Source organism: Exiguobacterium sp. TDN 0502, assembly GCF_050846835.1.
Classification (GTDB): Bacteria; Bacillota; Bacilli; order Exiguobacteriales; family Exiguobacteriaceae; genus Exiguobacterium_A.
Window position 1 is genome coordinate 1 of sequence record NZ_JBOZGJ010000014.1, and the last position, 55,249, is coordinate 55,249.

64 protein-coding genes, 1 pseudogene and 1 other annotated feature (1 of these 66 cut by a window edge) are annotated in these 55,249 nt (G+C 46.4%); of the genes and pseudogenes, 31 read left to right on the plus strand and 34 right to left on the minus strand.

Features of this window, described 5'->3' with window-relative positions:
• The 5 genes and pseudogenes from ACRPK8_RS13025 to ACRPK8_RS13045 form a co-directional block, all read right to left on the minus strand.
• A pseudogene (locus tag ACRPK8_RS13025) lies at positions 1-332 on the minus strand (RNA-guided endonuclease TnpB family protein); the annotation flags it as partial.
• 533 nt (positions 333-865) lie between these two features.
• Positions 866-1,855: a DUF2268 domain-containing protein gene (locus ACRPK8_RS13030; RefSeq protein ID WP_432238598.1), complete on the minus strand. Its 990-nt coding sequence runs from the start codon at positions 1,853-1,855 to the stop codon at positions 866-868.
• A gap of 149 nt (positions 1,856-2,004) precedes the next feature.
• Positions 2,005-2,796: an ABC transporter permease gene (locus ACRPK8_RS13035; protein WP_432238599.1), complete on the minus strand. Its 792-nt coding sequence runs from the start codon at positions 2,794-2,796 to the stop codon at positions 2,005-2,007.
• Positions 2,793-3,587, minus strand: a complete 795-nt coding sequence (locus ACRPK8_RS13040; RefSeq protein WP_432238600.1) for an ABC transporter permease — start codon at positions 3,585-3,587, stop codon at positions 2,793-2,795. Before ACRPK8_RS13040 ends, ACRPK8_RS13035 begins: the two co-directional genes overlap by 4 nt.
• Positions 3,584-4,588 carry an ABC transporter ATP-binding protein gene (locus tag ACRPK8_RS13045; RefSeq protein ID WP_432238601.1) on the minus strand — a complete coding sequence of 335 codons (1,005 nt, stop codon included), beginning with the start codon at positions 4,586-4,588 and terminating at the stop codon, positions 3,584-3,586. Before ACRPK8_RS13045 ends, ACRPK8_RS13040 begins: the two co-directional genes overlap by 4 nt.
• 143 nt (positions 4,589-4,731) lie before the next feature.
• Between ACRPK8_RS13045 and ACRPK8_RS13050 the strand changes: the two genes are divergently transcribed.
• The 3 genes from ACRPK8_RS13050 to ACRPK8_RS13060 all read left to right on the plus strand — a co-directional run bounded on the left by ACRPK8_RS13050 (position 4,732) and on the right by ACRPK8_RS13060 (position 7,029).
• Positions 4,732-5,115: a hypothetical protein gene (locus tag ACRPK8_RS13050; protein WP_432238602.1), complete on the plus strand. Its 384-nt coding sequence runs from the start codon at positions 4,732-4,734 to the stop codon at positions 5,113-5,115.
• A 157-nt stretch (positions 5,116-5,272) separates the two neighbouring features.
• Complete coding sequence (locus ACRPK8_RS13055; protein WP_432238603.1) at positions 5,273-6,358, plus strand: GGDEF domain-containing protein; 1,086 nt, start codon at positions 5,273-5,275, stop codon at positions 6,356-6,358.
• A gap of 59 nt (positions 6,359-6,417) precedes the next feature.
• Positions 6,418-7,029: a YdeI/OmpD-associated family protein gene (locus ACRPK8_RS13060; protein WP_432238604.1), complete on the plus strand. Its 612-nt coding sequence runs from the start codon at positions 6,418-6,420 to the stop codon at positions 7,027-7,029.
• On the opposite strand, the gene ACRPK8_RS13065 is transcribed toward ACRPK8_RS13060, so the two are convergent.
• Positions 7,018-7,503 carry a DUF4162 domain-containing protein gene (locus tag ACRPK8_RS13065; RefSeq protein ID WP_432238605.1) on the minus strand — a complete coding sequence of 162 codons (486 nt, stop codon included), beginning with the start codon at positions 7,501-7,503 and terminating at the stop codon, positions 7,018-7,020. The two genes, ACRPK8_RS13060 and ACRPK8_RS13065, sit on opposite strands and share 12 nt — an antisense overlap.
• A 36-nt stretch (positions 7,504-7,539) precedes the next feature.
• Entirely contained in the window at positions 7,540-7,908 is a 369-nt protein-coding gene (locus tag ACRPK8_RS13070) for an ATP-binding cassette domain-containing protein (RefSeq protein WP_432238606.1), read from the minus strand.
• Between the two features lie 421 nt (positions 7,909-8,329).
• Between ACRPK8_RS13070 and ACRPK8_RS13075 the strand changes: the two genes are divergently transcribed.
• From ACRPK8_RS13075 to ACRPK8_RS13120, 10 genes are all read left to right on the plus strand, one after another.
• A complete protein-coding gene (locus tag ACRPK8_RS13075) occupies positions 8,330-9,319 on the plus strand; it encodes an alpha/beta fold hydrolase (protein ID WP_432238649.1) in 990 nt (329 codons plus the stop codon).
• Positions 9,219-9,593, plus strand: a complete 375-nt coding sequence (locus ACRPK8_RS13080; RefSeq protein WP_432238607.1) for a hypothetical protein — start codon at positions 9,219-9,221, stop codon at positions 9,591-9,593. The genes ACRPK8_RS13075 and ACRPK8_RS13080 overlap by 101 nt, the downstream gene beginning before the upstream one ends.
• Before the next feature lie 89 nt (positions 9,594-9,682).
• Positions 9,683-10,120 (plus strand): MarR family winged helix-turn-helix transcriptional regulator, encoded by a 438-nt coding sequence (locus ACRPK8_RS13085; protein ID WP_432238608.1) that lies wholly within the window; start codon positions 9,683-9,685, stop codon positions 10,118-10,120.
• Between the two features lie 48 nt (positions 10,121-10,168).
• Positions 10,169-10,825, plus strand: coding sequence for an SDR family NAD(P)-dependent oxidoreductase (locus ACRPK8_RS13090; RefSeq protein ID WP_432238609.1), 657 nt, complete (start codon positions 10,169-10,171; stop codon positions 10,823-10,825).
• Complete coding sequence (locus ACRPK8_RS13095; protein ID WP_432238610.1) at positions 10,822-11,355, plus strand: NAD(P)H-dependent oxidoreductase; 534 nt, start codon at positions 10,822-10,824, stop codon at positions 11,353-11,355. Before ACRPK8_RS13090 ends, ACRPK8_RS13095 begins: the two co-directional genes overlap by 4 nt.
• Before the next feature lie 8 nt (positions 11,356-11,363).
• The gene (locus ACRPK8_RS13100) at positions 11,364-11,702 is read left to right on the plus strand and encodes a winged helix-turn-helix transcriptional regulator (RefSeq protein ID WP_432238611.1); all 339 of its coding nucleotides are present in this window, start codon (positions 11,364-11,366) and stop codon (positions 11,700-11,702) included.
• Between the two features lie 79 nt (positions 11,703-11,781).
• Positions 11,782-12,486, plus strand: a complete 705-nt coding sequence (locus ACRPK8_RS13105) for a type 1 glutamine amidotransferase domain-containing protein (protein WP_432238612.1) — start codon at positions 11,782-11,784, stop codon at positions 12,484-12,486.
• 12 nt (positions 12,487-12,498) lie between these two features.
• Positions 12,499-13,629, plus strand: a complete 1,131-nt coding sequence (locus tag ACRPK8_RS13110) for a low temperature requirement protein A (protein WP_432238613.1) — start codon at positions 12,499-12,501, stop codon at positions 13,627-13,629.
• A 145-nt stretch (positions 13,630-13,774) separates the two neighbouring features.
• The gene (locus ACRPK8_RS13115; protein ID WP_432238614.1) at positions 13,775-14,437 is read left to right on the plus strand and encodes a type 1 glutamine amidotransferase domain-containing protein; all 663 of its coding nucleotides are present in this window, start codon (positions 13,775-13,777) and stop codon (positions 14,435-14,437) included.
• Positions 14,438-14,490: 53 nt separating this feature from the next.
• A complete protein-coding gene (locus tag ACRPK8_RS13120) occupies positions 14,491-14,778 on the plus strand; it encodes a putative quinol monooxygenase (protein WP_432238615.1) in 288 nt (95 codons plus the stop codon).
• A 69-nt stretch (positions 14,779-14,847) separates the two neighbouring features.
• On the opposite strand, the gene ACRPK8_RS13125 is transcribed toward ACRPK8_RS13120, so the two are convergent.
• From ACRPK8_RS13125 to ACRPK8_RS13140, 4 genes are all read right to left on the minus strand, one after another.
• The gene (locus tag ACRPK8_RS13125) at positions 14,848-15,702 is read right to left on the minus strand and encodes a LysR family transcriptional regulator (RefSeq protein ID WP_432238616.1); all 855 of its coding nucleotides are present in this window, start codon (positions 15,700-15,702) and stop codon (positions 14,848-14,850) included.
• Positions 15,703-15,794: 92 nt separating this feature from the next.
• Complete coding sequence (locus ACRPK8_RS13130; RefSeq protein ID WP_432238617.1) at positions 15,795-17,030, minus strand: chloride channel protein; 1,236 nt, start codon at positions 17,028-17,030, stop codon at positions 15,795-15,797.
• Entirely contained in the window at positions 17,027-17,377 is a 351-nt protein-coding gene (locus ACRPK8_RS13135; RefSeq protein WP_432238618.1) for a potassium channel family protein, read from the minus strand. Before ACRPK8_RS13135 ends, ACRPK8_RS13130 begins: the two co-directional genes overlap by 4 nt.
• Positions 17,378-17,391: 14 nt before the next feature.
• The gene (locus tag ACRPK8_RS13140; RefSeq protein ID WP_432238619.1) at positions 17,392-18,378 is read right to left on the minus strand and encodes a DUF389 domain-containing protein; all 987 of its coding nucleotides are present in this window, start codon (positions 18,376-18,378) and stop codon (positions 17,392-17,394) included.
• Between the two features lie 139 nt (positions 18,379-18,517).
• On the opposite strand from ACRPK8_RS13140, the gene ACRPK8_RS13145 reads away from it, so the two are divergent.
• On the plus strand, positions 18,518-19,012 hold the full coding sequence (locus ACRPK8_RS13145) for a hypothetical protein (protein ID WP_432238620.1): 495 nt from the start codon (positions 18,518-18,520) through the stop codon (positions 19,010-19,012).
• 58 nt (positions 19,013-19,070) lie between these two features.
• Here the strand turns inward: ACRPK8_RS13145 and ACRPK8_RS13150 are convergent, their stop codons facing one another.
• The gene (locus tag ACRPK8_RS13150; protein ID WP_432238621.1) at positions 19,071-20,102 is read right to left on the minus strand and encodes a zinc-binding dehydrogenase; all 1,032 of its coding nucleotides are present in this window, start codon (positions 20,100-20,102) and stop codon (positions 19,071-19,073) included.
• A gap of 174 nt (positions 20,103-20,276) precedes the next feature.
• Here ACRPK8_RS13150 and ACRPK8_RS13155 point away from each other — a divergent pair, with 174 nt between their 5' ends.
• From ACRPK8_RS13155 to ACRPK8_RS13165, 3 genes are all read left to right on the plus strand, one after another.
• Complete coding sequence (locus ACRPK8_RS13155) at positions 20,277-21,350, plus strand: peptidyl-alpha-hydroxyglycine alpha-amidating lyase family protein (protein ID WP_432238622.1); 1,074 nt, start codon at positions 20,277-20,279, stop codon at positions 21,348-21,350.
• 111 nt (positions 21,351-21,461) lie between these two features.
• The gene (locus ACRPK8_RS13160; protein ID WP_432238623.1) at positions 21,462-21,899 is read left to right on the plus strand and encodes a hypothetical protein; all 438 of its coding nucleotides are present in this window, start codon (positions 21,462-21,464) and stop codon (positions 21,897-21,899) included.
• Positions 21,900-22,074: 175 nt separating this feature from the next.
• Positions 22,075-22,331: a binding site (T-box leader), on the plus strand.
• 62 nt (positions 22,332-22,393) lie between these two features.
• Complete coding sequence (locus ACRPK8_RS13165; RefSeq protein WP_432238624.1) at positions 22,394-23,620, plus strand: MFS transporter; 1,227 nt, start codon at positions 22,394-22,396, stop codon at positions 23,618-23,620.
• An 81-nt stretch (positions 23,621-23,701) separates the two neighbouring features.
• Here the strand turns inward: ACRPK8_RS13165 and ACRPK8_RS13170 are convergent, their stop codons facing one another.
• Together ACRPK8_RS13170 and ACRPK8_RS13175 are read right to left on the minus strand one after the other, a co-directional pair.
• A complete protein-coding gene (locus ACRPK8_RS13170; RefSeq protein WP_432238625.1) occupies positions 23,702-24,112 on the minus strand; it encodes a cupin domain-containing protein in 411 nt (136 codons plus the stop codon).
• A gap of 34 nt (positions 24,113-24,146) precedes the next feature.
• On the minus strand, positions 24,147-25,004 hold the full coding sequence (locus ACRPK8_RS13175) for an aldo/keto reductase (protein WP_432238626.1): 858 nt from the start codon (positions 25,002-25,004) through the stop codon (positions 24,147-24,149).
• Positions 25,005-25,219: 215 nt separating this feature from the next.
• Between ACRPK8_RS13175 and ACRPK8_RS13180 the strand changes: the two genes are divergently transcribed.
• The gene (locus ACRPK8_RS13180) at positions 25,220-25,768 is read left to right on the plus strand and encodes a TetR/AcrR family transcriptional regulator (RefSeq protein ID WP_432238627.1); all 549 of its coding nucleotides are present in this window, start codon (positions 25,220-25,222) and stop codon (positions 25,766-25,768) included.
• Positions 25,769-25,837: 69 nt separating this feature from the next.
• On the opposite strand, the gene ACRPK8_RS13185 is transcribed toward ACRPK8_RS13180, so the two are convergent.
• Complete coding sequence (locus ACRPK8_RS13185; protein ID WP_432238628.1) at positions 25,838-27,283, minus strand: PLP-dependent aminotransferase family protein; 1,446 nt, start codon at positions 27,281-27,283, stop codon at positions 25,838-25,840.
• Positions 27,284-27,404: 121 nt separating this feature from the next.
• Between ACRPK8_RS13185 and ACRPK8_RS13190 the strand changes: the two genes are divergently transcribed.
• Positions 27,405-28,013, plus strand: coding sequence for a LysE/ArgO family amino acid transporter (locus ACRPK8_RS13190; RefSeq protein WP_432238629.1), 609 nt, complete (start codon positions 27,405-27,407; stop codon positions 28,011-28,013).
• Positions 28,014-28,292: 279 nt separating this feature from the next.
• Here the strand turns inward: ACRPK8_RS13190 and ACRPK8_RS13195 are convergent, their stop codons facing one another.
• The 3 genes from ACRPK8_RS13195 to ACRPK8_RS13205 all read right to left on the minus strand — a co-directional run bounded on the left by ACRPK8_RS13195 (position 28,293) and on the right by ACRPK8_RS13205 (position 31,539).
• Positions 28,293-30,299 (minus strand): heavy metal translocating P-type ATPase, encoded by a 2,007-nt coding sequence (locus tag ACRPK8_RS13195; RefSeq protein ID WP_432238630.1) that lies wholly within the window; start codon positions 30,297-30,299, stop codon positions 28,293-28,295.
• Positions 30,300-30,381: 82 nt separating this feature from the next.
• Positions 30,382-31,071 (minus strand): response regulator transcription factor, encoded by a 690-nt coding sequence (locus tag ACRPK8_RS13200; RefSeq protein ID WP_432238631.1) that lies wholly within the window; start codon positions 31,069-31,071, stop codon positions 30,382-30,384.
• 144 nt (positions 31,072-31,215) lie between these two features.
• Entirely contained in the window at positions 31,216-31,539 is a 324-nt protein-coding gene (locus ACRPK8_RS13205) for a four-helix bundle copper-binding protein (protein WP_432238632.1), read from the minus strand.
• Between the two features lie 275 nt (positions 31,540-31,814).
• Between ACRPK8_RS13205 and ACRPK8_RS13210 the strand changes: the two genes are divergently transcribed.
• Positions 31,815-32,375: a YdhK family protein gene (locus tag ACRPK8_RS13210; protein WP_432238633.1), complete on the plus strand. Its 561-nt coding sequence runs from the start codon at positions 31,815-31,817 to the stop codon at positions 32,373-32,375.
• Positions 32,376-32,415: 40 nt separating this feature from the next.
• Here ACRPK8_RS13210 and ACRPK8_RS13215 read toward each other — a convergent pair whose 3' ends face one another.
• Both ACRPK8_RS13215 and ACRPK8_RS13220 read right to left on the minus strand, forming a co-directional pair.
• Positions 32,416-33,087 (minus strand): response regulator transcription factor, encoded by a 672-nt coding sequence (locus tag ACRPK8_RS13215; protein ID WP_432238634.1) that lies wholly within the window; start codon positions 33,085-33,087, stop codon positions 32,416-32,418.
• Positions 33,084-34,400, minus strand: coding sequence for a sensor histidine kinase (locus tag ACRPK8_RS13220; protein WP_432238635.1), 1,317 nt, complete (start codon positions 34,398-34,400; stop codon positions 33,084-33,086). The genes ACRPK8_RS13215 and ACRPK8_RS13220 overlap by 4 nt, the downstream gene beginning before the upstream one ends.
• A 275-nt stretch (positions 34,401-34,675) precedes the next feature.
• Here ACRPK8_RS13220 and ACRPK8_RS13225 point away from each other — a divergent pair, with 275 nt between their 5' ends.
• Complete coding sequence (locus tag ACRPK8_RS13225) at positions 34,676-35,128, plus strand: GNAT family N-acetyltransferase (RefSeq protein ID WP_432238650.1); 453 nt, start codon at positions 34,676-34,678, stop codon at positions 35,126-35,128.
• Between the two features lie 1,474 nt (positions 35,129-36,602).
• On the opposite strand, the gene ACRPK8_RS13230 is transcribed toward ACRPK8_RS13225, so the two are convergent.
• Both ACRPK8_RS13230 and ACRPK8_RS13235 read right to left on the minus strand, forming a co-directional pair.
• The gene (locus ACRPK8_RS13230) at positions 36,603-37,352 is read right to left on the minus strand and encodes a hypothetical protein (protein WP_432238636.1); all 750 of its coding nucleotides are present in this window, start codon (positions 37,350-37,352) and stop codon (positions 36,603-36,605) included.
• Between the two features lie 94 nt (positions 37,353-37,446).
• Positions 37,447-38,364, minus strand: coding sequence for an NAD(P)-dependent alcohol dehydrogenase (locus tag ACRPK8_RS13235; protein WP_432238637.1), 918 nt, complete (start codon positions 38,362-38,364; stop codon positions 37,447-37,449).
• A 194-nt stretch (positions 38,365-38,558) separates the two neighbouring features.
• Here ACRPK8_RS13235 and ACRPK8_RS13240 point away from each other — a divergent pair, with 194 nt between their 5' ends.
• The 3 genes from ACRPK8_RS13240 to ACRPK8_RS13250 all read left to right on the plus strand — a co-directional run bounded on the left by ACRPK8_RS13240 (position 38,559) and on the right by ACRPK8_RS13250 (position 40,203).
• Positions 38,559-38,852, plus strand: coding sequence for a hypothetical protein (locus ACRPK8_RS13240; protein WP_432238638.1), 294 nt, complete (start codon positions 38,559-38,561; stop codon positions 38,850-38,852).
• A gap of 242 nt (positions 38,853-39,094) precedes the next feature.
• Entirely contained in the window at positions 39,095-39,787 is a 693-nt protein-coding gene (locus ACRPK8_RS13245) for a hypothetical protein (RefSeq protein WP_432238639.1), read from the plus strand.
• A gap of 113 nt (positions 39,788-39,900) precedes the next feature.
• Positions 39,901-40,203, plus strand: coding sequence for a hypothetical protein (locus tag ACRPK8_RS13250; protein ID WP_023468098.1), 303 nt, complete (start codon positions 39,901-39,903; stop codon positions 40,201-40,203).
• Positions 40,204-40,260: 57 nt separating this feature from the next.
• On the opposite strand, the gene ACRPK8_RS13255 is transcribed toward ACRPK8_RS13250, so the two are convergent.
• The gene (locus ACRPK8_RS13255; RefSeq protein WP_432238640.1) at positions 40,261-40,878 is read right to left on the minus strand and encodes a hypothetical protein; all 618 of its coding nucleotides are present in this window, start codon (positions 40,876-40,878) and stop codon (positions 40,261-40,263) included.
• Positions 40,879-40,941: 63 nt separating this feature from the next.
• Complete coding sequence (locus tag ACRPK8_RS13260; protein WP_023468096.1) at positions 40,942-41,271, minus strand: winged helix-turn-helix transcriptional regulator; 330 nt, start codon at positions 41,269-41,271, stop codon at positions 40,942-40,944.
• A 310-nt stretch (positions 41,272-41,581) separates the two neighbouring features.
• Between ACRPK8_RS13260 and ACRPK8_RS13265 the strand changes: the two genes are divergently transcribed.
• Entirely contained in the window at positions 41,582-42,784 is a 1,203-nt protein-coding gene (locus ACRPK8_RS13265; protein WP_432238641.1) for an MFS transporter, read from the plus strand.
• 255 nt (positions 42,785-43,039) lie between these two features.
• Complete coding sequence (locus ACRPK8_RS13270; protein ID WP_373954396.1) at positions 43,040-43,945, plus strand: TerC family protein; 906 nt, start codon at positions 43,040-43,042, stop codon at positions 43,943-43,945.
• Between the two features lie 54 nt (positions 43,946-43,999).
• On the opposite strand, the gene ACRPK8_RS13275 is transcribed toward ACRPK8_RS13270, so the two are convergent.
• The 3 genes from ACRPK8_RS13275 to ACRPK8_RS13285 all read right to left on the minus strand — a co-directional run bounded on the left by ACRPK8_RS13275 (position 44,000) and on the right by ACRPK8_RS13285 (position 46,381).
• The gene (locus ACRPK8_RS13275; RefSeq protein ID WP_373954394.1) at positions 44,000-44,479 is read right to left on the minus strand and encodes a DUF4825 domain-containing protein; all 480 of its coding nucleotides are present in this window, start codon (positions 44,477-44,479) and stop codon (positions 44,000-44,002) included.
• A gap of 79 nt (positions 44,480-44,558) precedes the next feature.
• Positions 44,559-44,807: a hypothetical protein gene (locus tag ACRPK8_RS13280; RefSeq protein WP_290749930.1), complete on the minus strand. Its 249-nt coding sequence runs from the start codon at positions 44,805-44,807 to the stop codon at positions 44,559-44,561.
• A 299-nt stretch (positions 44,808-45,106) separates the two neighbouring features.
• Positions 45,107-46,381, minus strand: coding sequence for a neutral/alkaline non-lysosomal ceramidase N-terminal domain-containing protein (locus tag ACRPK8_RS13285; protein ID WP_432238642.1), 1,275 nt, complete (start codon positions 46,379-46,381; stop codon positions 45,107-45,109).
• An 82-nt stretch (positions 46,382-46,463) separates the two neighbouring features.
• Between ACRPK8_RS13285 and ACRPK8_RS13290 the strand changes: the two genes are divergently transcribed.
• The gene (locus ACRPK8_RS13290; protein ID WP_373954813.1) at positions 46,464-46,709 is read left to right on the plus strand and encodes a hypothetical protein; all 246 of its coding nucleotides are present in this window, start codon (positions 46,464-46,466) and stop codon (positions 46,707-46,709) included.
• A gap of 3 nt (positions 46,710-46,712) precedes the next feature.
• Here the strand turns inward: ACRPK8_RS13290 and ACRPK8_RS13295 are convergent, their stop codons facing one another.
• A complete protein-coding gene (locus ACRPK8_RS13295) occupies positions 46,713-47,261 on the minus strand; it encodes a TetR/AcrR family transcriptional regulator (RefSeq protein ID WP_347355608.1) in 549 nt (182 codons plus the stop codon).
• A gap of 81 nt (positions 47,262-47,342) precedes the next feature.
• Complete coding sequence (locus ACRPK8_RS13300) at positions 47,343-48,167, minus strand: hypothetical protein (RefSeq protein ID WP_373954387.1); 825 nt, start codon at positions 48,165-48,167, stop codon at positions 47,343-47,345.
• 206 nt (positions 48,168-48,373) lie between these two features.
• Here ACRPK8_RS13300 and ACRPK8_RS13305 point away from each other — a divergent pair, with 206 nt between their 5' ends.
• The 4 genes from ACRPK8_RS13305 (at position 48,374) to ACRPK8_RS13320 (ending at position 50,572) form a co-directional block, all read left to right on the plus strand.
• On the plus strand, positions 48,374-48,685 hold the full coding sequence (locus ACRPK8_RS13305; RefSeq protein WP_347355610.1) for a DUF2834 domain-containing protein: 312 nt from the start codon (positions 48,374-48,376) through the stop codon (positions 48,683-48,685).
• Positions 48,686-48,814: 129 nt separating this feature from the next.
• On the plus strand, positions 48,815-49,591 hold the full coding sequence (locus ACRPK8_RS13310) for a phosphatidylserine decarboxylase (RefSeq protein WP_373954384.1): 777 nt from the start codon (positions 48,815-48,817) through the stop codon (positions 49,589-49,591).
• Between the two features lie 330 nt (positions 49,592-49,921).
• Positions 49,922-50,158 (plus strand): hypothetical protein, encoded by a 237-nt coding sequence (locus tag ACRPK8_RS13315; RefSeq protein WP_347355612.1) that lies wholly within the window; start codon positions 49,922-49,924, stop codon positions 50,156-50,158.
• Between the two features lie 27 nt (positions 50,159-50,185).
• Positions 50,186-50,572, plus strand: coding sequence for a hypothetical protein (locus ACRPK8_RS13320; RefSeq protein WP_069940533.1), 387 nt, complete (start codon positions 50,186-50,188; stop codon positions 50,570-50,572).
• Between the two features lie 75 nt (positions 50,573-50,647).
• Here ACRPK8_RS13320 and sstT read toward each other — a convergent pair whose 3' ends face one another.
• From sstT to ACRPK8_RS13345, 5 genes are all read right to left on the minus strand, one after another.
• Positions 50,648-51,919 carry a serine/threonine transporter SstT gene (gene sstT / locus ACRPK8_RS13325; protein WP_069940532.1) on the minus strand — a complete coding sequence of 424 codons (1,272 nt, stop codon included), beginning with the start codon at positions 51,917-51,919 and terminating at the stop codon, positions 50,648-50,650.
• 328 nt (positions 51,920-52,247) lie between these two features.
• On the minus strand, positions 52,248-52,556 hold the full coding sequence (locus ACRPK8_RS13330) for a hypothetical protein (RefSeq protein ID WP_347355614.1): 309 nt from the start codon (positions 52,554-52,556) through the stop codon (positions 52,248-52,250).
• 146 nt (positions 52,557-52,702) lie between these two features.
• The gene (locus ACRPK8_RS13335; protein ID WP_432238643.1) at positions 52,703-53,530 is read right to left on the minus strand and encodes a carbohydrate ABC transporter permease; all 828 of its coding nucleotides are present in this window, start codon (positions 53,528-53,530) and stop codon (positions 52,703-52,705) included.
• Between the two features lie 10 nt (positions 53,531-53,540).
• Positions 53,541-54,413: a carbohydrate ABC transporter permease gene (locus ACRPK8_RS13340; RefSeq protein ID WP_029341502.1), complete on the minus strand. Its 873-nt coding sequence runs from the start codon at positions 54,411-54,413 to the stop codon at positions 53,541-53,543.
• A gap of 18 nt (positions 54,414-54,431) precedes the next feature.
• A protein-coding gene (locus ACRPK8_RS13345; protein ID WP_069940528.1) for an extracellular solute-binding protein crosses the window boundary here: on the minus strand, positions 54,432-55,249 show its 3' portion. It continues 430 nt past the right edge of the window; 818 of the gene's 1,248 nt are visible here — the last part of the coding sequence; its start codon lies off the right edge, out of view — the gene reads right to left on this strand; it ends in the stop codon at positions 54,432-54,434.

The window sequence follows — 55,249 nt, forward strand, 5'->3', positions numbered from 1 at the left end:
CAAACGGGGAAGGAGATGCTCTCGAAGTCGAAGGAATAGTTCTGATTGTTCCAGACGCAGACCGGCTTTTTGAGGACTGGGATGCGTTTGAATGCTTCTTTTCTCGCTTTCTTGTAGATGCCGACGGCATCTCCTGCGAGTTGGTTCTTCACGGCGCTCGGAAGGGGGGCATCGATGTCCTTACTAGACCACCTCTTCCCGTCCTCGGAGGCGACCATGTTCGCCACGACTCGGTTGGCGGTATGAATATAGGTCTTGCCCATCCTTTTTAGGATGGCATCCTGACGACGAGTGGCATAGACTCGAACCTCTACCGTGACGACTTGACTCATCTTTGACACCTCCTTCATCATAATAATTAACTCCATTATAGGTTTACTATAAATGCATTTCATCAGGAAGAACAGTCGGGGACATGAGGTGTCTGAAGACACCCCGTCCCCGAACTCGCTATCATCCCACCCCTAAAGGAGTGGGCTTTCTCGCTCGTAAATTCTGTAACGGTGTCTGCCTTATCCATTGCACCACAAGAACGATGCCAAATGGGAACATGAACAGGAGTAGCATGAGAGGAAGAAACCCTAGATTTCCATTGCCGCTGATTTGTTGTGGATATACTTGCGTCGCGCGACCCAAGGATATGAGAAGTCCACTAAAGATGCTTAAAGCGACTACTAATCGATCTACCTTCACGATTCTCATCCAATCGTCCCCTCTTTAAAAAAAGTGTTTGTGATTCATATGACTACACTCAATATACAAGAGGGAGACGTTCAACATTTCCTTTTTCAGGAATCAAGGTAATGCGATACCCGGTTTCGATTATTTTTCAGATGGCTTTGAATTTTACTTGGTTCTGCTGACTTCATTGAATGTCATGTTTATATTTATAGTCCTGTAGAATCGTAGCTGCGTCCCTAGTCGTCCAATCTGCTACCGTTTCTGAAGGATGTCGTGCGAGATACGCATCCATAATGTCTTTTCCTAACCGGTACATACTCCATATAGGTATATCCTTCTCCTGATTTCCATCCATGATATCCTCTTTCGTCAATTCACCATTTTTCATTAAGCGTAAAACATGCTGTTTCGTCTCTTCTTCTAATGGCTCGACCCAAGCTGGTGTCACACCTTTGACGACGCGTTTCGCGAACTGATCCGCCTTCCCTTCCAGGAGAAGTGAATGGATCAGTGGGCTGGCTTCATCTCCCAAAGAAGAATCTAGCTTCATTCGGTCGTACAAAGCAGTATGATGATATTCATGGGCTACTGCATACGCCAACATTTTCTTATCATAGTCAGCACTAAGGAATAGAATGAAGCAATCTCTTGTTGCTAACCCCGCGACCCCTCCCATGATACTCGTACGCTCCATGAATTCCGAATTGATCGGCACGATGAAAATCGTATTCATTTGTTTCGGTAATGCCCGATGTGAAGCGGTATAACTTTTTTCAATGATTTTTTTGATCTCTGTATCTTCTTTCATTAACTCTTTCGTCCGACTCATTAACTGTTCTTCATACCCCGTTGCCTGTAGCATAAAGTAACTCTTCATATATGTTAGATCAAGATCTTGTTGCTCACCTATTTCATCCATATAACCTAAGACATGTTTCAGATAGCTCTTCGTGCCATCATCCGCGCTACCTGTCTTCATTGCCTCTTCTAAGTACTGATTGTATTGCGTATAGAGCGGAACGATCTTGACCTGATCCTCTTGACCAATCTTGATCGTCTTGTTTTTAATCGTTTCGTCGTTCGGTGAAAAGAAGTTTTCTGTCCTTTCCCAAACGGTACACCCCGATAAGGTAACCAACATCAAACAGAGTAATACGAGCCATCCCTTTTTCAATGTAATCCCTCCCTCAGATTTATGTCTCAATATTTTATACTGTCATTTAATAACAAAAGTTTCATATTTTAGATAAATAGTCCACCTCCAGATTGACTATAAATAAAAAGAACCTTGAAGCGTCGCAACACTTCAAGGTTCTCCTTCTTTCATGACCCCGTACTTGCAAATGCCTTCAGTCCGAACAACCAGAACCGGTACGCAATCAAACAGGCGATGATGGCGACGAGTGGTGTCGCGACTGCCATCAACCCATATCCTCTTCCGTCAAAGAAATACATCGCCGGATAAAAGGCAGTGAAGCCAAACGGAATGATGTAGGTCAAGACGAACATCAAGACCTTCGAGTAGATCGTCATCGGATATCGGGCGAAGTCACTCAGACTGAAGACCGCAGAGACGACCGGCAGACTGTCGACCATCCAAAATGAGAACGTCGCAAAAAACAGGTTGATCGCGATATAGAGCAATCCGCTCGAAAAAACAAGTACGATCAGCATCAAGACATCACCAAAGCTCCAGATCATGTCGAGGTGATCGGAAGCAACATAGAGCACCCCACCACCAATCAACAGTTGGCCGAACCCGTCTTGTTGGACGCGCTCAGCGATGATTTGAAACAACGGATTGACGGGGCGCATCAACAACCGATCCAGATTCCCGGTCCGGATGTACTGCCAGCCGATCGTCCAAAGGTTATCAAAGAAGATATGATGTAAGGCTCGTCCCAAAAAAGCGATCCCGTAAATGAATAGAATCTCGTAAAAGTCCCAGCCGTTTAGCGTCTCGATATGCTGAAAGACGACCGACAGGAAAAAGAGTGAGGCGAACTGTTGACCAAAGACCGACAAGACACCGATCAGGAAATCAATTCGGTATTCCATCATGACCTTAAAATGACTTTTGGCATATAGCCAGTAGAGTTTTATGTATCGTTTCATCCGCCGAACACCGTCACTTTCCGGATCGCGAGCGCGAACGTGATTCGCAAGATGACGAAGAATCCGATCAACCATCCGATTTGAATCAGTAACGCTTGCAGGATGCCACTTGCGCCAATCTCTCCCGTATAGATCGCAACCGGGACGTAGACGAGTGAAGCGAACGGTAAGTACAGACTGATCGTCTGAAACCAGTCCGGGAACAGCGTCAACGGGACGATCGCACCGGACATGATCGTGATGACGGCGTCCTGTAGGACGGATAGTCCCCAAATGTTGACGGTATAGAACGCAAAGATGCCGACGAGCAGATCAATCAATGTCGCGAGCAACACGGCACAAAGGACACTACCAACGAAGGCGATGCCTGCCAACCACGACTGTGGTCGATCCACGCCGATGAACAAGATCGAGACGAGGACGAGTGGTAGGATCGAGCGGAACAAGACCGAGACTTTTGAGCCGATATCCTGAGCGAGTAATTTATCGAGCAAGTGATACGGACGGAGTAACTCGATCGCGATGGCTCCTTGTTTGATCATCCGGGCGAGATCGCGTCCGGCACCCCCGCGGAACTGATCAATCATCGTCGCAAGCACCGCATACGTCAGCATCGTCGACAGTGAGATACCGGAGACATCGGTCTTATTGGCATACACGGCTTGCCAGAAGAAATAGAGAATGAACAAGCGCATCGTCACACTGAACATGCTTGCCCAGTACCAGGTCGTGTAGGCGAGATCAACCTTGATTTGGGACCGCATCAACGCGGTATATTTACGGATTCTCATGCGCTAATCCCCGCTTGGTAGAGCTTGCGGATTAACGTCTCCATCTTCGGGACGGACACGGAGACGTCCCGGACCGTGTACAGCGAGACGATTTCCTTGATGACTTGTCCACTCGACAATTCCCGGTCGTCAAACGCCAGCTCATACGTCAGTTCATCCGTCGTAAATAACGTCACACGATGTATCAACGCCGTCGGTAAAACGAACGGCACCGGTTCTTCAAGTGTAATCCGGAGCGTCCGCTCGTGGCTGAACGACTCCTTCAGTTGATCGATCGTATCGTCATAGATGATGCTCCCGTCGTCGAGGACGATCACCCGGTCACAGACTTCTTCGATGTCCTGCATATCGTGCGTCGTCAAGATGACGGTCGTTCCAAAGCGATCACTCATCTCCCGGATGAAGTGACGGATCGTCTCCTTGATCTCGATATCAAGTCCGATCGTCGGTTCATCAAGATAGACGACTTTTGGACGATGCAGGAAGGCTGCCGCCAGCTCACAACGCATCTTTTGACCGAGCGACAGTTGCCGGACCGGCACGTCTAGAAGTGGTGCAAGCTCTAATTTTTCCCGGAACCATGTGAGTGTGTCATCGAATTCCGACTTTGGCACCTGATAGATTTCCTTCAGTAGCTCAAACGATTCTTGGACCGGAATGTCCCAGAACAGTTGTGTCCGCTGACCGAAGACGGCACCGATTTGCGATGCGTTCTTGACCCGGTCGGCATGTGGATCGAGTCCGAATACCCGAACGTTCCCCGCGTCCGGACGTAAGACACCGGCAAGCATCTTGATCGTCGTTGATTTTCCGGCACCATTGAAACCGATATAGCCGACGCGCTCTCCTGCTTCAATCGTCAAATCAATCGCTTTGACTGCCTCTTTCGTCCGGTACGTCCTGTAAAACAGCGCCTTGATTGCTCCGCGTAGTCCCGGTTCCCGTTGGAGGATTTGATAGTGTTTCGTCAGTCCTGTTGCCTCAATGGCATATCGTTGCATCTGATTTCCCCCTTTTTGTGCAAACGCTTTCCGAAAACGAATTATACCAGAAAAAACCAGTCACTTTCCAACTCTTTTGAAAATTTTTCTCGATATTCTGACGAAGTCGCGTAATAATAGATAAAAAAAGGAGTGGTCAGACCATGATCTTACGTCATATGACACATCGCCATCACATGAAATCGATCGTGACACGCGGCGGATTGTCGCCAGCATTCCAAGTCGACGCACCAGAAGGCTCGATTGCGTTTGAAGTCAATCCATCTAACGATGCCTATCGCACTCATTTCCACCAATTGAAAACAGACTGGGCGGACGGTGACGTCGTGACGCTTGAATTCGATGGAGAGCGGATGCAAGCTGCTGGATTCAACATTCTCCAACCGGAAGAAGATACACGCAGCCAACAGGCTGAACGATTAGGCTTGCCGCTCGGGGAAATCGGTGCCTACGCATACATTCGCAATTTCGTCTCACTTGATTTTTTAACGGAATCGTCACGGGAACAGGTGTCAGAATATTATTAATTTCAAACATGTATTCTTTTGGATACTTTTGAAAGATAGGGCAATTTTGATACATTCAGTCTACTTTTGGGTAACACTAGTTTAGATAAATAAATTTTCATCAATTGAATTAATTTTTTGTAGTTATTTTTCGACACTCACGGAGAGGAACACGAACATGTGGCATACACTAAATCATCTCATCCTTAACATTTCCTTGCTCTTCTTTTTCGTGTTGATTTCGTTGTTTTTCTTTAAACGATTCCGATTTCATAACACGCTCGACAGTTGGCTGAAGAAAAATCTATTAGTACTGCTTCTTGCAACAGGTGCCGGCTACTGGGTCATCCTCAATGCCATCACCTATCAGGGATTTCGATTTGATTTATCAATCACATTGATCGTCATCGCCTTCATCTATGGCGGCATCAGTAGCGGCTTCATTACGACACTCGTCTTCGCTGCCCTCCAACTATTCGTTTTTCCGTCAACTGACATAATTTGGCTCGTTTTGACGTACCTGATCGTCAGCATCATCGTGCTCTATTTACAAAACGAAGCACCTGACCGATTCATCTCGTTTCCAATCATTTTTGGTATCGCACTCATCCTCTGTTTACCATACGTCCATCACGTCCGTCCGAATGACGTGACGGCGATGACGGTCTTTCTCATCGGCAATGGCTGTGCTGGTCTTCTGTTGCACAGCATTCTGCATCAAGTCCGGTGGCACTTCAATCAAGTCCGGATGCATCGTCGTCTCGCTTTGACGGATACGCTGACAGGTCTTGATAATAGGCGCCGTTTGGAAGAAACCGTCCAGCGTTATAAATCACAACAGATGAATTTTTCGATCATGATCATCGACGTCGATCATTTCAAACAGGTCAATGATACATACGGTCATGACCAGGGCGATCATATTTTACGTCAAATCAGTGCCTTGCTTACGTCCTATTGTCCCCCTTCTTGTGTGCTCGGACGATTCGGTGGCGAGGAGTTCATGATGCTGTTACCGGAGCATTCGTTACCTGAGACGCGTCGACTCGCGGAACAAATCTGTGAAGCCAGCGCCAAACGAACGTACGAGTTATCCGCGACGGAACCACTTCAAGTGACGTTATCAATTGGTGTGTCTCGACAAACCAACCAACCGTCAGAGACGCATAATTTTCTGCAAACGATCCAGCAAGCAGATGCTGCTCTTTATCAAGCGAAAAAGAGCGGTCGAAATTGTGTCTTTCATCATGACCCGTTGCGTTAAAAAAGTGCCCCCTCGCGTGACGATGAGGGGGCACTGCTATCTGAAATGGAGGAACGAACGTGGAAATCACGAATGTCTTACGCTTTACCGATCGCGATGGCTTTCGACAGTGGTTGACGAACCACGCAGATCACGCGGCCTTTTGTTGGGTGATTCTCAGTCGAAAACAAGCCGGAGATGGTCTACTTTATCTCGATGCCGTCGAAGAGGCACTTTGCTTCGGCTGGATTGATGGAATTGCAAAGAAGACTGAAGACGGTGAACTGGCGCAACGGTTCACCCCGCGTCGAAAAAACAGTAACTGGACCGAACTGAACAAGGAACGGGTCCGTCGCTTAGAGCGCCTCGGCTTGATGCAACCGTCCGGACGACAGGTTCTACCAGACATGCGTGCTGATGCGTTCGTCATTGATGACACGATCCAAGCGCGCCTACAAGAAGACCCGATCGTCTATGAACAGTTTAATGACTTCCCGGAGCTCTATCGACGCATCCGGATCGATACGATTCAAAGTGTACGCAAGGATCCCGTTCTCTATGAAAAACGTCTGCAGACGTTGATTGAAAAAACGAAACGGAATCAGATGTACGGTCAGTGGAATGACGGGGGTCGTCTTTTACTCGAAGATGTTCCGGAGACGGAATCAGAAGCTGATCGGTCAGACCGCTAAAAAAATCTCTTCTAACGATTGGCGTTCAATCTGCACCTCGTAGACTTTGACGTCTTGTTTCGCAAGCATGACGAGTAACTCCGGAATATCCTCTTCGGTCGGCAGATTGAGCCGTGTATATTCATCCGTTTGCGACAACTCATGAACGTCATTCGGAAGATGTGATAGCTCTAGCTGTGGAACGGTCCGAATGCGGATCTGAACTTCCTGCCCTATCGCCTCTTGCATCGACGCAATGGTTCCGCAGCGAACGATTCGCCCCTCTGCCAAGATCGCGACACGATCACAAATCTTTTCAATCTCATTTAAGTTATGCGAGGTCAAAAAGATTGTCTTTCTGTCAGCTTTTAATGCGAACAACAGTCGCTGGATATCGATTGCAGACTCTGGATCAAGACCAGACGTCGATTCGTCTAAAAAAAGCAATTCCGGAATTCCAACGAGTGCTTGTGCGATACTGATCTTCTTCTTCATCCCAAACGAGAAGCTCCCAATCTTCTGACGCTCCGTTCAGCTCAATCCGACCCGACCGAGTAAATCAAGGATCTCGTTTTTGCTGACGCGGACTCCGGATAATCCTGCCATATATTCGAGGAACGCGCGCGCTGTCATGTCGTGATAGAGATTTGATGTATCCGGCATGACACCAATCCGGCGTTTGATCGCATCCAGTCGATCAGCGGGTTCACCGAGAAGTGCGACGGTTCCAGCTGACGCTTGCGTGATCCCAGTCAGAATCTGAATCAATGTCGATTTCCCAGCACCGTTGCGACCTAAAAAACCAAAGATTTCTCCCTGCTCGACTGTCAGATTAACCTCGTGTAAAACTTCTTTTGCACCGAACGATTTCTTCAATCCTCTTACTTCAATCGCATTCATATTACAGAATTTACGAACGGGAAAGCCCATATCAGGCATAGCCCGCCTTTAGGCATGGGATGAAAGTGAGTTCGGATGTTTTCATATCCGACGTTCGGGTATATCTACCGCATAGACAAGTACAAGTCTCTAAAACGCCTGTGTCCATCACACATTGAAAATCGTATACGGTTCGGTCACGAAAACATGTGATCGGTAAAACGATGCCTGTCGTCACGCAAAAGACGCTAACACATTAGGTGGACACACCTGCAACGACCTGTGGTTGACGGTAACAGTCGATCAGCCTGAGAACCTATACGGTCTGTCTCAGGAGGGGTGGTGGCACACCCTCATCTGAAGGCTTGAGCAAAACAGAAATGGACTGCGCTCGCATAAGCACCTCAGAATCCCACGGTTTTAATCGTGGGATTGTCAAACGATTACCCATCAACACCAAGTGGTTCACATCACGGAATCGGGAACACAAGATCTTCCGACGATTGTTTGCCTGCATGGACTCGGCAGTACAAGTCTTAGCTTCATTGAAATCGCGGAAGCACTCGCAAACGAATTTCGCATCATCGCGCTCGACTTACCCGGTCACGGAAAAACAGCAGCTTTTACAGATCCTCTACACTATCGCATGAAACCGCTCACGGACTGGATCGATAAGGTCCTACATATGCTCAATATTCGTCAGTTCTATGCTTTGTCACACTCATGGGGAAGTGTCCTCTCACTCTATTATTTGATTGAACATGCTAATCGAGTACTCGGTACGATTTTGATCGACGGCAGCTATCATAGTAAACGGCTCTACGCGATGTCAGTCGAAGAGGAAGTCGCTTTTTACGAACGCGATTTCGAGGATTCCGTTTCGACATGGGACGAATTTTTAGACGTTGCCGTTAATGCTCCGGATGCGCGTCGCTCCCTTGCGCTTAACAAGGCGGGTATCGACTTGCTTCGTCTAGAAAACGGACGTTATCACTGGCATGCGCGAGGAGAGACGGCTGCTGCGATCGTACGTGCGCTGCACCACGAGGATGTCCTTGATTTTCTCTCAGACGTTCCACCAGCAGACATTCAGTTGTACGTCGCAACGTTATCGACGGATCAAACATCAATCCGTCAGCAAGCGACACATCCGTTACACGAGTTGACGAATGCGACAATCCATCTCGTTTCGGAAACCGGGCATCTACTGCACTGGGATCGTCCCGACGTCATCATCGAGGTGATTCGTTATCATTGGACGGCTGGAAAAAGATTGTCTTACATTCAAAAATTGGTTTATTATGGAATTAACGAAAAGAGGAGGAATCCTTATGCTAAAACGATTAACGTTCGTTTGTGTGACCTTATGCGTCGCGATCGTCGCCGTCCTTGTCGCCGCACGCCATTCATCAGGCAATACCATCTCGTTTGAGGAGCCGTTCTCGGTCTACATTGCGATTGGACTAATTGTCGTCTTATTCCTACCACCATTCATCCTATCTTTTTTCGAACAACCTGTACTGAAGATTGTCAATGTCGTCTACCAATCCCTGATCGTCTTTAGCTTTGTCAGTCTGATTCCGGTCGGCTTCTTGATCCCGAACGGTTCTTCGACGATCATCGTCGCTATCCTCGGGACGGTCGCAAGTCTTGCGAGTGTCATTGTCGCTACGCGGAGTACGACCTTCCAACCTGTCTTAAAGTGAATCGACCAGTTGAGCAGGATGTCTCTCTTGACATCCTGCTTTTATCGTTTTAAGTTGTATATACAAACGTTAAGGAAGGAGCATACTTCATGCCATCGATTCAGGAAGAGGAGGATTTATTGACGTATTGTCTCTATTTCACGTCGAGCCGCTTTGCCCGTAATATCGCCAAATTGGCTGATCAAGCTATCGACGGTGAGCTCGCGCCCTCCTATTACTACATGATGCTCGTCGTCCATTTTCATCCGGACATCACACAAAAGGAATTGAGCCAGCGCTTATCTCTCGCACCCTCAACGAGCACACGGTTTTTGGATAAACTCGAAGCACTCGGCTGGATTCATCGTGAGTCACGCGGCAAACAATCCCACGTCCGTTTGACGACAGCGGGAGAAGAAGTATACGATACGTTCCGCCAATCGTTGAAACAACTGTTCGCTGATTATGCCGCGATTCTTGGTAAGGACGAGAGTAAACAATTGAGTAAATCGCTTCGCGAAGCAAATGAAAAACTTGAGCGTGCTTGAGTTTTTTTACCCTAACGTTTGTATATACAACTATTAAGGAGTGTTTTCATGACTACACAACAGACCATAGTGATCATTGGCGCCGGTCCCGGAATCGGGTATCATACGGCACTTCGTTTCGCACAGAATGGCTATCATGTCGCGTTGATGGCGCGGAACGAACAGCGTCTGCAATCACTTGTCGATCAACTGACCGATCAAGGATACGAAGCGACTGCTCATGTCGCGGATGTACGAAATTCTACCGCACTTGCCTCGCAGTTCGAGAGCATTCACCGGATCCATGGTTCAATCGATGTCCTGCTTTATAACGCACTCGCTAACACACCAGGTCGTCCGACAACGTTACGCGCAGAAGATCTCCGTGCTGACTTCGACATTAACGTCATCGGTGCACTCAACAGCGTCAATGCAGCACTCCCGTACTTATCACCCGACGCATCGATCCTGCTGACGGGTGGTGGACTTGCGCTCTCGCCTGTCGCTGACGTCGCTTCCTTATCGCTCGGTAAGGCGGCACTACGAAATCTCGCGTATAGCTTGCACGACGAGTTGAAAGACCGATCAATCCATGTCGGAACGTTGACGATCGTCGGTTTCGTCGAAGAAGGAACCTTCTTTGCGCCGCAGCATATCGCGCAAGCTTTACACGCACTTCACCAAGAGCGAGCGATCGAACGCATATACAAGGAGGAACAACAATGAAAACACTCGTCATCGTCGCCCATCCTGATCTAACAAACTCCCGAATCAACCGGACATGGATGAACGCATTTCAACAGCAAGAACACGTGACCGTCCATGACCTGTACGCAACCTATCCTGATTTTAAGATTGATGTAAAACGGGAACAAGAATTATTGATGGCACACGACCGGATCGTGCTCCAGTTTCCGTTTTATTGGTATAGCAGTCCTGCTTTACTCAAGCTCTGGCAAGACGAGGTGCTCACTTACGGCTGGGCATATGGTCAATCCGGTACACGATTACACGGCAAAGAATTAATGCTCGCTTTTTCGACGGGAGGACCGTCTGCCGCTTATCAACCGACCGGAGTCAATCAGTTCAAGTTTGATCAATTGACGACGCCGTTTCAAGCGATGGCGAACTTGACGGGCATGACCTTCCTACCGCCATACATTCTGTCCGGCGTCCGCACCTTATCCGATGAAGCACTCGTACAGGCAACATCATCACTCATCGAACAGACACTTCTCGTCCCGACACGAAAGTGAGGTCTCTTATGGCACGTTTTCTCTATCAGACACGTGAATTTGACTGTCCGGTCCAGCTCAGTATGAATGTCTTAATGGGCAAGTGGAAAGTGCTAGTCTTGTGGCAACTGTTCCTAAAAAATCGTCGGTATGGCGAATTAAAACGACTTGTCCCCGGCATCAGTCATAAAGTCTTATCCGATACGTTAAAGGTGCTAGAAGAAGAACGATTCATCTTCCGCCATGACTATCAGGAGAATCCTCCGCATGTCGAATACGGTCTGACGGATCAGGGACGTGACCTCGAGCCGATTTTGCGTGCGCTGCAACAATGGGGGATGCAGTATAAAACGCCCCACTCACCTTAATGTGCGTACTTGTCCTTCTGAACGGGTTTGATACGATGACACTAAGTCATCCATCACACTACGAACAGGAGGATTTTTCATGAAAACGATCTTACTCGTCGTCTCGAACCCAACCGTCTCAACGACAACACAATGGCCGGTCGGTTTTTGGTTATCGGAGTTGACCCATCCGCTTGATACGTTCCAAAAACAAGGGTATCACGTGACGATTGCCAGTCCGGATGGTGGAAAGGTCGACTGGGACGCACTCAGTGATCCTACTGATCCAAGCGGTTACTCGGCTCATGACCAACTTTCGCTGTCGTATCGGGACAATCCTGACTTTTTAGCACGATTAGAAGCGACACCACGCATTGATGACCTGGACCTCTCAGGATTTGATGCCATTCTCGTCGCTGGTGGTCAAGCCCCCATGTTTACGTTTGAACAAGCCACTTCGCTCCATGAAGCCTTTCTTGCGTTTTATGCTGCAGGAAAACCATCAGCAGCACTCTGCCACGGTACGAGTTTATTGCTTTATCTAAAAGACGGGGACCGACCATTCGTCGAAGGTAAACGCATGACCGGCTTTACGAATGCGGAAGAAGAGTTAGCCGATCAGGCAGCAGGCATGCGTGTCATGCCGTTTCGCATCGAGGAAGAGGCGTCACGCCTCGGTGCAGCGTTCGTCTCCGCCTCCCCTTGGACACCGTTCGCCGTCGTTGACGGACACCTTATCACCGGACAACAACAGGAATCAGGACATGAGGTCGCGACTCGTCTCATCGAACTGCTTGAACCGTAAGGAGGTCTGAACATGCGCGAATGGTCACGACCGACGATTCACACGACGACCGGGCACCGTCAAGCATCGTGGATTGAACTGTTCTTTGATCTCGTCTTCATCGCTTCCCTCGTCGAAACGATTCATTTCGTCGAGACGCATCTGTCTGAGGGCATCATGTCGACGCTTCTGTTTTTCTTGGTATTCTTCATCGCCCCTTGGATCGTCTGGCGGAGCACGACGTTTTATTCCGATCGGTACGAAGAGAATACGAGTCGCCATCGCCTGCTCTTGATCGTCTTGATGATACCGATTGGTTTGTTCGCGTACTCCGTGCATCATGTCGTCGAAGGACATGTCGGTTGGTTTGTCTTGAGCTTCCTCTTGTCCCGACTTTGGCTATTGTTCATGTGGGGAAGTGTCAGGATGACGGAAGAGGCACAAAAAAGAACCTTCCGTATTTTATTAATTGGACATGGTACGGCGATACTACTCGTCAGCTTAAGCTATTGGTTTACATTTTTACCGCTCGTCCTGCTTGCATTAGTCATCGAATTGTTTCAGACGCTCTGGACGCTACGTGCGCATGAACAGCTTCCCGAATTGACGCGCAACCACTTACCTGAACGGTTCGGACTCTTTACGATGCTCATCCTCGGCGAAGGTGTCCTTGGCGTCATCGACCTGCTGGCAACGGGTGATGGACTACTGCTCCCCTTTTTATTGTTCCTTTATCTCGTCTGCTGTTTTTGGATCTACTACGATCAAGTCATCTACCGTCTCTATCATCCGACAGCCTGGCATGTCTATTGGTGGGGGATGTGGAATCTCGGTATCGTATCGTCTTTACTACTCGTCCGTAGTGCGTTCGCTGGTTATGCTTCAGACGATCCTGAAGCCATCCTGCTCTTTTTCAGTGCGACCCTGCTGTTCATCTGGACGACTGGCGGTATCGGTTTGACGGGGCAAAAGGATACCGTATCGCTTCGAATGACGAGACGTTTCCTGCAACTCCGTCTCCTACTGACACTCTTGCTCATCGGCAGTTTTTTCCTCTTCACTCCTATCGTATTGCTTCTCATGATGCTCCTCTCCTTACTTCTCATCCTGTTGCAAGGGATGTATTACTGGACGACACATTTACGTCCGTCGTCTGAAATATGATCAACCAGATGATGCTTATCATCTGGTTGTTTTTATGTATAAATTTATTTATCGATATACTCATTTTTATTAATTTGTTTTTCGTTAGCGTTGGGCGTATTCTAATCACGTAGCCAATCGGCAAACGAAAAAGGAGGAACATATCATGAGTAAACACATCTTAATGGTCGTCACGAACGCAAAAGAAATGAAGGAAGGTCACGCGACAGGGCTTTGGTTATCGGAGTTCGCAGAAGCGTACATTGAATTCAAGAACGCAGGATATACGGTAACGGTCGCAAGCCCGAACGGTGGCGAATCACCAATCGACGCACGGAGCCTTGAGGACGAAGTGCCAGCGGAGATCCAAGCAACAGCTCCACTCTTGAAAGAGACACTCGATTTGAAATCCATCGAGGACTTCTCGACCTTTGATGCGATCTTCATGCCAGGCGGACACGGAACGATGTTCGACTTGCCACAAAGCGATGCCTTGAACAACGCACTTCGGACATTGTTTGAAGCGAACAAAACGGTCGCTGCCGTCTGCCACGGACCAGCTGGACTCGTCAGTGCGACACTTTCAGACGGTACGCCGCTCGTCGCTGGAAAAACGATCGCAACGTTCACGGACGAAGAAGAACGTGCGACAGGACTTGATGTCTATATGCCATTCTTGCTCGAGACACGCCTTCGCGAACTTGGTGCAAACATCATCACGGCTGACAACTTCACGGAAAACGTCCAAGTCGACGGAAACCTCGTCACAGGACAAAATCCACAATCCACGATCGCGGTTGCGAAAGCCGTCATTACGACACTCAACTAATCAAAACAAGAGACCCTTTTTCGCAGGGTCTCTTTTCATAGGAGGTTTTACCGGTGATTCAATTGATTGCCCGAATCGAAGCACATCCGAATAAAGGCGAACAGCTCGCTACGATCATCGAAGGTGTGATCGCTCCTTCGCGTGCCGAGGCTGGCTGCCTGACCTATCAGGCACACCGTGCCGTCGACGATCCGAATGTCTTCTACTTTTACGAACAATGGCCAGATCAGAACGCATTCGATCAGCATGTCGCCTCACCGCACTATCAAGCCTATCGAGCAGACAGTGCCAGTCTTGTCGTTGATCGAAACTTGACGTTCTTACATGACGTATCGAAGTAATGTCTATTTCATACGAAAAAGTCCAATCCTCTCAGCATTTGCTTGGGGATTGGACTTTTTTAACTTAATTCAACTTAATGCCTCAATCACCTGTTGCAAAACTGGATCGTGGCGCGAGTCCGTTCGATAGGCGACATATAACTGATTCGTCGCGAATCGTTCTGGTGCAATCCGCTGTACCCGTCCAGCGCCGACCGCTACCTCGACGAGATAATCGGGCAAAACGCTAATCCCGTGTCCTGCTTCGATGGCTTTTAGTATCGCATCAACGTTCGGTAAGATCATTTCCGGACGGATCCCAGGCCGTTCTCCGAACTGCGTCTGATAGTACCGACGAATGATCGGCAGCTCGAGTCCATAACTGATCCAACGCTGACGGTCCATCCATTCCTTCAGATCCGTTTCCGGAATGGCGTAGCCAATCGGAGCGATTAAGTGAAACCGTTCGTCGGCGATCGGTACATACTGGACACCCGGTTCGTCGATTCGTTTCGTCGCGATGATGAAGTCGAGCTCGTTCGCGAGCAGGCGTTGTAACAGGGGAACTGTTAAATCAAAGACTGCCGTGAACTGTGCAACGTCGAGCGGTAGCTTTGGTACGATCCCATGCGTGACGAATTCCGTCGGTCCACCGAACTTCAGGACGGGACGGATGTGTTCCCCTGCTTCGTATTTCATCTCAAGCGATAACTCCTCGAGCCGGTCGATCAATCCGACGACTTGTGTATAGAGGGCTGTTCCCGCGTCCGTCGGAATCATTTGCCGTGGCGCACGGATGAACAAGGACGTCTCAAGTTCTGCTTCTAATGCCGCGATATGCTGGCTGACCGCCGGTTGCGTCAAAAAACGAATTCTTGCCGCTGCCGAGACGGAACGTTGTTGGTACACATGGATGAAACTCCGATACCATTCAAAATCAATCATGTCTTTTCTCCTTTATTATCCTCTCCTGTTCAGTATAAAAAGTCGATAGACATAAGACAAATAATGATTTCGTCAGTTTGCTATAAGCATATTTATTTGACGACTGCAAAGGGAAGATATTTTCCGTAGCGACTCATCAACTGATGAATACCTAATGATAATAAGACGATAATTGGAAAGAACTGAAGTGGAAACAAAAACAATAATAATGTAGCCGTCACTAACGGTTGGCGCAAGACGACGGTACAACTTGCAGTGACGACGACTGTGATGATGAGACCGGGCATGAATGGACTGACCGAACTGAGACAAAACGCGAGGACGGTACTCGAAAAAATCAACGGAAAGATCTTTCCGCCTTTCCAGCCACAGGAAAAACATAAATGGGTCAATAAGCCTTTTCCGATGGCGAGGAGGAACAATGCCCCAACTGACCAGGAAGAGGCTTCTTTTGAAAACTCTAAAATCTCATGTTCACCTGAAAATAACAGATACGGCGATATCAGCGAAGCGAGACCAATGGCAAGACCTGCCATTAACGCTAATCTGACAGGATGCTTTACAATATAAGCGACCTTATCCGTCCAGTGTTCCATTAATAGAAATAAGAGTCCAAAGATGACTCCTACCACTACCGCAGGCACTATGTACCAAATGACGCCCACGTTCCAGGCAATCGGCGGGATTTTAATTGAAAACACCGGTGTATGCGGAAACAGATGCATGATGCTGCGAAAGCACAATAGGGCAATCAGCGTACAGATGCCATAGTAGACGATTTTTTGGAATGTATCCCACTTGGAAAGTGTCTCCTGACTCGGCTCCTCTTCAATTGCTTCCGACACACTGACGAACGGTGCATGAAAAATCGTCGATAGCATCGCGGCATACCCTGTCTGCAAAAACGTTTGCCGTTGCGGCTCCGTCATACGCAAGCGGTCACCAATCCAGGTCACCATTCCACCGAGGATACTGATCAATGCCGCTTCCGGTCCGAGACTTGCCCCACAGGTCAGCACGATCCACGCCGCACCTGCATTTTTCCACAATGCGCCTCTGTACGGGACACGTCCCTCGTTTTTAAATGCTGCCACTGTCTCGTGCATCGTCTTCGGATAATCGCCGATATGTTTTTGGACCAGACCAATCCCAAGACCCCCGAGTAATCCAATCCACATGCCGTGATAAGGCATATCAATCACATCAGGGATCACGTGCCAGACGACATGAATCGATCCGTTGATGCCACTTAAGAAAAGTGCCGCTGATGTGCCGACGATTGCTCCAAGGAGCAGACAATGGATGAGATGTGTCAGGTGGGATTTCATTTCCGCTCCTCCTTGTTCTTTTTATCCCGGTGGTATTGTTTTAACGCCATGTTGAAGTTGACGATGACCGCACTGAGGACACCGACACCCAGCATGACGTAAACGATTGAAAATAATTTCCCGAACGCCGTCTGTGGAACAAGATCACCATACCCGACCGTCGCAAGCGTCATGACGGAAAAATAGAATGCATCCAGTATACTGAATTTTTCGACATTATGGTAAAAGACCGTTCCTATTAAGAAAAGCGCACCAACCATGATCATCAATGCCTTTTGTTCTTCCTGCTTGAACAGAATACGCAGGACATGAAAAAAATTACGGATCAGGATAAAAAATGCGAGCATTGTGTCCCCCCCTTTTACCGCCATCGTTGGGTTTGATCGGTAAACAGCTTCTCCAATTGCTTTCGATCCAGTTTATTGAAATCCGGAATCTGAATGACCGTCAACTCGACATTTGACAGACCATAATCATCTAGCGAATTGCTGAGTTGTTTCCGTTCATTCGCATCGTATCGCGTTCCTAAAGTCGTGACCGTCAACCGTCTCTGCTCTTCATCATATCGTTGTTCGACGACGAACGTGTCCTGAAATTCTTCTTCAACATACCGGTCGAGATTCGTCTCAAACAGGCTATCCTGACTTAAGACGTAGGCTGTATAGAGACTCGGGATACTGATTAGACAGGCTAAAGCAATCAACGAACAATTGATCCTGCGGGATGACTGAATTCGTAGACTATTGTCTGAACGCAGGAGCCATTTGACGCCCAAAAAGGTCGCAATCAAAATAAAGCTGCAGTTAATCAGGAATAAATAGCTTGCCCCGAGCACGTAAACTAGATTCTGATTCGCAATTGCATACCCGATCGTGCAGACAGGAGGCATCAGGGCAGTCGCAATCGCAACACCTGGAACGATATTGTTCGCCCCTTTTTTTCGTAGACCAATCCAGCCGGCAATCCCTCCAGCGAAGGCGATCAAGACATCCCATATCGTCGGGAACGTACGCGCCATCAGTTCGTCACTTGCTGCCGTCAGCGGAGAAAATGAGAAATAGATCGTCGATGTCACGATGCTGATCGTCAGTTGAACGATTAAGAGGCGTAGTGCTTTCTTAAACAAAGGAATATCTGATAGACCAAGTGCCATCCCGAGTCCGAGAATCGGATTCATGAGTGGGGAAATCAGCATCGCACCGATGATGACTGGAATCGAATTCAGATTCAATCCGATGGAAGCAATGAAAATCGCACACATGAGGATGACAGCGTTACTTGAGCGAATCGTCAGTTCCTGATCAATTTTTGTTCTCGTCTCCTGCAAATCATAGACCGATGCCTCCATCATGGTTCCACCTTTCCATCATCATTTGTAAGTCAATTCGTTAAAGATCTTTCATTTCTTTTTACCCATTTTTTAGTATGTTTGACTTATCTGCCGATGATACAATGAAATAATCTTTTGGAACGAAAGGACCACTATTATGCAAAAATTTCGCGGGAAGCGCCGTTATTTTAAAAATCTCGAACTCGAATTCAAAAGCTTTTCTTCTCCCTCCTATGTTGATTCAGATGATTGGTTCAATGACTGGCATATGCACCCTGACTTTTATGGTCACGGCAACACGAGCCTTCGCATTCGGAAAGCTCATCTTCGGATTGCGCTTCGTGCCCTACACGACATGCGGCAAAAATTACTGGAAAACCAGATCGAGCATCAGATTTACATGACGATTGCTCTCGAAGATGCTTCACAAGACGCACTACATGTCCACACGCCGAATCCGTACGAGACACCTTTCCCATTCGAGCGGATTCGGTCGTTCCCACTTCCTTCATACATTCCGACCTGGGTAACGGAGCTTTTTCCGAGCACTCGTTATACGATTCATGAATCACAGGAGGAGCTTGTTGACTATTCGGAAGAGGAACCTGTCAGCTCGACCGTCACGTTTTTTTACATCTTGCCTAACCTTTAATGAATAAAACGAGCTATCCGTTTCTCAAAAGGAATCGGATAGCTCGTTTATCTTTTCTTTATGGTAGCAAGACGACTTTTCCGAACTTACCGGCTTGTTTGAAGTACGCTTGCGCGTCACGTGCTTCAGCGAGCGGGAACGTCCGGTCGATGATCGGCTGAATCGTTTTCGTTCGAACCGCGTCAAGTAACTTCTCGTAATCATAACGATTACCGAGAACGGATCCTTGCAGACGGATATGCTTTAGATAGAGCGTCCGGAAATCAAGCGACGTCACTTGACCACCGGATGAACCGGAGATGCAATATGTTCCGCCGCGTTTCAACAGATCAAGACCTTGTTTGAAGACGGCATCCCCGACGACATCGAGAATCGCATCAACTGGACCGATTGCTTCCATCACTTGCTGATCCCAGTTCGGATCACGGTAGGAGACGACCACTTCTGCTCCGAGTGCTTGCAGTTGCTCCTTCAGCTTAAGATCACCGACGAGCGCAACGACTCGAGCACCGAAGACGCGAGCTGCAATCTGAACGTTGAGTGATCCGACACCCCCACTCACTCCTGTTACAAGAACGATTTGTCCTTTTTGTAAGTCGAGTTGCTCGACCATATGCCACGCCGTCAGACCGCTAACCGAGAAGACGGCACTGTCCGTATAGGATTCAAGCGGCATGTCGTAACAAAGTTCAAGCGGCCAACAGACGTATTCCGCATATCCACCGTCATACTCGGAACCGATGAACGACAAGTCTTCGGCACTCTGTTCGTCTTTGATTTCTCCGCTTGCCGTGAATGGGAACAAGACGACGTCGCGCCCGATTTCTGATTCTGCGACACCTTCTCCGACCGCAATGATTCGACCGCTAATGTCTGAACCAGGAATCCGCGGAAATTGTACTCCTTCTGCTTTCCAGCCCGACTCGTTCTCGGCACCATATGCCCCTTCGCGCATCCAGATTTCTGTATTGTTTAAGGCACATGCTTTGATTTCAATCAAGACTTCACCTTGTTTTGGTTGTGGTGTTTCCTGATCGATATAGGCGAGCTTCTCGAGCCCACCATGCCCTGTGACCGTGACTACTTTCATGTTTTTGCCCCACTTTCTTTTCTTAATAAATATATGATGTCTCTCTTCTTTACCCCATCATCCTTATTTTAATATCCTGCTTCCGTTACCTCTTGACTCCTGCTCTAGTCGGATACGCTTCATTTGCTATCTAGATATAATACAGTTACAACATTACATCTGGAGGAACGCTTCATGAAAAAACGATTGATCTTTATAGGAACTTTAGCAACTATCACGGTACTAGGGATTACCTGGTCGAGAGGCGGCGCAGATCCCGTCATGAAAGACAACTATTCACCCATCCCAAAAGATACGACGTATCGCGGACAGGTCGCTTGGCCACTTGAAACGCGCGATCGTTCGATTGCCGGTGAAGCAAGCGGCGTCGCTGTTGCTCCGAACGGTGACGTCTACTATTTACACCGGGGTAGTAATTCATACGGCGATGACACCTACATCAAAGAACCGACATTGATCGTGCTCGACGGAAAGACGATGCACGTGAAGAAGCGGTTAGGCGCCGGTCTATTCAAGTCACCGCACGGTCTTGAAGTCGATGACCAAAACAATATCTGGATTACCGACATCAGCCTGAACCAAGTCTTCAAACTCGACCCGTCCGGTAAAGTCTTGCAAACGTTCGGGAACACATATGGTCCGTTCACGGAAGTCGGTCTGCGCATCCGAAACGTCTTGCCAAGCATCCCGCTACAGCTGGATGAAAAGACGTTCGCCCGTCCGACAGACGTCACCGTTTTCAAGGATGGCTCGTTCGCTGTATCTGACGGCTACCGGAATAGTCGCATCGTCATGTTCGATCCAAAAGGAGCAGTCAAATGGGAAGTCAATGAACTCGGCAAACAAGACGGACAGTTCAATCTGCCACACGGGATTAGTAGTGACGATGAGATGAATCTCTACGTTGCGGACCGCGATAATGCGCGAGTCCAAGTCTTTGACCGGACTGGCAAACATATCGATACATGGTCATCTAAGGAACTTGGTCGCCCGTATGGCATCGAAGTCGGTCCGAACGGAAAAGTCTACGTCGCTGATGGCGGAAACTATTTAAACGGACAAAAGAAGAATCCGCAAAGCCAAATTGTCATCTTGGACAAACAAGGAAACATCGAAAAACGATTCGGTGCGTGGGGGAAGGAAGAAGGACAACTCCGGATCGCACACGATATCGCGGTCAGTGCGGATGGAACGATCTATGTCGCGGAATTGTTGAATGAACGATTACAGCGGTTTTCCGAAAAATGATAACGAGCGAAATCTCGAAATTTAAGAAATGAATATCCTTTCTTTCGAAAGACGACTCCTCTTAGCTTTCTTTATTTTGGTAAAATAAAGAAAATCCTTAGGAGGTGCATCATGAAACGTGGCTTAGCATTAGCCGTTCTACTTATCCTCGTCGTGTGCATCATCGTCTTCGAACCATTCCGTGGCGCACCGCCAAATCCAGAAGTCAAGGCACAAGGAAAGGATGTCCCGACCGTTCAAGGCTCATATTGCTGGGACAGTTTACTCCGTAGTCAATGTGTTGATAAAACCTATCGGGACGGGCTTGATCTGATTAAAGGACAAAAACCGGTCGTCATTGCTGCCGGTAAGTCTGTCAGTGTCGAACTATTTGGCAATCCAAAACAAGTGAAGCTAATTCAATCGGACAATCAAAAAAAGGAGTCCATCGTAACTCTAAAAGATGACCGATTCAAAGCTCCAACAAAACCAGGTATCTATGCCTATGAATTGAACTCGTGCTGGAAAAAGGGAGACGGTCAGTTTGGTTTTGCGCTGAAGGTCGAGTAAGAACAATGAACGCTCTGTCGTCGATGTGTTAAGGGAGTTGTAGTTTAATCAGATTGATCATTAATTCAATCTGATATTTGTAAAAAAATTAAATAATTTCAACAATTGTAAAAAAGCGACAAAACTCCTTTACGGTTTCATTCTGCATATGCTAGGATAAGACAAATTACATGAAATAAACGCATTGAAGAGAACAGTACGTCATCTAGGCTTTTTCTAGAGAGCTCCAATTGGTGGGAAGGAGCATCAGCCATTGACCGAACCAAGCCTCTGAGCAGCACGGTGGAACCGAATCGGGGATATCGTGACGGGTGCTCCCGTTATCGAGCTCAGGTATTTGCCGTTTGAAAACGGTCGTACCGATGAAGGCGATACCGGTGACGGTCTCGCGAACAGGGGTGGCACCACGACACGCACAGTCTCGTCCCCAAGACCAACGTCTTGGAGGTGGGATTTTTTTATTGGCTGAATCACAATAAAAAGGAGTGTGTCATATGTCGAATTGGAAATACCCTGGGTTGCTGTTACTTGGTGTCGGTGTCTCGAACATCGGGGCTTGGGTCTACTTCATCGCCTTGAATTTGATTGTCCTCGAACGAACGGGATCGGCGTTCGCTGTTTCCATTCTCTATATTCTATTGCCAATCTCCGCGTTGTTGACGAGTCTTTGGTCCGGCAGTGTCATTGATCGCATCAATCAGCGTCGTTTGCTCGTGTTGCTCGACGTCTCGCGAGCCGCTCTCGTCTTTTCGCTGACACTGATTGATTCCTTGTTTGTCCTCTACGCACTCGTCTTCATTTTGAACATCGGCAACACGCTCTTTGAGACATCGTCCTTGATTTACATGACGAAGCTCGTCCCGGAGAACAACTGCCAACGGTTCAATGCCCTGAAGAACTTCATTCAATCGGCCGGTTTCATTCTCGGACCGTCGATTGCCGGCTTCTTATTTTTAATCGGTTCCCCGGAAACGGCGATCGTCCTAAACGCGGGAGCGCTATTATTTTCTGCTATCCTCTTGTCCTGCTTACCTAACGTACACCTTCATTCGAGGGAGAAGACAACTTTCTCACTCCGACTGATTCTCTCAGACTGGAAGGAGACGCTTGTCTTTGCACGGACGCGGCGTTACATTGCTGTCGTCTACGCTTTCTATGCGCTGACGATCGTCCTGATGAGCGGACTCGATTCACTCGAAGCTTCGTTTGCGACGATCGTCCTTCAGATGGACGAGAGCACCTACGGTTTTCTTGTGAGTATTGCCGGAGTTGGTATCATCTGTGGCTCTGCCGTCAATGCGATTTTTACGCGTCGATTGACGATCCGCTTCTTAATTCAGTTCGGAGCATTGATGACGCCGGTTGGTTACTTGATCTTTGCCTCGGCGACGTCGTTCCTGATTGCAGCCATCGGTTTTTTCTTGCTAACCTTCGCCTTAGCGTTCGCGAACACAGGATTCATGACGTTTGCTCAAACACACATCCCCGTCGAATTGATGGGACGATTCCTTAGTAGCATCCACGTCATGCAGTCGATTGGCGTCATTCTACTGACTGCCTTGATTGGTTTTTATGCCGAGACATCAATACGGCTGACGTATACCGTCGCTTCAGTTGGCTTCCTACTGATCGGTGGGTTGATCGTTTTCATCGTGCAAGACCGAACGAAACGGCATTATTTTACGACGGAAACCGATGAAATGTTTAAGATTTCTTCATAAAAAATCTAGCATTTCCTACACGAAGTGTTCAAATTATAGACAAACCCTCATTTCAAAAACGAAATGAGGGTTTGTGATGCATCATGCATGTACTTGTTGATATTGATGTTCCGAGACAGCTTCCAGCCATTCCGGTGTACCAGCTGTGATTGCAATGTGCTGGAACCAACTATCCGCTGACGCACCGTGCCAATGTTTCACGCCATCATGCGTTATGACGACATCACCTGCTGTGAGGAATCGTGCGTCCTCTCCTTCTTCCTGATACCATCCTTCTCCGCCCGTGACGAGCAGGACTTGATAGCCGCCCCGATGGATATGCCAGTTGTTCCGGCAACCCGGCTCAAACGTGACATTGCCAATCATCACATCGAGTGCAGGATCTGCTGCAAGTGATGCCAGATAACTTTGACCGACAAAAAATTTAGCAAATGCTTCGTTTGGTTCTCCTACCGGAAACGTGCTATTCGTTTTCACTTCTTCGTGTTTCATGTTAATGTTCCTCCTTTATTTTGACGCGTTTGACTTACTTCTGACGGAATACCGGGAAAAAGCCATGTTCACCGTAGTCTTCGATTGGTGCCATCTGTTTCAGGATTTCCATATCTTCCTCACGAATGACGAAATCGATCTCTCCATTGATTTTCATATGGTCGGGATTGGCTGTTTTCGGAATGACGACGAGTCCCAATTGGATGTCGTATCGCAGACACAGTTGAGCAACTGACACATCATACCGTTTTGCAATGGATTGAATTTCTGCATGTTCAAGGACAGCACCATGTGCAATCGGCGAGTACGCCTCGACAAGAATCCCGTGCTCTTGGCAATAGGCAATCAGTTCCATCGGTGTATGGCTGACATGGGCTAAAATTTGATTCACCATCGGTTTAATCTCACACGATTCAAGAATATTTTCGATATCATCCTGGAGGAAATTCGAGAGACCAATTGCTTTGACTTTACCCGCTGCATACGCATCTTCCATCGCTTTCCAGACCTGTTTGTTTTCCTCGAAGTAACGTGCTTCTCCCCGAAACGTCTCCCATGGTTGTGGACTATGAATGATTAATAGATCAATATAATCCGTGCCTAACTTCTGAAGTGACTCCTCAATGGACGCTTCGACTGCCTCAACGCTTTTTGCCTCAGCTGCCACTTTCGTCGTGATGAATACCTCTTCGCGCGCTACACCACTTGTACGGATTCCTTCGCCGACACCTGCTTCATTCATATAGGCTTGTGCTGTATCGATATGCCGGTAGCCGGTACCCAGTGCATCCCGCACGGCTTGTGCGGTTTGTCCATCATCGAGCATCCATGTGCCAAGACCTAATTTCGGGATGTTGATCCCATTTGCTAATGCATACGTTTCTTTCAACATATCATTCACTCCTTTGTTTACCTCTTTCCTTGTTTGAAGAGGTTACACCTTTTGAAACGGACTTACTCAAAAAACGATGTGGATTGATTAATCAACATGTGTCTATAATTATAAATAGCCTCACTTTGAATACAATGGTTAAAATCATGCGTTTCGTTGATTACTCAACAGAACCACGCATCGTGTTGATTAACACAGGGATAGGAGGAAGAATTATGCCTAAAATGGATCGACGGATTGCTAAAAGCCAGGCAGCAATCAAAAGTGCCGTCACCACTCTCATGGCCGAAAAAGATTTTGATAGCATCACGATTCAGGATATTGCCGATGAAGCGGACTTGAATCGGGGAACGATCTATCTGCATTACACGGATAAATATGATTTGTTGAATAGCATGATTGAAGAGCATATCGATGAATTGCGCGTCTTATGTCAAGGGGCGGCCGATGTTTCGTTCGAGGAGGGGAACTATGTCTGGTATGACTACTTCGAACAGCACCAGCGATTCTTTTCAACGATGTTGAACAGCAAAGGTGCTCCTCATTTCAGAAAACAATTTATTGCACTCGTCGTAGAGGAATTTCGGATGGAAGTGGATACGGTGCAGGGGAAAAACAATGGACTCGAGGAAGAGTTGTTTCTTCAATTTTTTGCTTCAGCCACCGTTGGCGCAGTCGAGTGGTGGTTCAAGCATGATATGCCGGTATCCGCCCGGCTGATGGCAAAACAGACGGGGATCTTACTGGACCGGAACTTCGATTGAATAGACTTTTTTTACACGAAAAGCAGGACAAAAAAACGCATGAAGCGTGAATCGTTACATTCACCTGCTTCATGCGTTTCTACATTGCTCAACCAATTCGGAGACGCGGCGTAATCCTGTTTCGAGCTTCTCTTTGGAAGCATAGGAATAGAAAATTCGAAGATGCCGGTGATCCGTTTTGTCATAAATGATTCCGGGATTTAGTAAAATCCCCTCTTTTAATGCTAAATCGAACAGTTTTTTGATTGAAATGACTTCATTGAATTTCAGCCAGATGTAAAATCCTCCTCTTGGGACATGCCAAGTGGCCAGTGATTTGAAGTACCGCTCGAGCACAGCGAGCGCCTCATCCCGTCGTTCTTTTAACTGCATGCGAACTTGCTCGAAATGTGCCCGATACGTACCGCTCCTGATCCATGTTTCAACTAAATGCTGTGAGATTGAACTGGAACCATAATCCGTCTGCATCTTGATGTCAGCCAGTCGGTTGATGACCGGTTCCGGTCCGACGACCCAACCAATCCGTAAGCCCGGGCTTAAACACTTCGAGACACTTCCGAGATAAATTACATTCCCGTTAGCATCGTTTGCCTTTAACGGCAGTGGCGGTTCTTCATCAAACCATAACTCTGCATACACATCATCTTCAATGATTGGCAGCATAGCCTCATGGCTCACTTTCAACAAATCGTTTCGTCTCTGTTTTGACATCACCGTTCCTGTTGGATTGTGAAAAGAAGGAATCGTATATAACAACGATGCATCATATCGCCGTTTCAACCGGTCGATCGACTCGACCTGCATGCCGTTCCCGTCGAGAGGAATACCATGTAGCTGCATCCCTGCCGATTGAAAGACATGAATTGAATTCAGGTAGGATGGTGTCTCGTGAAGAATCGTCGACCCTTTACGAAGTAATCCAACAGCTATCAACTGCAATGCCTGAATGGCTCCTGACACAATCAGGATGGATTCGGGCGATACGTCGACCTGCCTCTCTTTTAAATAGCCGCTGATTGCCTCGCGTAAACCGTAACTACCTTTTGGTTCAAGATACCCGAGTTCAAGCACTCTTTTTTCTTGCATCATCGACTGCATTTCCTGTTCAGGCAACAAGTCTGGTGAAAGTTCACCAGTGCCAAGTCGGATGATTCCAGGATCCGCCTCTGCCCGGTTGATTTCCTGTATCATATGCAGATTCGGTGAATGTAGACCGGACTTTACGTACCCTTCCCAATCCGGTGTTCCGGAGGCAAGAATATTCCAGGTATTGTTCCCAACCACTGTTTTGCTTCCAGCTTTCGTCTCCAGCAAACCGTCCGCCTTCAACTCTTCTAGTGCCGTGATGACGGTACTACGATTGACTTCAAATTGACTCGCTAACTTTCGTTGCGACGGCAGATTGAATCCGGTCGGCCATTCTCCAGTACTGATTTTTCGTCGAATGTGTTCTTGAATCTGATGATGTAATGGAACAGATGATTCCTTCTTCGGTCTCCAAACTTGTATTGTCACTTTGTCACTTCCTTTGATCTAGTTCGTTCCTAAACTGGTTGGGGTCCCGACTATCCAATTGGTTGGAGACATCTTGATTGTCCTCCACTATCATACAGAAATACACGTTAGGAGGAGAAATATGTATTCAGTCATTCATGGAATTTTGTTAGGCTTTGGTCTCATCTTACCACTAGGTGTCCAAAACATCTTCATCTTCAATCAGGGGGCAAACCAGCGTCATCTCGGTGATGCTCTCCCTGCTGTCCTTACTGCTGCTTTGTGTGACACACTGCTGATTAGCGGAGCGATTACTGGTGTCTCTGTCATGTTCTTTCAGTTGGCATGGTTAAAAAGTGGACTGTTTTTGGTTGGCTTTTTGTTTTTATGTTATATGGGGTGGGTGATGTGGCGCACCGTTCCGAATGATCGTTCGGATCAACAGCGTAGCCCTCTCAGTTATAGCCGGCAAGTTGCCTTTGCTGCTTCCGTTTCCTTATTAAATCCGCATGCGATTTTAGATACAGTCGGCGTCATTGGCACGAACTCACTGTTATACAGTGGGGGCGAGAAATGGCTGTTTGCAGCGGGCGCTATAGCGGTCTCATGGATGTGGTTCCTGGCATTAGCGATTGTCGGAAAAAGAGTCGGAGACATCGATCACAACGGATTGGTTTTTAAACGTATCAATCAAGCGTCAGCATTAATCATTTGGTTCATGGCAGTCTATATCCTGTCCCAGATCCTTTAATTCGGTCAAAAAAACAGCACTTTTGGATTATGATCATGTTGATAGTTCAAATCCCCATCACTTTTGAGGACAGTGAAGGGGATTTGTTCATACCCGAGCAGATACAAACTCATTTTAACAACAAATTACTTCAAATGCCTTTCATTTTTATAGCTGAAATCGAAAACACCTGTCCGTGAGCGGTAATTTCTCACGAACAGGTGTTTTTATCTCTTTTTCGATTTCATCCGTTCGTACTCACGCACAAGAGCTATGCAGTCAATCGATCTCATCTCTACATCAAATCCGTAACGTTTTTGCATTGACTGCGACGATGACGGTACTAAGACTCATCAGCACCGCTCCAATCGCCGGAGACAGTATAATCCCGATTGGCGCAAGGATCCCCGCAGCCAATGGAATCGCAATGATGTTATACCCGGCAGCCCACCACAGATTTTGGATCATCTTATTGTACGTTTTTTGTGACAATTCGATAATCGTAAGAACATCCTTCGGGTTACTTTTCACCAGCACGATATCCGCCGTTTCGACAGCCACATCTGTCCCACTTCCGATTGCTATGCCGACATCCGCCTGCGCGAGAGCAGGCGCATCATTGATTCCGTCTCCTACCATCCCTACTTTTTTTCTTTCGGTCTGGACGTGTTTTACCTGTTGTGATTTATCATCCGGTAACACTTCTGCATAGACCTGATCCATATCGAGTTGCGCAGCGACCCATGACGCCACTTTTTGGTTATCACCGGTCAACATGATGGACTGGATGCCTTTTTCCTTTAATGCCTGGATGGTTTCTTTCGCTTCTTCCCGAACCAGATCCGCGAGAGCCATCATGCCGATTAACTGCTTTTCCTTCAAGACGAAGACGACTGTTTTTCCCTCTTCAGACAAGCTTTCAAATGTTGACGTATCAAAATCGAATTGCTTTTCCCGTACATATCGCGGGCTGACGACCTGAACATGGACACCGTCCACATATCCTTCGAGCCCGACCCCTGTCATCGAACGAAAGCCGTCAACGGACGGTAAAGAAAGATTACGGGTTTCCATCTCAGTCAGGACACCCCTTGCTAGCGGGTGTTGGGACGATTGTTCGACTGCTCCAGCGAGGCGTAAGACCTCTTCTTCACCCACACCTTCGTAAGTGATGACGTTCGTCACCCCAAAACGACCTTGAGTCAATGTTCCCGTTTTATCGAAGATGATGGCGTTTAGGTTTCGTGCTTCTTCAAATTGTGTCCGGTTTCGTATCAGTAGACCATTTTTAGCAGATAGTGCAGTCGAGACGGCTACTACGAGGGGAGCCGCTAGACCAAGTGCGTGCGGACATGCAATGACCATGACCGTCACCATCCGTTCGATTGCCGTACTGACAGAATAACCGAGCGCCATCCAAATTAAGAACGTCACTATCCCGGATCCCGCGGCGACATAAAACAGCATTTTCGCAGCCCGGTCGGCCAAATTCTGCGTACGTGATTTAGTAGACTGGGCTTCGCTGACCAGACTGATTACCTTTGAGAGATAAGTCCCTTCTCCTGTACCTGTCGTTTCGACCGTCAGACCGCCCTCTTGGTTGATGGATCCGGCGATGACTGTATCCCCATCTTGTTTATCCACTGGAAGCGATTCCCCCGTTAACATCGATTCATCGACCGTCGTCGTTCCTTCCACGATTTTTCCGTCGACCGGTACCTGTTCCCCCGGCTTGATCCGAATCCGATCACCCGCCTGTAATTCGGAGACCGGCACATCTTCCGTCTCATCGTCTTTTATCCGATGCGCGACACTCGGCAACAACTTAACGAGTTCTTGTAGCGCATTGGAGGCACCCATGACGGACTTCATTTCAATCCAGTGTCCGAGTAACATGATGTCGATCAACGTCGCCAATTCCCAAAAGAAATCATGTCCTTGTCCATAACCCAAAATGACAGCGACACTATAAAAATAAGCAACACTAATTGCTAATCCGATCAACATCATCATTCCCGGATTTTTCTGGCGCCATTCATCGATGCTTCCTTTCAAGAAGGGCCACCCTCCATAGAAATAAATGCAGGAAGATAAAAGAAGTAGGACGAAATCGTCGTACGGAAAATGAATGCGTAGTCCAGTCCACTCCTGAATCATCCCTGAAAGCAATACAATCGGAATGGTCAAAATCAACGAGATGAAAAATCGCTTCTTAAAGTCTTCAATCATATGGTCGTGTCCTGCATGATTGTGCTGCATCTGCTCGGTCTGATGCTTGTGTGAATGACTACCATGATGATGTGCCATATAAACAACCCCTTCCATGCTCTATACCTGCTTGCGGTATGTATGAAGCCATTTTGAGTCAAGAAGAGTCTCTTGCTATCTTTTATACGTTCGCGTCCTCATCCGTCTCATTCCAGCGGTACCCCCGCCCCCAAAACGTCTTCAAATGCTGATCGATCGGATAATCAAGTGCTCTTAATTTTTCTCGGATCATCTTGATATGGGAATCGACCGTTCGCGGATCCGATTCCGATGTATAGGACCAAACAAATTCATACAATTCCAACCGATTGAACAGGCGGCCGGGATGCTGCAAAAATAAACGCATCAAAGCATGCGCCTTTGGTGTGAAATCAACTGCTTTCCCATTGAGTAAAATCAATTCATTCGCCTCATCGAAAACGAGTCCCTCGTAGAGAATGGCTTGTTTCGGCTTTCTTCGCAGTACGGACCGGACCCTCGCCAGCAGTACGTCTCCGTTGAATGGTTTCGTGACATAATCCGCTGCCCCTGCATCGAGTCCTTTAACAATGGATTCAGCATCATCAAGCGCTGTAATCATGATAATCGGAAGATCCGGATAAGTATCCGCAATCTTTTTACAGACTTCGAATCCGTCAAAGAGTGGCATCATCACATCTAGCAGAATTAAGTCGAACGTCTCTTTCTTCACTTTGTCGAGCGCCTCTTCACCGTCACTTGCCATGCTGCAGGCATATCCGACCGGCTCAAGATAAAGCTTTAGTAACTGCCGCATCCGCACCTCATCATCAACAATCAAAATTTTTTCCATTGTCCCCGCCACCTCTGTCTAAAGTTCCACTTTTCATTCATCTATAATAATGGATAAGAACAGCAAACATCTACCCTTCTAAATGATGCCATGGTCTTTAGGTCAGAGTAGATGTTTGTTTCCTTATGATTTTCGGCAGACGGTTCAGACGAGTTGTTGACAGTGTTTCGCACAGGCAAGGCATGCCTCTGCACAATTCTGACAATGTTCATGATCGTGTTTTGCGCATTCACGGGCACAATTCTCGCATATCTCGATACAAGCTGCTGCAAGTGTAGTGACCTGACTGCTATTTCGAACAACAGCTTGAACCAACAAACTGCAAATATCCGCACAATCACGATCGAGTCGGATACAATCAGTCATGGCTGAGACATGTTCCTCCGATAGGCATGCATCGAAACAGGTATTACATGTAACGATACAATTTTGTAAGGCATCGATTAATTCATTTTGTTCTGCCTTCATGACTTGACTCCCCTTTCTTAAAATGATGTGAAGTGACACTTAAAAGGTTTTCCCCCAATTGTGAAAAAATGATGAAATGTATCCATTTTTTCATTTATTTATCGTTTATCCTGCCTAATCGTTAAAAATCGGTTCCCTCGTTGCTGATCTGAACATCGAGCACCGGACGCCCTAAGAAGACTGCAATGTGCCATTCACCCGCTTTCTGCAAAGTTTCTGCATATTTCTATGCTACAGTCTATAAATGCAGGAATAGTCTTAAGGAGGTCATTCGAATGAAATTACAGAAAAAGATGTTGATGACGACGATGGCAGCATCGTTAGCCCTTGCCCTTGCAGCATGTGGGGAAAGTAGCGATGAGTCACAGTCCGAAAAAAACATGGAGGGCATGGATCATTCGACGATGGACATGTCCGGCTCTAAGGAAGTTCCGAAAGGGTTAAAAGAAGCAAAAGATCCTAAATTCAAGGTCGGCGATATGGCCATGATTAAAGAGGCGCATATGGAAGGCATGAAGGACGCTGAAGCAAAAATCGTCGGCGCTTATGATACGACAGCCTACAGCATCTCCTATGATCCGACTGATGGCGGAAAACGCGTCACCGATCACAAATGGATCATTCAAGAAGAAATCGCAGACGCCACATCTGCACCGTACAGCATTGGTGATGACGTAAAAGTCACTGCCGATCACATGGAAGGGATGAAGGGTGCTACTGCAACCATTGATTCTGCAGAGCAGACGACTGTTTACATGATTGATTTCGAATCAACGACTGGTGAAAAAGTCACGAACCATAAATGGGTCACTGAAGATGAGTTAGCTGCCGAATAAGATTTAGCCCAAAAAGACGCGGTCACTGCCGCGTCTTTTATTAACGTATCCATTTATAGCCGACGCCCCAAACTGTTCGAAGATGGTCTTCCACCGGAAACTCAAACCGTCTCAACTTATCCCTTAAGTTTCTGACGTGGGAATCGACAGTCCGTTCATCCGTCCAGTCATTCGTGGACCAAAGACTATTCAGCAATTCGTCGCGCGAATAGACACGCTCTGGATTTTTAATGAGTTTCGCCAGCAAATAAAACTCTTTCGGTGTCATTTTCACTCGTTGATTGTGATAATACAATTCATGCGACTCCTCTTTCAATACTAATCCAGCTGATTCGATTTCTGTGCCTGACGAGACCCTTGAACGCCTGAACACTGCTTGAATCCGTGCCTTCAACTCTTCTCCGTCAAACGGTTTTACGATATAGTCATCCGCCCCCAAGTGCAGCCCTTTGACGACTTCCTCTTTTCCATCTAACGCAGTCAAAAGAATGATCGGTACGTTCGACATCCGCCGGATACGTTCACACGTCTCAAAACCATCCATCTTAGGCATCATGACGTCTAAAATGATTAAATCCGGCGCCTCAACTTCAAGGAGGTCCAGTACACCCTGTCCGCTTTTTACCTTCCTGCACCGGTAATCGGCTTCAAGGTACAACTCCAGTAATTCGAGCATCCGGTCTTCATCATCCACTAATGCAATCGTCCTCATCCCGAAATCCCCCTCAAGTCGATGACTACTTTTAATCCGTTCCCCGCATTCGTAGCTGTGAGGCTTCCGTTGTGCGCCTCTACGATTTCCTTTGTGATCGCCAGCCCGAGACCCGTTCCACCCGTATCACGATTTCGTGATGAATCCGCTCGGTAAAAGCGGTCGAACAGGTACGGGAGCGCTTCTTCTCGTACGCCTCCGCCCTCATCGCTGACTTCGATTTGCTGATCGCTCAGCTTCAAAAAGACGGATTTATGAGCCGGCGTATATTTCAGTGCGTTGTCTAGTAAGTTCAGCAACACCTGGTTGAACCGGGCGTGGTCTATATGTTTGATGAGATTTTTTTTACTTGTATTCAGAACTAACCTCACTTGTTTTTCTTCAAATTTCAACTGCACCCGCTCACTAATCTGTTGTAGGAACCCGTTCATTTCCGTCGGTTCAGGCTCAATCTGAAAGTGCGGTTCTTCCATGCGGGCCAGTTCGAACAAATCGTCGATCAACATTTGAAGCCGCTCGGATTCTTCATAGATGATATCTCCGAAGCGCGTTTCGTCTTTCTGTAACAATCCTGCGTACCCTTTGATATATGTAATCGGGGTACGCAGTTCATGCGTGATCGAAGTCAAAAACTGCTTACGCGTATTTTGAATATGCTGGAGGTCAATGGACAACTTCGTGATCGCTCGCGCCAAATCACCTACCTCATCTTTCCGGTCCGCTTCCTTAATCTTCAATGTATCGCCTTTCGTTAATTTAATAGTCGCCTCCTTCATCGAGAGTAAGGGTTGAATGACCATATAGCTCAAAAAGTAAACACTCCCTAATAAAAAGAGCATCAAAAGAAAGAGTGAAAAGGCGACCTGTTGTTTCAGTTCGCGCATCAGGTGTTGAATGTAACTCGTCGGCTCCAGCATGACAACCTTAATCCCGTTGTCTGCATGACTGATCGTCACTAAAAATCGTCCTGCACGCCAGTCGCCTGCTACGATCCCATCTTTTTTTTGAATCCAGTCTTGTTGGAAAAAACGTCCTGCTTCGTTGGAAGATCCGATGAGTTGGTTGTTCTTTCCCACGATGATGACGTCCGTCATCGCTTTTTCCTCCATCATGATCACGTGTTGGATCGTTTGCCGGTCAGCATTCGTCGACAGCACATTCCGGTGACTGTCCCCTCGGTCCTGTAGCCGATTTAACTCACTTCCCACTTGTTGATGTTCTAACATGTTATAAACGACAGCAGAAGACAATGCAAAAATGGCTAAAATGCCTAAAAAGTAAAAGAGTGTGATCTTTAATGTTAGTTTGCTCATACTAATCCTTTCCATTGTTACTGACTTATTCCCTCGCGTGCAGCCTGCATGGTAGACCTTCTGAATTCGCCTAGATTCTTCTTAATTTTACCGTCAACTTGTGAAAAAATAATGTAGTTTGATTGTAAGATTGATTTCATTGTAATCCTGTCATGAATGATGTACAAAAAGTTCATCTTTCAAATCAAAGATTTCCTGCTACTCGATCCTATAAAATGATTGTAACGATTCAAGGGTAAAAAGGAATCCTAGAAAGGAAGTGTCGATGTATGGAAATCAACATCCGTCAGCTGTCCGTCCTAGAAAATCCCCCAATGGAGCTTTTGCTGACTGCGGATCCCTCTCGTCAAATCGTCGAAGAGTATTTAAAAAGAGGTTATGGTTATGTAGCTGAAATGAAGAATCAAGGAATCGGTGTGTATGTCCTTCTTCCGACTCGACCGCAAACGATTGAAATCGTAAATCTCGCGGTTGACGAGTTATATCGAGGAAAAGAAATCGGAAGGAAGCTGTTGCAACATGCAGGTAGTGTAGCGCAAACACTCAGATATAGAACTCTCGACATCGGGACAGGCAATTCAAGCATCGGTCAGTTGGCACTTTATCAAAAATATGGATTCCGGATTGTCGGAGTCGACAGGAACTTTTTCTTGAGACACGATGAAGAAAACATCATCGAAAATGGGATACGGTGTACCGATATGATTCGGTTATCACAAGACATATAAGGTCGTTTTAAAACCGGTATAGAAGTAAAAATTTATACGATTCACCTGAATTGAGATTGCAAAAAATGGATTCACACCGCATAATATGAACATACGTTCTTATTATAAGGAGGTCCACCATGCAGCACCTTCAAAAAGAAATGACTCATCCTGCGTCATTACACACGATGAACCCACCGATTTGCCTTTCCATCGATTCATCCATCTCTCTTCATAATGGGTCTTCCGTTCCTTTGACTTACAAAATGGAAGTCATGTTATTCATTGCTTTACGGGAACGAACTCCCTTATCCATGCGTCAAACCAGTGATTCTGGGAGTAGCAAAGAACTCGTCTACATAGAAGAAGTGGACTTCGAAAGTCGACAGCTGACGCTCTTCCATATGAACGATTCGTCATTGTCCTATCATAGTTATGTCGAAGACGATCACTTACTCTCCCAACAGCCTCAACTTTTATTTAGCTTGATATAATGTACTTTAAAATCAACACATGTGACGTTTGTAGACGGTTCGTATATATTTTTTTCGATCCTTCATATCAATCAATATTTGATTTCAAAACTAGCTATCACTATTTCTAAGTCATCAAACAACATCCCTACTCTCTTGACGAAAAGAAGAGTAGGGATGTTGTCATTTCCTTCATGAAACCTCGTGCTAAGAAACCGCGTAATTATTTGGAATTATTTTTACATATATCTCGTTTAATGACATACTAATGGTAACACTTTCATGAGGAGGAAATCCCTTTGAAAAAACAACTTGCTTTTGCCGGTTCTTTTGCACTCTCGGCTATCACCATCATCGTCATTCTCAAATTAGTCGGAGTCAACATCTAAAGTCATTCCTTCAATTGTCATAGAAAGAGAGGACTTATTATGAACAAATCATTGAAATATCAATTTGCTTTTGGTGGTTCGACAGTTCTCGCCATGCTGATCATGTATGGCATTTTAAAATTAGTCGGTGTTGATTTTTAATTGGATGATTCAAGCGCTGTTATGATGGATCGTCTTCCGATCATCCGTAACAGCTTTTCTTGTTTCATTGAGATGGGCACGACGACTAGTTTGCCGAAGCGAAGCTAGCTTTCGCGGTGATAACTTGTTTTGCGCTACATAACATAAAAGGTCAGTTGATTCCTTTGTTCCACAGAATCAGCTGACCTTTTCATTTCATCCATTTTTACGGCTCCGAAATACCGTAAGCCAGTAACAGCAAATAGGACATCATACACAACGTAATGAGATGGATGCAGACGAATTCCCACTTGAGTATTCGGTGCTTTGTTTTGTACCCTGTGTATACACCGACTAACGGAATGATAAACAGAAGCAGGATATAGACAGTTCCAAACCCTTTCAGACTGACGCCGCTCTTCATCACGAAAAATAAGGAACAAAAACAGAAGAATGCAAATAACGAAAGCATACTGTAACGACTCATACGTCCTCCTCCACTACAAACACAGCTTAGCGACTTACCGTTTGAAGATCAAAGTATTCCGATAGCGGCACAATCCGCCCCTGTTCATGCCAGTTCCGATATGCTTCAAAAACACGTAAGACGTCCCCGTCATACCTCTCTTCGATGAGATAGTGGATTGCGAGAAAGCTCCGCCAATAATCAAACATGATACTCGACAGACTACCGGCATATGATGCACTGCCAAATTGATCAATCGACCGATTTCCGTACTCTTCTTGAAAAAGCTCAACGAGTTCCGTCTCGATTGCCGTGATCTGCTTGAATGCTTCGTCCGACAACAAATGCTTCCTTGGCAGATACTCACACATTCCCTCTTCGAACCAGATTCCGTCTTCTCTCTCATCGTCAAACTCATCAACGAACAAGTCTATGTGATGGGTCAGTTCATGACCTGCAATCGTCAAGACGTGGTCTTCGGCGAGCGTCTCATAGAACGCTCGGATGTGCGGTACGTCCTTCCCATCGAGTTGCGACAAAAACAACGTCCTCCATTCTACGACGTCTGGTGATATGTAGATCAAGTCCTTGTTCGTAAATGCTGGAATCGGAATGTCCGAGAAGACGGTCGTTGCGAGTTCAGCTGACGTCCAGACGATTCCTTTCGGCACGTCGATCAGTTGATACTTCTTGCGTAAGACGGTTTGATACTCGTCCAATCGTGTACGAAAGTGATCCGTGACCGCTTCATATTTGGCATAGTCCGTTTTGGTTTCAAATGCATGAATCTGTTTCATTATCGCTAGATCCTCCCTCCTAAAATAGCCTATTTCATTTTAACATATATTGGATAAACGCAAAAAAACCACCTGCCTCAGGTGGTTCGATGAATTATTCGGTTGCTATTAACACGACGACGTTTCCGAACTTTTGTCCGGAGTCAACGTAGCGATGGGCTTCGACGATTTCATCGAGCGGATAGATATGGTCGATGACGGCTTTGAATCGTCCCGCTTCAAGCAGTTCATTTAAATAGTGTAGATCTTCTTTCCGTTCTTTAGCGACACCTTGCCCCGCAACAGATGCAAAGGCACCGTTTTGTTTGACGTGTCTTTTCGCTTGCGTCTTATTGATCTTTCCGGACGCATCGAAGACGGCATCATACTTTAGTAACAAGCCGTCATAACCGTCCTTCGTATAATCGATGACGTGATCAGCACCGAGCGCTTTGACCCGCTTCGCGTTTCGGCCACTACAGACTGCCGTTACCTGCAGCCCTTTTGCTTTGGCGATTTGAACGGCAGCCGTTCCGACAGCACCTGACGCACCGTAAATCAAGATTGTCTTCATCTGGTCAATTTGGAGTTTTCGAAAGAAATGGAGCGACGTCGTACCACCGAACGGGAGACAGACCGCTTCCGTGTACGATGCGTGCTGCGAGATTTTAGACAAGCAACGCTTCTCCGACACACACGCATATTCCGCGTATCCACCGAAGCCAAAACCGGTCAAAGCATGGATACGGTCACCGATTCGGAACTGTTTGACGTCCTTACCGACTCCGACGACTTCCCCGGCAAGGACGACGCCGAGAATCAGTTGTCGCGGTCGCTTGAAACCGACAGCCAGACGCATCGGAAGTTTTCCTAACAGTGGAACATCGAGCGAACGCATACGCCGATCTCCGGAATGGACGGCAGATGCATACACTTTGATGAGCAAATCGGACGATTTCGGAACCGGACGAGGTACCTCTGTTATGTGCAAGACGTCTGGTGGTCCGTAGCGGGTACAGATCGCTGCCTTCATCGTATTTCCTCCTCTGATCGAGATGATGGTAGTACCTTAATCATACGCCGACTTCGTTCTGAATTCCTGTTATTCAAGAACAAGAAAGTTTTTTTATTTTACATCAATCGGTTTTGAAAATGGTAAATTTTATGTAATAATACAATTTTATTTCACGCTATTAACTGACGAAAGCAGGTGCCTAGTTCATGCCGATGCGTCATTGGCTTTTCGCTTTTATTCTACTCCTTTGTCTTCCGCTTGGTGGCTGTACACACGAGAACGATGCACGTATCGTCGAGAAAATTACAGGGGATACGTTATTCGTTGCTCCGAGCGAACAAAAACCGGACGAACAGTATGCATTGACAAAAATACGCCTGACAACGGATACGATCGTATATGGCAAAACGAATTACACGGCTGCCATTCAGACGGGGGACACGATTCAAGTGACGTTTGAAGAAGACTCGATTGTTGCAACTGAAATCCGTCGAACGAAAGACTAAGAAAGAGGGGTTCTCCATGATAGTCCAAGTACTTCGCCACCTACGCAACATTTTCATGATTACCACTGCGATTTTTGGTTCATCCTATTTTTTTCAAAAGAATATCGGTAATGATCTCATTGGTTTCCTGTTCATCGGAATCATAGGTGCGATTGGGTTTTTCGTTACCCTCGGACTACTCTTGTATCTTAAACGAAAAGAAACGCACGGTTTTTAATAAGTTTGTCAAAGGAGACACAATCATGATGGCACGTACGAAAAAATTACACCTTATTCAGTTGAAAGTACTCTTCGCGCTTCTGTTCACGCTTTCGATGATTGGTGCTGTTTTCGCACCTCATTCTGTCGACGCGGCGACTAAGGAATATACGTCGTACAAAAAACTAAAACTCGGTATGACCGCGACAGACGTCGCAAAATCGCTCTACGGAAAATCATATAAGAAATACATACAGAAAGAACATGGCGTCACGACACTCAATCATGATGTAGTATTGAGTGAAATCAAAGACGACTATGCTTTATACGCTTTCTCATTTTATCCGTACGATGAAAAAAACGATCATTGGTCTTTACAGCGCATGCATCTGATCTTCAAAACGAAACAAGAAGGTCACACGTTATATCTTGCGCAAAAGGAATACACCCCTAAAACGTCTTCGAAAAAGCGACTCTTACCTGGAAAGAAATTTAAACCAGGCATGACGATAGCTGAATTCGATCGTATTCTTTCTGGTAAGGGGCTAGGTGTCATGACGGCTCACCGCACAGAAGATTACTCTAAGATCGGAAAAGCCTATAATGACAGTACAGTCGAATATCCAGAAAAACAGACATCACTCTTTTACTCGTATCGAAATCCTACGGGTGATGATTGGATGATCGTTGAATTTAAATATGATTTCGATCAAAAGAGATATATTGCTCAAAAATAAATAACGAGTATTCATCTTCGGATGAATACTTTTTTACTTTTAATTGAAATTGATTGAATCTTTTTACATAAATATTCGTAAAAATCTGTATAAGCGAAAGGAGCTCGACACACATGTATGATTTGTTATTGGCCGTTGGTATTTGTCTCGTTGGATATTGGTTCTACTACGTCTTCTTACTCGGATTCAAAAAAGGAAACATCGTCATGACGTTTAACGAGCGGTTTATCCATCATGAAGACCATATTCAAGCTGTTAAGCGAAGATTAAAGGATGACGGTCGCCACTTCGAGTATCTTGGCGATCGCAAATTCATCGTCGATGGAAAACCGTACCTGTTCATGGAACGGACGGTTCCGGGGGACTTTGGTCCTCTGCAACAGACGATTCTAAAAGGTCAACGTAAAGCGTTTTAACCAAAACACCGCTCCTTCTGTCAATGACAGAGGGAGCGGTGCTCATTTGATTAAGCATTATTCAGGTGTATGTGCATACAATTCATCCATGACGCGTCGAATCGCGGGTAATGAAAGTTCTAAATCGATCCACACCTTAAAGTAATACTCGAAAAAGACACCTTGGTTCCGCATCCGCTCTAATGTATTAATCGGATCTCCTTCGGTGACCCAATCTAGGTTTTCAAAATTTGTATAACTATCCGTACACGATACGTCCTCCTCGTGAATGCCTGACTCTAAATAATCATTCGAACAGATCTCATTTTGTACATCGATTTGTCGATAAAAATCACGAAGTTCTTTCTTTGGACGATTGACATGGAACGACTCACCCGTATGATAATCCTCCTGGTAATACCATTCCCACAAGATGACCCATTTCCAAACCAACCCATCAATTAGATAATGACCGATTGCCCGGTCCATCCGGCAAAAGTTAAAACGAAACGTCCGTTCACCAAAGTTCGTCTTCAGCTCCAAGACGACTTTGATGTCGTTGGTTTCCGGTGGATGACCGAAAAATAAGATGCCATGCTCGAATCCTTGTGCAAACTCATCGATTGACTTCCGTCTACCTGCTTTATCCTCAAAACTAATGGTAATCGAATCGAACTGAACGATTGATTGCTCCATTTTTCCCCCACCTTGTATATGTATTCAAAAAAGTGAGCCTCGAGTGAGACTCACTTTTGTTCGTCATGACGAGACGACTTCTCCACCCGTCAAATCAATATGCCCTTCTCCCCATGCACACATCGCGTCAAGAATCGGCTTCAGCGACCAGCCGTACTCGGATAACGAGTAGACGACTTTCGGTGGGACTTGTTCAAAGACCGTCCGGATGATGACGCCGTCTTCTTCTAACTCGCGCAATTGTTGCGTTAGCATCTTTTGTGTAATCGTCGGCATCAGCTTACGAAGCTCACTCGTTCGGCGCTCGCCTTTGATCAAATGACACATGATGACGACCTTCCACTTGCCACCGATGACTTCAAGTGTTGCTTCGACTGGGATATTGTATGGCATGTTCGTTCCATCCTTTCGTGATTCCGTTGAGGGCATAGGCACTTTTTAGTGCCTACCGTACTTGAAAGTGCGTACTTCCCAAGCGGATTTACTGGCTATATGATAGCAATTGTCAATGGAAAGTACAATCTCCTTTTAGACCTTGCATCCAAAAGAACGAGTAGGGTACTTTTTAGTGCCTATCGCACTTTAAAGTACGTACTTCCCGAAAGGAACAACCCCCGTTATGCTGGGGTCATGTCAATCGGATCATGTTCGGTCGGGCCCACTGAATACGATCCCTACTGAAATCATTTTAGGAGGAATCCCCATGAATCAATTAAATCAACGGGTACAGGAGGAACAGGCTCCAAGAAACGGCGGACTTGCCCTGCTCGCTCTAGCAATCAGCGCCTTTGGGATCGGTACGACTGAATTCGTTCCCGTCGGACTGCTCGCAGCGATCGCTGGTGACTTGAATATCGGTATCACACTCGCTGGTCTCATCATCTCTGGTTACGCGATCGGTGTCGCCGTCGGTGCTCCGATCTTGACAGCACTAACGAACCGGATGAACCGGAAAACGTTACTGATGGCATTGATGGTCGTCTTCATCGCCGGTAACCTGATTTCCGCGATCTCACCGACGTTTGAATTGTTGATCGTCGCCCGTTTCATCACTGCCTTTTCGCACGGTGTCTTCTTCTCGATCGGTGCGACGATTGCTGTCCAGCTCGTACCGGAGCATAAAAAAGCAAGTGCCATCGCCTTGATGTTTACCGGTCTGACGGTCGCGACCGTCACGGGTGTCCCGCTTGGTACATTCATTGGTCAATCGTTCGGCTGGCGCGCGACGTTCTTCGCGGTTGCTGCACTCGGAATCATTGCAATCATCGCAAGCTTCTTCTTGATTCCAAAAGACTTGAAACAATCACCACCTGCGAAGTTCTCCGACATGTTCAAACTGTTAACGAACGGACGCTTGATGCTCGGCTTCTTAATCACTGCTCTTGGTTACGGTGGGACGTTCGTTGCCTTTACGTATTTAACGCCGATCATGCAGGACGTCACGAAAATTAGTCCAAGCTTACTCAGTATCATTCTGCTCGTCTACGGGATTGCGGTTGCGATCGGGAACACGGTCGGCGGAAAACTTGCAAACGGTAACCCGATTAAAGCATTGTTTTATATGTTCATCATCCACGCCATTGTCATGATTGCGCTCTCGTTCATGATTCCGTTCAAGGTCGCTGGCATCATCGGTATTATCTTAATGGGGCTTCTTGCCTTCATGAACGTCCCCGGACTCCAGCTCTATATCGTCCAATTGGCTGAAAAATACGTCCCAGCAGCAGTCGATGTCGCCTCTGCCTTAAATATTGCAGCTTTCAATATCGGCATCGCACTTGGCGCAACGATCGGTGGTCTTGTCACCGATACGATCGGACTCGTCCACACGCCATGGGTCGGCGGTATCATGGTCATTCTTGCCGTCATCTTGACTGGTGTCTCACGTCGTCTCGAACGGCAGTAAAAGAAGATTTTTATGCTTAACGATCGCATGAGTGTACGATGAGCTCGGCTACAATCATCGATACGCTCGCTATTTCATCGTACCGCATTCTCTACCACTCACGTAATCCGCCAAAGGCACTGTTCGCATGAACAGTGCCTTTGGCGGATTTTGTTCACAATTTCAAAAAAGAGCACATTTACCCCTTTACTTTCGAGTTCTTATGAACTTATAATTAATTCAAGATAACTAATTACCTTAAAGGAGGAAGCGCTGTTGACACTACTCATTGCTTTTCTAGCCATCGTTTTCATCATGCTCGCCCTTGACCTTGGAGTCTTCCATCGTAAGGCACATGAAGTTTCGCTTCGGGAGGCCTGGACGTGGACGTTCGTCTGGATCGCAATTGCCGTCGCCTTCGGAGGCTGGCTCTACTTCGACCAAGGTAGCGCCGCTGCTGTCGAATATACGAGCGTTTATTTCATCGAGAAGGCTCTCGCGATCGATAACGTTTTCGTCTTCTCACTTGTCTTTGCGTACTTCGCGATTCCATTGAAGTACCAGCACAAAGTCTTGTTCTGGGGTATTCTTGGTGCAATCTTCTTCCGCGTCATCTTCATCGTCGCTGGTGTTTCGTTGCTTGAGAACTTCGCTTGGGTGTACTACATCTTCGGAGCGTTCCTCGTCTACACGGGTTGGATGATGTATAAGAACATCGGTCAAGAGACGTCGCTCGAAGACAACAAAACGATTCGTTGGTTAGAGAAACGTTTACCAATTACACAAGACATCTCGTCTGGTAAGTTCGCAAAACGAATTGATGGGAAACTGTTCTTCACGCCACTTTTGATCGCGCTCATCTTCATCGAGATCTCGGATATCGTCTTCGCCGTCGACTCAGTCGCTGCAAGCTTCGCGTACTCGCGTGATCCGTTCATCATCTTCTATGCGAACATCATGGCAATCCTTGGACTTCGTAGTCTCTACTTCGTCCTCGCGAACTTGATTGATCGTTTCTACTACTTGAAACACGGTTTAAGCTTCATGCTCGTCTTCATCGGAGCGAAGATGATTTTCAGTGACGTCTACAAAATGCCAATCTGGATGTCGCTCGGTACGATAGTCCTCGTCATCCTAATCAGTGTCTTCTACAGCTTCTATAAGACGAAGCCGGGAAAATAATCAATATCAAAAAAGTGGAAGGGATGAACAATTCATCTACTTCCACTTTTCGTTTCAATTTAATATTTCTTTTACTTTCCGTTCATCCTCAATAAAAGGCTTCGTGAATGCCTTTAAGGCTTTTTCATTATTGTAAGTTGTAAAGTCCTTTCCATACCAATCGCGTAGCTCTTGTTTCGTGAAGTGATACGAAGCATCTTCGATCGTCATGTTGACTTGGTCGACATTCGGAATCAGCGTGAACAGTGCCGTCGCATTATAGATTGCTGTACGAGTACTTTTTTGTTCGACCTGTCCTTCTGTATACCCACCGTAACGCAATGTCAGTTGATATGGCTTGTCCTTTGTCTCAAGTTCCATCTTCTTCAACTGATTACCGTGTGGTAGCTGTTGGACGATGTCTCGTACGCTACTATTATCTCCTAGATATGTACCTTGTTGTTCAAATAAATCGGTTTGTGTTGCTGCTGTTCCGCAACCACTGAGTATCAACATGCCGCTCGCTAAAATGATTGCACCAACAGTCTTTTTCATTTTTATTTCCCCCAATACGTTGACTCGTTCTCATCCTAATAAACGAATCAAGCAAAGAAAAGTTTCAAAATAAAGGAAATCAACGCTTTGATAAACTCGATGCCCTTTGTTTTAAGTAGAGTAGGCTGTACCCAGTACCTCCACCTGTAGCAATCAAAAGCTTTATAATTTTAAAACGAGTGAACCCTTCAATGACGTACCCTTTTATCTTTTGAGTCAAAGTTGCTTCGGGAATCCAATCGATCGTATATCCGATGCTAAAGGATAAAAGCAAACTGAGGAATAAATAAGTGATGACAAAACTAAGAATAAATCTTTTGATGATCATGTTATTCCCTCTTTTTCTAAATGTAATAAAATAACTTATTTTTATATAATAAGAAAATAAATTAAGAAATATCTAAAACAACAACCTATTTACCTATATTTTGTTAATTCCTATGTTACTCTATTACTATTCGAAAAGTTCGAAAATCCAGCTGTACCTATTCATGGAGGTCTCCGATGCTACAAATGTCTAACTTACTCATTCTGCTCTTTTTATTTATCTTCCTAACATGCGGATTTGTTTTCGCTTTATTCTGGATCATCAAAAAAATCAAGTCGTAATCACAACAACCCGGCCTCTCAAAGGAGAAAAGCCGGGTTGTTGTTCGTTTCATAGAGTTGTTGGATACGATGCACGATATCGTTCGCCGTTCCCGGTACAGGTGGCATCCAAAGCCCTGTCACTGGACCGTAGACGACGGGATTGATTGCCACTTCATAACCCCCATACGGATGTTCTTCCACAGTTGGCAAATAACCGATGTAACCGTTCGTATAGCCCCCGAAAAAAGCGAGTTCCGTTTGACGGATATGCTTTATCTGTAGCGCTGTCTCACAGAACGGCTCCATCGGAATGCCTGAGAACGACCCTTCGTTTAGTTCAAACAATTGAACTTCGAGCGGGATGGTGAGTGTTGCTCCCGATCGTTCCTGAACGTATGCCAACCAGCGTGCTGCACTGACGCCCCATGTCTGTTCAGCGTAAGTTGCCATGTCTTGCAATACGTCCGCAACCGGTACTTCGGTTAAGCGCATCGGATAAATCACAGACTGAATCCGGTGGTGCGTTAACGGTTGAAACGACACAGCTGGAATCGTCGTCAAGACATGACCACTTAAAGTAAACGCCATTTTTTGAAGACTCTCTATGTCACCACGATATTTCGCATTGATGTTCTCCGTCGCGCCTTGAACAATCACGACCGGGCAGCCGAGTGCCTGTTCGAGGATCGTTCGAGCGACGCCCGGATAATCACCGGATAAGACGACACTGTCTGATTTCAAGACGTTCGGATGCGCCGTACAAAAGACAAACGCTCCGACGAGACTCGCATCACCGGTCCGACGAATTAACAATGTTCCAATTCGGTCATCCGCCACCCCAGACGGATCTGTTCCCATCACCGCTTGTCCATTTATTTTCTCCCGTCGGTTGACGCCGAGTTTTCCGGTCGTCACACCCCAACCAATCTCGACCAACTGCATCACTTCGCTTGCTTTGACGGCAGATACGATCGCTTGTTGCGTCAAAATCGTTTTATAGGCGACGGTCAACGGTTCGTTTCCTGCTGTCGCTGGTCCCGAATGCGTATGCGTGTAAACGACTGTGATCTGTTCCTTCGACACGTCTAGCTGACCCGCGATTCCTTCACGGATGACATCCGTATCGGCGACGAGCATGCCGATGTTATCGATGCTGACGAAGACCGATGTCGTCTGCTCGCTTTCAAAGATACTCGCTGTGACATATAGCGGATCGTGTATGCTTGCAATACCGACTTCTCGGTGATAACCGATGAAGGCGGCACCGAGCGGCGGATTGATTTCTTCCCGATGCATTCCAAAACGACTCATGTCTGACGTTCCCCCTTGAGTAACACACTATTTCTTCCATATACTAACATTAACTACAGTAGAGGAGGACATGAAAATGTCGATTCGTTGGAAGGAAGAGATGATTCAGTTCAAGACATTTCGTGAAGCCGAAGTTTGGGCAGACTCGATTGCAAATGAGATCCACGGTCGGTCGATTACTGGTTATGGTACGCCAGACTTTAAGGTTGCTGCGATTCTTGCCTTTTATTTAGCACAAGTCTCTGAATTTCGAGTTCATACCGCGATTTTCCCACTCGATACAGAGGTATTCTATCAAGTATGGATTGAAATCGAAGATGATTTATGAAATTCATGCTCTTTCGTATAGATCAATCATCGCCTCAACCGCAGCGTCCATCCGCTCTTGTAAGCCGATTTTATTCAAGACGACGAGCCCCTCAGTAAAGACAAAGAGCAACGCAGTCTGCTGTTCGACATCTTCTCCTTCTGCCGGCACATAAATCTGTTTAATCCAGTTGTCGAATGACTCCCCAATCGTCCGCGTGATCGACGTATACGGTTCCCCCTGACTCGTCGCAAGATGGGTGATCTCGAACCAAAGATTTAAGTACGGCTTGATTCGTGGCTCATCGATTGCTTGTCGCAGAAAACGGACGAATGCCGTGAACTCGAGTTTTAGATCCGGTTGTTGCAGCAAGTCAATCAATTCCTGACTGATCGCAGTCAACACGGCGGTCTCGATATCTTGTTTATCCTTGAAATAATGCATCAGCATCCGGTCACTCGTCCCGGCAGCGGTCGCCATCTTCTTGAGACTCATCTCCTTGATGCTTGATGCTAACGTCGCTTGTGCGATGTGATGCGTATAGTCCTGTCGCTTCTGTTCAAATTTATCCATATCCGATCGACTCCTTCCCTTTCCATCATACTCGATTTTAGGAAACGGACACTACGCAAAAAAGCATCCACGAAGGATGCTTCATTTTAAAAAGCGATTGATGATCTTCTTAAAAGCAAGATCGAGTCGGACGTTCTCATCTTTCGTCAGCTGTTTCGCCTCTTCAAAGACAACTGCTGCTTCCTCGAATTTATTCTCGTAAATCAAGATCGTCATTTTCCCACGTTCCGGTCCGACGCGTCCACTCGACGTCTCACGTTCTCGTCCCATCGCTTCAGCTGCGCGATCTACGCGCTCTATCCGGTCTTGCTTACTGATTTTTTTCTTGATCAGTTTTCGTTCGAGTTCCTGTACGTATGGAAGTAATTTAATCAACGTCAAAGTCGGATCAATCGGTCCATATTGGGCGACGAATGCTTCCATTTGATGTCGCTCGTAATCCATGACTTCTTGATACAGTGGTTTGCTTTCCTTCGCTAATGCCTGCTCGACCTTGACGAGTCGTTTGACTTCTTTTTTCATTGCGGACATTCGTTTATCGAACGCTTTTTTCTCTGACGAGGTATCGACTGCTTTTAGATCGACTCGCATCGCTCTGATTTTTCTTGACTCCTTCACGTTATCTGAATCGTATTTTTCTACTTTCGGATTATACTGCTCGACCGCAGTCCGATATGCTTCATTTTGATAATAAGAAGGAATTTTGATTGGGGATTTGGAGCTAAGATCCGATAAGATGTTGCCGTACTTCGTGATGACCTTCAATTGATCGGCACGGTATTTTTTGTAATCAAACGCTTTTTTCGTCTGGATCACTTTTGCTTCGACAAGACTGCTTCCACTTCCGATACTCGCTCCACTCATCAATACGACTACAGCCGCACTACAGGCGAAGATTGTTCGCAATCGCTTTACCTTCATATGTTCGCTCCGTCCCTTCTCGTCATCCTACGTTCCTTTTTCCGTATTATACCAAATTTAACAGCATCACATTTCGTTATTTGACGGAACAGGGTAATAACTTTCCTTCTGCGTATCCTCGATTGACGTTCGATTGTAGTACATGCTACATTTATTTGTAGTGAACACTACACTTATAAGGAGGATCCTTCATGAAAGAATCTCAAGCTTCATTTGTAGACACCATCCCGAAACCTTTATTGCTCATCATTACGATCGCATTCGCTGTTTTAACTGCGTTTTCGATCATTGACTTTGGTGTACTTGGCATCTTTGCGGAAGCGACACAAAATACGGCGATGCTCCAGATTTTCGTCGACCTGATTCTTTGCGCCCTCTTCATCATCGTTTGGCTCCGCCATGATACACGTCGTACGGGACGAAGCTTTCCACTTTGGGCAATCATCACCCTCGCAATTGGTGCGTTCGGACCTCTACTCTATTTGTTGACTCGAAAATCATGACGTTCTGACACGTGCCGCATCTTCGGTACGTGTTTTTCTTAAGACAAACTTAAGAAAACGACTCCGTCTATCAACAGAATTCGACCGTATCCTAAGAGGTAGATTACAACTTAAAGGAGTTTTTACCTCATGAAGAAAGCCATCTTTGATACGATCGTCCACTTGAATGCTCGACCGGTTGTTGCGAACACACTAAAACGATTTGCAATGAGTCGCTTTAGTAAACCACTCATCCGACCTTTCATTCGCACCTATCACATTCAGACGGATCAAGCGCTGAAGTCCGTTGATTCGTTTACCTCGCTGCACGATTGTTTCGTACGCGAGTTACGTCCCGGTATGCGACCCATCGCAACCGCGCCGGATGCCTTCGTCAGTCCGAGTGACGCCGTCCTCTCCATCGTCCCGGCGTTAACGCAAGATAGTCGGTTTACGATCAAAGGACAGGACTATACCGTTGCTGAGCTGATTGGCTCAAGCGAACGCGCCCAGGATTACGCGAACGGTGTCGCCTTAATTTTCTATTTGAGTCCGACCGACTACCACCGTGTCCACTCGCCAGTCACGGGCGAAATCACGACGAGTTATACACTGGGGCGAGAATCGGCACCCGTCAATGACATGGGGCTACGATTCAGCAAACGTCCGCTGACACGCAACTATCGTCGGGTCACGCGTCTGCAAGTCGATCACCGCGCGATCGAGCACGTCATGGTCGGTGCGCTGAACGTCAATACGATCGTTCAGACACATCAAGGACGACTGCTGGAGCGTGGTGCAGAGTTCGGCTACTTCTCGTTCGGTTCAACCGTCATCCTCGTCTTGCCACCGGACACCGTCGAACTCGCACCTGGCATCGAACGTAGCGTCAAGATGGGTGAGCAGATCGGACGCTGGATATCCTGAAAACAGATTCCCTTTTCTTATAGAATCCTGAGTAGAACAGATATCCTAATTTGCTAGACTAGAGGAAACTGCTGTTCAGAGGTGACCTTCATGTCGACGCGCTTATTCAAGCGAACCTTATTAATTGTATGCTTACTTTTCCTCACGCTTTTCACGTTCTATGGTATTCAACGCGCTTCAGCAACACCTGAACCCGAACACCTCATCTTTCAGGCAAAAGGTGAATCCTGGAACGCTGTGATTCATGTCCGGCAAGTCAAAGAGCGTCCTTTATCTTACCGGGTAAGCGAGGGCTACGCCCTAACATATATCGGACAGGACCTGAAACGAATGGAACAACAACAGAAACCTGTGACTTGGTTTGTCGATAGTCAATTGTCAGATGGTCAACATGCTAAACGCTCTAGCCATTTCCAAAGCTTCATTGGAACCGAAAGAGATGGCGCCACCTTTGAGACGAGTGCCGCCTTACAAATCTTTAAAGCGAGTGACACGTACCATGTCCGAATCAAATGGGATGGTAACCGTGAAGAGCAGTTGATGTTAACGTGTATCGGTATGGAATAACTTACAAAACGGGAAAGAGGTTATATCATGAAAAAAGTTGTTTTATCATTCGCTTTCTCGATTATGACGGTATGGATATTAGTTGGTTGTAACAATGAAGAGATAATGCAAAGTACTAGTGAAAAACCGACGGCATCCGAAGTATTGAGCGAAGATGCTAAAGCAGACATTTTTCAATTCAATGATACGATCTACCAATCAGATGTAGCATGGGCAGAGAAAACCGAAGTCACTCAGAAGGAAAAAGTCGGAGAAATTAAAAGAAGAAGTTCGGATAAAGACGGTTTTGATAATGGGACTGCTACGAAGCTCTCTAAGGGTACCGTCCTATACTCTACTAAAGAAAGAAATGAGATTTTGCTAGTCAGCTTCAACGGGAAATTAAAAAAGTACGTTGCTTTAGGAGAAGGTTAATTTATCTATAAGAAAAGGCATCCTCAGCTGGGATGCCTTTTCTTTTTTAGATCATGATGATAATTGAGAAGCTGATCAGCCGTTAACGACTTTTTCAGCTACTTCATCATTCATCGACTGACGATTGATTGAGAAACGCTCGCCTTCTTTCAAGCGTTTGCGATATTCCGCTGTAGCTGTGAACAAAACATCTGTCGAAGAGTTGAGTCCTGTTTCAAATGAATCTTGCAACACCCCAATGATGAAACCAACGGCAACGACTTGCATCGCGACATCGTTCGGAATTCCGAATAAGCTACATGCAAGTGGAATCAAGAGAAGTGATCCGCCAGCGACACCTGACGCTCCACATGCACAGACCGCAGCGAGTACACTCAAGATGATGGCTGTCGGAATATCGACTTGAATCCCGAGCGTATTGACGGCAGCAAGTGTTAGAACCGTAATCGTAATCGCCGCACCTGCCATGTTGATTGTGGCACCGAGCGGAATCGAGATGCCGTATGTCTCTTTATCGAGACCGAGCTTCTTACACAATTCCATGTTGACTGGGATGTTCGCTGCAGAACTGCGTGTGAAGAATGCCGTGATGCCACTTTCACGTAGACATTTAAAGACGAGCGGATATGGATTTTGACGGACGTTGATGAATACGATCAATGGATTAACGATGAGTGCGACGATAAGCATCGTACCAATCAACACGCCCAATAATCCTACATACTTACCGAGAGAACCAAGTCCATTCTCTGTGACTGAACCGATGACGAGACCCATGATTCCGAGGGGTGCCAGTTTGATGATCCAGCCGACCATCTTAGCAATACCATCTGAGAAATTCGAGATGAACGTTTTTGTTGTGTCGGAAGCATTTTTTAATGCGAGTCCTAAGACGATCGCCCATGTCAGAATTCCGATGTAGTTCGCTTGAATGAGCGCATTAACGGGGTTGTCGACCATGTTCAAGACAAGTTTCTTAAGGACTTCGATGGCGTTTCCAGGAGCGGACAACTTCTCTGCGCCTTCTGTCAGTGTAATCGTAACCGGGAACAAGAAACTAACGACGACCGCAATCGCACCCGCTAAAAATGTACCGAGCAGATATAAGAAGACGATGGATTTCATGTTCGTTTGCTGACCTTTTTTGTGTTGCACAATCGAAGCCATAACTAGGAAAAAGACCAAAATCGGCGCGACTGCCTTTAGTGAGGAAACAAATAATGTTCCAAAGATGGTCAAAGAACTCGCTACTTCAGGAATCGTGACGGCTAAAATAATCCCTACGATCAAGCCAATCGCGATTTGTTTCACTAAACTGATTTGGTTCCACATCTTCAACAATTTCATACGTTCCCCTCCAGGCTTACAAAAAATAAGTTATTTAGAATTCGAAAAACGATGACTTCTCTCTTCTACTCAAAAGGATGAATAGTCTAGTCATTCACTTTTCTAAAAATTCTCGCAGTTTGTTGTGTTCTATTTTTGCATAAATCGTGTGAAATAAAAACTAGTTTTTTGCAAGAAATATGATTCCTTTTCCTGGATGTTAAGTGAGCATACGGATGCAATCGATTGCATAATTACAAAAAAAGTAGAAAAAGACATATGCCTCCTTCAACTTCATTATGTAAACTAAAGCTTTTTTTACGAGTGTTACTCGACCTTCCTTTACTCCTCAAGAGACGGTTGATTTTTTGCGTTTAACGATCAAAAGAACGATCACGAACAGAAACTCAAGGACCGTAAAGATGCCGACGAAGAAAAAGACGACTAACACCTGACTGATCCCATCGACAGCAATCGTGTAAAACCACAGTAATGAAATACCCGTCGTATAAAGAAGATTGATGATTGTTCCACTAATCAGACTAGCTTTTAAGCTTTTCTTACTCCGCGCCTGGCTCACGATGATGATGATAGCACCGATCACCCAGACGATGAGTATGAGTTCAAGGATAGTCTTATCGTTCCACTGTACTTCCATGTCTCTTTTTCCTCTTTTCAATGTTTTGTTGTTTCGCTTCTATAACACGGTAATCTATTCTTCATTCCAATTCTGTTTTCCTTTTATTTCCTCATACAAAAAGCATGTATTCGACTTGCGCGTCAAATACATGCTTCCCTAGTTCCTTATTTAATTGATCCGTTTGCCATCCCATCAATGATATGGCGCTGGAAAAAGAGATACACGACGAGGATCGATACGATACCGACCACATACGACGCGAACGAAGGACCAAAATCACTAAAATACTGCCCTTGGTAGTTGAATTGAAACAAAGGTAAGGTCCAAGTTGACTCATCGCGGTTCAGCAGAAGCAACGGCAAGAGGAAATCGTTCCAAATCCAAAGTGCATTTAAGATCAACACCGTCGCATGCATCGGTTTCATCATCGGGAAGATGATCTTGAAGTACGTATTGAACTTCCCGCTCCCGTCAATCGCTGCCGCTTCATCGAGTTCTTTCGGAATGACGGTTTTTACATATCCTGCGTAAAGGAACAGCGATTGTGGTACCGCGTACGTCAAATACAACAGGATCAAGCCGAATTTACTGGATAATCCGAGTCCTGACATCATCGAAGTGATCGGAATCATGATGACTTGAAACGGAACGAAAATCCCGATGATTAAAAAAATGTAGATGCCTTGAAACACACGGCTTCGATCCATCGTACGTGCTAACGAATAAGCAGCCATCGGTACAATCAGGATGATCAACGCAATCGCCGAAGTCGTGATGAGCATCGAGTTCGCGAAGTACTGGACGACACCATCCTCCCATAAACGCTGGAAGTTATTAACCGTGAATGGATCTGGCCACTCAAAGAAACCGCCGGTGATTTGACGCGTTTCTTTGAAGGAATTTAAAATCGTCAGATACATCGGTAGAGCAATCAATACGAGTCCGATGGACAAAAATAGATAGGTCGGAATATGAATGCGATCTTTTTTCATGATGCCCTCCTTAAACTTCGAACCGTTTGGACGAATTGATTTGAATGACCGAAACGATCGCGATGATGATGAACAGTACGATCGCAATCGCACTGGCATAACCGAACTGGTTATTTTTGAACGCATAGTTGTAGACAAGTAGTCCAAGGGATGTCGTCGAGCCACTTGGTCCTCCACCCGTTAACGCGTAGATTAAATCAAACGCAGTCAAACCCGCCTTCATGGCAAGAATCAAGACGATGCTGATCGCTGGTGATAGAAAAGGTAGTTCGATTTTTTTAAACGTCTGCCATGCATTCGCTCCGTCAATGGACGCCGCTTCACGAATCTCGTTCGGAATGCTTTGAAGATTCGCTAAGAAGATGACGACAGGAATCGCGACCCCTTGCCAAAGCGCAACGAAGAGTAGACCCCAGAAGGCAGTTCCTTCGTTTGCGATCAAGCTTTGCGACAGCCATTCAATCTGTAAGTATTCACCGAGCGGTACGAGACCGTAGTTGAAGAACTGCTTAAAAATCAAGCCGAGTGTGACGGTGCTAATGACCGCAGGAAAGAAGTAGGCTGTTCGAAACAGCCCGACTCCTTTGATCTTACGGTTCAATAATTTAGCAATCGCGATGCCGAGTACGATTTGACCAGCGACGAGACCAATCGTAAAGAGTAATGTAAAGCCGATGCTATCCCGGAAACGAGTGTCTGATAAAATCGAGATATAATTATCAATCCCTATGAAGTGATAGGAGCTAGTCAGCCCTGTCCAGTCGGTGAAGCTGAAGATGACACCTTGAACCAAGGGAATGAAGAAGAAAATGATTTGAAGTAAGAGTGGCACGATGATGAAGAGATAGGGCCAGTAGCGGTTGACGAATCCTTTTTCTTTCATGAGGCAACTCCCTTTCGATTATTTCATTTCATTGAAGAACGTGTTGAGATCATTCGAAAGCTTCTTCTTATCCCCTTTGTTCATATAATCCACAGTCAAATGCCAAAACTCTTCTTCCGATGGCCACTCGGAATGCAACCAGATGATTTGTTTATCCGAGAAGACGAGATCCGAGACGGCTTTTGTTTCTTTGAAGGATCCGTCTGCTTTTACAGCTTTGACGGACGTTGGTGAGCCATCCTTATCATAGTATTTCTGCATGACGTCCCCTTCCGTTAAGTACGACAAGAACTTCTTCGAAGCTGCCTGCTCTTTTTTCGATCCTGACGCTGAGACGGATAACGCCAAGTCGGCTGCTCCGACCGTCATCTCTTCTCCCGCTTGTTTTCCCGGGTATGCGAACATACTGACTTCGAAATCAGGCTGTTGGTCCCGGATGACTGGAAGTGCCCAGATGCCGTTCGGGAAGATCAACGCGTCTTGATTCGCAAACACAGCGACCGCATCGCTATACGAAGCACCGTTCGCATTCTTTTGCGTATTTCCGCTGACGAGACTCAGTTCGTCCGCGACCGCTTCAAAGTTCGGATCTCCGACTTTGATGCCATTTTTCGGGCTGTTCTTGAGTGCATCCTGTGTTTGTTCGAATCCACCTGTGACCGTCGCCCAGGCAAGTTGATGATATCCGTTCACTGTCCACGAGTCCTCTGTCGTCAATGCGCTCGCAAATGGTGTCTCGCCCGCGTCTTTGATTTTTGCGACGACTTCCTTCATCTCATCCCACGTTTTAGGTGGCTGTAGACCGAGCTCATCGAATTTCGTCTTATTATAGAAGA

Coding starts and splice junctions, on each gene's coding strand:
- ACRPK8_RS13280 (WP_290749930.1), bottom strand. CDS start 44,807: ATGATCATCAAAAGATTTATTCTTAGTTTTGTCATCACTTATTTATTC.
- ACRPK8_RS13310 (WP_373954384.1), top strand. CDS start 48,815: ATGAAGAAAGCCATCTTTGATACGATCGTCCACTTGAATGCTCGACCG.
- ACRPK8_RS13195 (WP_432238630.1), bottom strand. CDS start 30,299: ATGGCACATCATCATGGTAGTCATTCACACAAGCATCAGACCGAGCAG.
- ACRPK8_RS13285 (WP_432238642.1), bottom strand. CDS start 46,381: ATGAGTCGTTTTGGAATGCATCGGGAAGAAATCAATCCGCCGCTCGGT.
- ACRPK8_RS13080 (WP_432238607.1), top strand. CDS start 9,219: ATGCTAAAACGATTAACGTTCGTTTGTGTGACCTTATGCGTCGCGATC.
- ACRPK8_RS13100 (WP_432238611.1), top strand. CDS start 11,364: ATGGCACGTTTTCTCTATCAGACACGTGAATTTGACTGTCCGGTCCAG.
- ACRPK8_RS13055 (WP_432238603.1), top strand. CDS start 5,273: ATGTGGCATACACTAAATCATCTCATCCTTAACATTTCCTTGCTCTTC.
- ACRPK8_RS13190 (WP_432238629.1), top strand. CDS start 27,405: ATGTATTCAGTCATTCATGGAATTTTGTTAGGCTTTGGTCTCATCTTA.
- ACRPK8_RS13205 (WP_432238632.1), bottom strand. CDS start 31,539: ATGAAGGCAGAACAAAATGAATTAATCGATGCCTTACAAAATTGTATC.
- ACRPK8_RS13220 (WP_432238635.1), bottom strand. CDS start 34,400: ATGAGCAAACTAACATTAAAGATCACACTCTTTTACTTTTTAGGCATT.
- ACRPK8_RS13160 (WP_432238623.1), top strand. CDS start 21,462: ATGAAACGTGGCTTAGCATTAGCCGTTCTACTTATCCTCGTCGTGTGC.
- ACRPK8_RS13210 (WP_432238633.1), top strand. CDS start 31,815: ATGAAATTACAGAAAAAGATGTTGATGACGACGATGGCAGCATCGTTA.
- ACRPK8_RS13255 (WP_432238640.1), bottom strand. CDS start 40,878: ATGGAGCAATCAATCGTTCAGTTCGATTCGATTACCATTAGTTTTGAG.
- ACRPK8_RS13335 (WP_432238643.1), bottom strand. CDS start 53,530: ATGAAAAAAGATCGCATTCATATTCCGACCTATCTATTTTTGTCCATC.
- ACRPK8_RS13150 (WP_432238621.1), bottom strand. CDS start 20,102: ATGAAAGTAGTCACGGTCACAGGGCATGGTGGGCTCGAGAAGCTCGCC.
- ACRPK8_RS13170 (WP_432238625.1), bottom strand. CDS start 24,112: ATGAAACACGAAGAAGTGAAAACGAATAGCACGTTTCCGGTAGGAGAA.
- ACRPK8_RS13235 (WP_432238637.1), bottom strand. CDS start 38,364: ATGAAGGCAGCGATCTGTACCCGCTACGGACCACCAGACGTCTTGCAC.
- ACRPK8_RS13115 (WP_432238614.1), top strand. CDS start 13,775: ATGAGTAAACACATCTTAATGGTCGTCACGAACGCAAAAGAAATGAAG.
- ACRPK8_RS13095 (WP_432238610.1), top strand. CDS start 10,822: ATGAAAACACTCGTCATCGTCGCCCATCCTGATCTAACAAACTCCCGA.
- ACRPK8_RS13145 (WP_432238620.1), top strand. CDS start 18,518: ATGCAAAAATTTCGCGGGAAGCGCCGTTATTTTAAAAATCTCGAACTC.
- ACRPK8_RS13230 (WP_432238636.1), bottom strand. CDS start 37,352: ATGAAACAGATTCATGCATTTGAAACCAAAACGGACTATGCCAAATAT.
- ACRPK8_RS13040 (WP_432238600.1), bottom strand. CDS start 3,587: ATGAGAATCCGTAAATATACCGCGTTGATGCGGTCCCAAATCAAGGTT.
- ACRPK8_RS13265 (WP_432238641.1), top strand. CDS start 41,582: ATGAATCAATTAAATCAACGGGTACAGGAGGAACAGGCTCCAAGAAAC.
- ACRPK8_RS13275 (WP_373954394.1), bottom strand. CDS start 44,479: ATGAAAAAGACTGTTGGTGCAATCATTTTAGCGAGCGGCATGTTGATA.
- ACRPK8_RS13245 (WP_432238639.1), top strand. CDS start 39,095: ATGATGGCACGTACGAAAAAATTACACCTTATTCAGTTGAAAGTACTC.
- ACRPK8_RS13200 (WP_432238631.1), bottom strand. CDS start 31,071: ATGGAAAAAATTTTGATTGTTGATGATGAGGTGCGGATGCGGCAGTTA.
- ACRPK8_RS13035 (WP_432238599.1), bottom strand. CDS start 2,796: ATGAAACGATACATAAAACTCTACTGGCTATATGCCAAAAGTCATTTT.
- sstT (WP_069940532.1), bottom strand. CDS start 51,919: ATGAAATTGTTGAAGATGTGGAACCAAATCAGTTTAGTGAAACAAATC.
- ACRPK8_RS13180 (WP_432238627.1), top strand. CDS start 25,220: ATGCCTAAAATGGATCGACGGATTGCTAAAAGCCAGGCAGCAATCAAA.
- ACRPK8_RS13045 (WP_432238601.1), bottom strand. CDS start 4,588: ATGCAACGATATGCCATTGAGGCAACAGGACTGACGAAACACTATCAA.
- ACRPK8_RS13250 (WP_023468098.1), top strand. CDS start 39,901: ATGTATGATTTGTTATTGGCCGTTGGTATTTGTCTCGTTGGATATTGG.
- ACRPK8_RS13125 (WP_432238616.1), bottom strand. CDS start 15,702: ATGATTGATTTTGAATGGTATCGGAGTTTCATCCATGTGTACCAACAA.
- ACRPK8_RS13165 (WP_432238624.1), top strand. CDS start 22,394: ATGTCGAATTGGAAATACCCTGGGTTGCTGTTACTTGGTGTCGGTGTC.
- ACRPK8_RS13070 (WP_432238606.1), bottom strand. CDS start 7,908: ATGAATGCGATTGAAGTAAGAGGATTGAAGAAATCGTTCGGTGCAAAA.
- ACRPK8_RS13305 (WP_347355610.1), top strand. CDS start 48,374: ATGAAAGAATCTCAAGCTTCATTTGTAGACACCATCCCGAAACCTTTA.
- ACRPK8_RS13215 (WP_432238634.1), bottom strand. CDS start 33,087: ATGAGGACGATTGCATTAGTGGATGATGAAGACCGGATGCTCGAATTA.
- ACRPK8_RS13315 (WP_347355612.1), top strand. CDS start 49,922: ATGGAACAACAACAGAAACCTGTGACTTGGTTTGTCGATAGTCAATTG.
- ACRPK8_RS13090 (WP_432238609.1), top strand. CDS start 10,169: ATGACTACACAACAGACCATAGTGATCATTGGCGCCGGTCCCGGAATC.
- ACRPK8_RS13320 (WP_069940533.1), top strand. CDS start 50,186: ATGAAAAAAGTTGTTTTATCATTCGCTTTCTCGATTATGACGGTATGG.
- ACRPK8_RS13065 (WP_432238605.1), bottom strand. CDS start 7,503: ATGAAGAAGAAGATCAGTATCGCACAAGCACTCGTTGGAATTCCGGAA.
- ACRPK8_RS13085 (WP_432238608.1), top strand. CDS start 9,683: ATGCCATCGATTCAGGAAGAGGAGGATTTATTGACGTATTGTCTCTAT.
- ACRPK8_RS13140 (WP_432238619.1), bottom strand. CDS start 18,378: ATGGAGGCATCGGTCTATGATTTGCAGGAGACGAGAACAAAAATTGAT.
- ACRPK8_RS13260 (WP_023468096.1), bottom strand. CDS start 41,271: ATGCCATACAATATCCCAGTCGAAGCAACACTTGAAGTCATCGGTGGC.
- ACRPK8_RS13175 (WP_432238626.1), bottom strand. CDS start 25,004: ATGTTGAAAGAAACGTATGCATTAGCAAATGGGATCAACATCCCGAAA.
- ACRPK8_RS13130 (WP_432238617.1), bottom strand. CDS start 17,030: ATGAAATCCCACCTGACACATCTCATCCATTGTCTGCTCCTTGGAGCA.
- ACRPK8_RS13240 (WP_432238638.1), top strand. CDS start 38,559: ATGCGTCATTGGCTTTTCGCTTTTATTCTACTCCTTTGTCTTCCGCTT.
- ACRPK8_RS13110 (WP_432238613.1), top strand. CDS start 12,499: ATGCGCGAATGGTCACGACCGACGATTCACACGACGACCGGGCACCGT.
- ACRPK8_RS13155 (WP_432238622.1), top strand. CDS start 20,277: ATGAAAAAACGATTGATCTTTATAGGAACTTTAGCAACTATCACGGTA.
- ACRPK8_RS13295 (WP_347355608.1), bottom strand. CDS start 47,261: ATGGATAAATTTGAACAGAAGCGACAGGACTATACGCATCACATCGCA.
- ACRPK8_RS13135 (WP_432238618.1), bottom strand. CDS start 17,377: ATGCTCGCATTTTTTATCCTGATCCGTAATTTTTTTCATGTCCTGCGT.
- ACRPK8_RS13330 (WP_347355614.1), bottom strand. CDS start 52,556: ATGGAAGTACAGTGGAACGATAAGACTATCCTTGAACTCATACTCATC.
- ACRPK8_RS13340 (WP_029341502.1), bottom strand. CDS start 54,413: ATGAAAGAAAAAGGATTCGTCAACCGCTACTGGCCCTATCTCTTCATC.
- ACRPK8_RS13050 (WP_432238602.1), top strand. CDS start 4,732: ATGATCTTACGTCATATGACACATCGCCATCACATGAAATCGATCGTG.
- ACRPK8_RS13105 (WP_432238612.1), top strand. CDS start 11,782: ATGAAAACGATCTTACTCGTCGTCTCGAACCCAACCGTCTCAACGACA.